This window comes from Agrobacterium sp. LAD9, assembly GCF_003031125.1.
GTDB lineage: Bacteria > Pseudomonadota > Alphaproteobacteria > Rhizobiales > Rhizobiaceae > Agrobacterium > Agrobacterium radiobacter.
The window spans coordinates 55,962-99,026 of sequence record NZ_PHGS01000022.1 but is presented as its reverse complement, the minus strand read 5'-3'; the positions used below and the strand labels follow the sequence as shown (position 1 = coordinate 99,026).

Sequence of the window (43,065 nt, the reverse complement as noted above, 5' to 3'; positions counted from 1 at the left end):
CGAGACCAACACCGCCCGAGCCGCCCACATTGGCCCCGACATTGGCATTGATGCCGTTCGAGCCGCCAACGGAGGCGTTCACGCCCGCATTGACGCCACTGGAACCGCCGACGGATGCATTAACATCCGCATTGACCCCATTGGTACCGCCGACTGAAGCGTTGACATCCGCGCCCAGTCCGCCGCCGCTTCTACCGCCGACATCCGCACTGGCGTTGACACCACCGCCGCCGCCAACGGAGGCATCGACCCCGAGCCCGCCGCTGCCATTGCCGCCAACACTGGCATTGACCCCATTCTCACCACCGACGCCGATATCCAGCGCATGGGCATGGACCGGCAGGATCAGGCAGGCGGACAGTAATAAATTGCGAGAAAAAGCCCTCATAATTTCCTCCCTATGAGTTTGGCCATTCCCGCCCCGCGTGGAAACTCCACCGTGACATCATAATTCAATTAGTAATTGCGCATATTCTAATTTATTAGAGGTGCCTAATATTAACCTAATGCTGCAACTGCAGGTGTCGCGATCCGGCACAGCCATCGGCCGCAACATTTTGATCGGCGGCCTCGGCAAAGACGGAAAACCGCCCGCGCAAACACGCGCAATTCAAAAGGATAAGTCAGCTTTGGGGTTGCACGCATGGCCCTCACCATGATAGACGCCGTGGCATTACCACCGTTGCCCCAATGGCGGAATTGGTAGACGCGCCGCACTCAAAATGCGGTTCCGAAAGGAGTGCTGGTTCGATCCCGGCTTGGGGTACCATTACCTAAAAATCGCATTGATTTGTTTAGGTTTTTTGGCGCTAAATGTCCAAGTGGTTTGCATTACCTAGAAAAGTTGGACACTTTTGTTCTGCTTTTGGTCAATCGTCGCTGTCGTCAACAGCCTGATCCATCAGCTTGACGGCACTCTTTCCGAGCACCTTTTGGCGAGCCGCCTTGGTGTAGCGGATTACCTCTTTTGATGTTGTATGGCCTGTGATTGCCATAATCTGATGCTCGGTCGCGCCGCGATCTGCCAGCCGTGCAGCGGCGGCTTTTCTCAGCCCGTGGGCGCTGCAATGCGTAAGTTCGGCTTCATCGCACCGTTTCCGAAACCAGTTGCCAAAGCAGTTTGACGTGAAGGGCTTGTTGAATTCGGTGACGAGCAAGGTCAGATCGCCGCATGGCGCAGCCTCGATAGCCCTCACAAGATTTGGATGCAGCGGCATTTCCAATCTGCGGGGCTTCCTCTTCTTGTCTTTCTCCTGAACAAACCGAAGCCAACCTTTTGTCATGTGTTGCTTTCCGAACAGCACGATATCGCTCCGGCACTGGCTTGTATAAAGCATCAACATCAAGGCCAGATATCGCTTGCATCGGAAATGGGAACGCAGCCTGTAGTCTCTATTCCGAGCCAAAAACGGAACATAGTCGCAAGCCGGAGTGGTTCGCTGCGCAGATCGAGCGGCAATGGCCGTCTCTCCGCAAAATCGAGCTTTCCAGCGCCGCGACAGTCTGGCTAAGGGCGACATTCGCCTAAACGCCATGTGGGATTTTTGGGGTAATCAGGCAGGCTTGCCAGAAGGCGGTCTCGTATAACTTTACTCGGCTTTCTTGTTAATGATTTCCACAAAATTTGGCGGGTCGACGTTCTCCGCTCCTTGACCGGGGAGCGGCCGAAAGAGCGCGCTGAGCATCAGACCGCGTTCCTCAATCGTGGCTTTGTTTTTCTCAACCAAGTGAGCGTAGGTGTCCATGGTTGTATGCCGCTGCCTCGCGTCATCCATGAGCATCATCGATCGCGTGTTGAATCGTACAAGCAGTTTTATCGCCCAAAAATAGAGCGCCAGTGGCGCGGACACGATAACGAGGCGACTAATTGCATTTGCGGTCACCTGTGCCGCCGATCCATCGCTTGGAGTTCCGTGCGTTGCGGCAATGCTAATTCTCTCAAGCAGATTGACAACATCCTCGACATGAGTAAGCGCATAATAAGGTGGCAGCGTTATCACCGCTGCTATCACGCCAGCGGATACCCAAAAAGACGCCGCGCTCCAGTAGCTGCGATACTTCCAAAGCTTCTTGGTCGCATCAGTACCGAATTCCAGGCGAACTGCGTCGGCAAAAGCTTTTACGTTCGCTTTGCTTGCGTCGACCTCCCGAAGAAGAGCTTCAAGTTCCTGTCTGGACGCCTCCAAGGTCTGGTTCATTCCGGACACCTTCGCGCGCGTCGTTTCGCTTTCCACTCCAAGGCGTTGGATTGTTTCATCAAGCTCGCTCTTGGTTTCGTTGACGATAGCGCCCAGCGTACCGATGCTCTGCCTCTGTCCATCAAGAAGAGCGTCAACCTCGTTTTTAAGAAACTCAATTCGTCGTTGTTCGAGGGCGTTCAATCCAAAAACATCGTTCTCGCCGCTTCTGGAGGATTGTCCGATCTTCCAAGCCGAATAGTTATTGAATTCCGCCAGAACGTTCGGCGGAATGTCCCGTCGCTGTGGAACAGGGCCTACGACCCAGATTTCACGTACCTCATACAGAAACGCAGCAAAAGCTTGGGCGCCGATAGCGAACTGACTGAACGGAGTCAGAGGATCACGAAGTGCGTCGATGCGCTTCATATATTCCTCAACACTTTGTTCGACCAAAAGGGGGACAACCGGCCGCTGAGTCTCACCGGGCAACAGGCAGCTGTCCAAATGCTGTTTCACGCACTCCAACATCTCATGCGCCGATTGGTGGAGAAGTTGGCCCGTTTGTCCCACAGACAAGTAACGCGACAATCTAGTGATGAGCGTATCATAAGCCCGGCGCGTCTCCCCGATTGCGGACGCGGTTGGCGACGAGTCGCTCCGGTTCAGTGTGTAGATGTACTGAAGTGCACCAAAAGTCTGATAGTCCATCGCCCCCTCGCTCGCACCATTAAATCAGATCAGTCTTGCCATAGCAGAAATTTCAAATCGCTTAATGGCGCACAACTTTGGGTGGTCACATGATGGGCCAATCGAAGCAATCTCGTGTGCGCGAAAGGGGTCGGCTGGCTCGTATTTCCAAAAGCGCATTGATTTCTCTAGGCTTTGTCCCGAACGTGCCAGTGAATTCTCTAATGGCCCCACGCCGGCCGGCAAGCTCACGAAACTTTGCTTGCGCACCCCCCGAATATTGCCAGGCTTTCATTTGCCAGATGCGGCGGACTGGATTAGACGAATCCCGTTACACCCCGTGAGGACCGGCGACTTAATTTCGCCATCACGCCCGCCTTTTTGAAAGCCCGTCCGGGATATCTGCTTCTTCGCGAAGTTTGAGGAAAACAACATGGCCAATGCGACCACCGCCGACAATAGCCGCACGCTCGCCGCTCTCGGCGTCACGGCGGGAATGATCTTCACCGTCGGCTCCGCCCTCGGTTTCCAGCATATTGGCGGTTATACGCCCTGCGCGCTGTGCCTGCTGCAGCGCGATCCCTATTATTACGCCATTCCGCTGGGCATATTGGCCGTTGCGACCAGCGTCTTCAAATTGCCGGTTCAGATCACCCGGGTGCTTCTTGCCCTTATCGGCGTGGCGATGCTGATCGGCGCCGGGCTCGGCGTTTATCACGCCGGCGTGGAATGGGGTTTCTGGGCAGGGCCGATTACCTGCGCCACCGGGGCGCCTTCCATCACGACGAATGCCGGCGATCTCCTGGGTAATCTGAACGCCATCAAGGCGCCCTCCTGCAACGACGCGGCCTTGCGGGTGCTCGGCCTTTCCTTCGCGGGCTGGAATGTCATCGCAAGCGTTGCACTTGCGGCAGTCGCCTTTTTTGGCGCGAGCCGTAAAAGCCGGTAAGCGGAAAAGCCGCATTGCAGTTCTGAAAAGATCAGGGCTGCAGTTCGGTATCCCAGTAAAGATAGTCCATCCAGCTTTCGTGCAGATAATTGGGCGGGAACAGCCGCCCGTTATTGTGCAAATCCTGAACCGTGGGCTGGAAGGGCCTCTGCGCCGGGAACATGCCCGCCTGCTTGGGAAGCTTGCTGCCTTTTTTAAGGTTGCACGGAGAGCACGCCGCAACGACATTGTGCCAGGTGGTTTCACCGCCATGCGCGCGGGGAATCACATGGTCGAAGGTCAATTCGTCCCGCGTGCCGCAATACTGGCATTCGAACTTGTCCCGAAGGAAAACGTTGAAGCGTGTGAAGGCGGGGTTGCGGGTGGGCTGCACGTAAGTCTTGAGGCTGACGACGCTCGGCAGCCGCATGGAAAAGCTGGGGGATGACACCGCGTGATCATATTCTGCAATGATGTTCACACGGTCTAGAAAGACAGCCTTGATCGCGTCCTGCCAGGACCATAACGACAAGGGATAATAACTCAGTGGCCTGTAGTCTGCGTTCAGAACGAGCGCCGGCAGGGCCTGTGGTGAAACTGCAATCGTCAAGGGCTTCTCCTGAGCGATTCGGCATCTGCACTTGTATATTAGGTCCGTTGTTACAGGATTGTGAAGCCTATAAATGCAGCGGCAAAGAGCTTAATTTTTGAGCCTCAGAATGGCGTTTTTCGCATTCCTGACGATCGAGCGGCACGGTGACGCCTCCTGGCGACGTGGCACCGCTGGCTGATGCGGCAGGGAGGCGATTCGGCCTTTGCCAGACACAAATCCTTCTCACACCGGATGCAATATCGGTGATATGATTACCCCCGACGGACGCTGAAAAAGCAATGCACGCCGGGCATGGCAAATGTGCGGCGGCGTCATCCATTATTTCGTCCATGGAGGAACGGCCATGACGGTGGGCAGGCAGCAAGCAGCAGCATTGCGCAGGAGGCTTGCGGCCGGTGTTCTGGCCGCCACGATCGGCTTCTCCGCTGGTGCCCATGCGCAGCAATATCAGAATTTCGAAGTGACGCCGGATGGCCGCGGCGGGGCGCAGGGAACGATCGGCGGACGCAATTTCGAAGTTTACCGGAACTACGACCGGCCGCCGGCAAGCAGAGCCTCACCCGATACACAGCGAGAACTCCGACGAGCCGTCCCGCAACAGACCTGTATTGTCGATACGGAAGGTCGAACCCGCTGCAAGTGAGCGCGAACCCAATTTTCAACGCGCTGTAACAAAATTAGATTTCATTAAAATGCAATCTATCGACTTAAACGGCCCGCAAGAATGGGTCGCTATGGTGCCAGCACAAGAGAAGGCAACTGTGCAGAGGCAAGGACATGGCGAAGAGAACAATCCGTCTGGCAACGTTTTTTGCCGTCGCTGCCGGCATGGCGGCGAGCATTGCGACAACGGCATCGGCCGTGCAGCTTGGTGGCCTTGCCCAAAAGCCTGGCGCATCGCGGCCCGGCCTCTTCATGACCACGAGCCGTCCGACCATCGCGCCCATTGCCTTTGCGAAATTCTGTGAAAGCGCCGCCGACCAGTGCATCCGGACTGGTGACCGCGATACGGTGGAACTGAACAAACAGAAGCGTGTGGAACTCCAGCGCATCAACGCCGAGATCAACACCTCGATAATCTATGCCAGTGAAGGGGACGGCGAAGACGACTGGAAACTGAACCCGGCAAGCGGCGACTGTGACGATTATGCGGTGACCAAGCGCCAACGCCTCCTGCGCGCCGGCTGGCCTTCCGGCGCCCTGCGCATTGCCACTGCCCGCACGACGGATGGCATAGGTCACGCCGTTCTGGTCGTCAGCACCAGCCAGGGCGATCTGGTGCTGGATAACCGCACCAATGTCGTCAAGCCGTGGAAAGCGGTGGATCTGAAATGGATCAAGATCCAGTCGCACGAGGACCCGCGTGTCTGGCTGAAACTCTAGAACATGTCTTTACGCTGAAACCGCCCTTTCGGACGACAGGCCCGACCGCCGGTTTAAGGCAACGTATCTTTCGGACATCAAAGAGGGTATTCTCTCCTCGCAGGATTGACGCATCCTGCTTTATAAAAGCCGCCTTTCGCTGCTTCGTCCGGCGGGTTTTGACGGGTGACCCAGCATTGCGTCAACGCAGCTTTGGCGGGTGATGCGGCAGCCTCTTTCAACGCTCTTGACCTTGTGCAGGAGAGACAGTATCGGCAGCTATGCCCAAGGTGCTCAACTGGATTCGCGGTCGTAAACAACCAGCCTCCCGCGACGACCGGAGGCGGCGCAGAATCGACCTTGGCGACAAGCCGGCTTCCTTTCCGATCTACGCCATTGGCGACGTGCATGGCAGCCTCGACCTGCTTTTGCAGGCGGAGCGAAAAATCCTTGCCGATCTGGGGCCTGACCCCTCTCCCGCGCTGGTCGTTCTCCTCGGCGACTATGTCGATCGAGGGCGCGATTCCCGTGGCGTTCTTGAACATTTGCTGAAGCCACCGCCGACGCCGCTGCGCCGTATTGCACTTTGCGGCAACCATGAGCAGCTCTTCCATGATTTTCTCGAAAATCCGCAGGAGAACATGCACTGGCTGGACTTTGGCGGCCGCCAGACGCTCCTGTCCTACGGGGTCGACATAGACTATTTCCTGCAAAAGGGGCGCTTGAGACTGCAGCCGTTCAGGGATGCCCTGCTTGGCGCAATTCCGCAGCCCCACCGCCAGCTTTTATCCAGCCTGCCGATCTATGCCCGGATAGGGTCTTATATTTTCGTGCATGCCGGCTTGAGACCGGGATTGCCGCTGGAGGCGCAGACCGATGAGGACATGCTCTGGATCAGGGAGCCGTTCCTTTCACAAGGGGCCGGGCTGGACCTCGTCGTCATCCACGGCCATACACCGGTAACCGAGCCGGAAACCGGCCCGCAGCGGATCGGCATCGACACGGGTGCATTCACCACGGGCAGGCTTACCGTTCTCAGAATTTCGGATGCGGGCTTACACCTGATTGGTTAAGCGCGTTGCCGCGACCTCAAGACTAGCGGTTTCAACCAATTCGCCTGCCGTTCAGAATATTATCAAGGGTCGTCATTTGCTGGCGATTCCATTCAATGGCGTCCTCAAATGCCTTGCTTCCCAGTTCCTGTCGCTGATCGTGGCTCGAGGCGAGCTGCAGGATTGCGTCGGCGAAACCCCTGTGGTCATTATCATCCACAATGACCACGCCGCGCCGGTATCGGTCCGAAAGCCCCCTTGCGCCCGTGCGGGTGCTGATTGTGGGAACACCGGCAGCCAGGGCATCGAGCAATTTTATATTGATGCCTGTTCCAAGCGTGATGGGATTGATGGAAAGCGGCGCGCGCGTGAAGGCGTCCTTCACATCATCCACGCGGCCGAGCTTGAGAATGCCCTCTTCATCTTCAATCTTGCCACATATACCGCCCGCCAGCACCAGACGTATATCCGGCCGGGCAGCCCTTACCAGCGGCATGATGTTCCGGAGAAACCCCTTCAGGGAAATGATGTTGGCGTCATTAGCGGAACCGAGAAACAAGAAGTCGCTCGGCGTAAAGTCTTCCACTTTTCCATTGAGATCGAGAATATGGCTGACGGTTGCGAGAGCCGGCGGCTCTTCCCCCAGCCGCTGCCGGAACGCGTGCTCCTCTTCCTCCTGAATGGCGACAACCACATCCGCACGGCGCAATGCCCGGCATTCCACCGCCGGCGGCACCGAGAACCAGTATCCATATTTGTTGGCGGTATTGATGAAGGCTTTGTGCCGGTCGGCGAAGGAATCATGGGTATCGAGAATACGCAGCACGCCCTTCGGTAAGCCCAGAAACGCCCTCGAATGAAACGCATATTCCACAATGACGGCATCGATCCCCAGCCGGCGTTGAATATCGCGAAGCTGCCGACCCATTTCCGGATAATAGAATTCATCCAGCTGGTTATAAAAACCACGCTCGCGACCAAGCATCCGATGGAGCTTGCGAAGGGCCCGAAACGACGTCAAGCCAACCTCGAAACCAAAATCGCCGGGAAGCCGGTTCCTAAGGCTACCCCCCTGCTGGGAAACAAGGTGCAGGTGATCCGGTCCGAATTCAGCCTCATGCCCCGCCAGATCGAAATCGGTGGCAATCGTGCCATCCACATGGATGAAATGCACCTCGTGCCCTAGGCCGCGCACGGCGCGCGTCAGCTGCAGAATCCTGCTTCGCGCGCCTTCATTGGCGGGAACGACCGGAAATGCCGAGACGAAAGCGACTTTCATGAAAGGACGGAGGCACGCGCCGGGAAAGTCTCGAACAACTGAAAATTCCTCTTGGACATCGCCAGAATTTCCGGCAGCCTTTTCCCGACGTTTTCACGGATCTCGTCAGATTGGTCGATAAATTCGATCAGTGCGCTTTTGATTCCATCCTGCGTAAGGAAGGAAGACGGAGAAAGCAGATCGGCAGCGGACAGACCAAAATGCTGATAGAGCCCTTCGAACTTCCCCTGATAGGCGATGCATATCGCTGGAACGCCTTTGCCGAGCGCGGCAATGGCGAGATGCATGCGTCCGCTGACGAGGCCGTCAAGCTGGCCGGCGACGCCTTTCAAGACGGGCGCTGACCATTTTCCGTCGAGATAACGGACCCTGTCGGTTCTGGACGCAGGCACACGCTCGGCGATAGCCTTGAGATAGGCCTGATCGCCCACATTGTCGCGATAGTCATGCGGGATGAGCAGCCAGCACACCGGCCTGGCATCGACGGCAAATTGCAACGCTTCCGCCGCATGCCTGATGACCGCCTCGGTCTGCGCGTGGTCGGCGTTTTTGAACAGCATGGGATGCAGGTTGAAACCCATGACCCGGTATCCCTCGGCCCGCTTTCGCGCGATCCATGAACGCGTGCCCTCGTCAGGCTCAGAAGGAACGAGACTGAACGCGGAATCGGAAACGAGCGCCGCATTTGTCTTCGCAAAGGTCTGTAGGCGCTCAAGCGAGATAACGTCGCGCACCTTGAGCGCGCATTCCGGATGAAGGGAACGATAGAACATTGCCAAGGGGGCATGCGGCGTTTCATTGAAGCTGAAGCCGAGGATGACGTTCTTTATTCCGGCAGCGGCGGCGAGATCCGCACTCGCAAGAAGTTTTGCGCTGACCAGGGGATGGTAATATCCATCCATGACATCGGCGCCGACAACGACGACACTATCGTATTGTCTTGTCGCAAACTGCTGCGCCAGGGCTTTTATGAAATCGGGCTTGCCAAAGATATCGACGGGAACAAAGCCCCTCTGGTAAGCGGAATCGGCGTAATCCATCCCATCGACAAGGATGTCTATCTCGACATCGGGATTACTCGCACGCGCGTGTTGCAGCGTCGCGGTGATCATCGCATCATCGCCCAACGAGCCAAAAAGCGTGATGGGATCGCCGGCCACGATCAAAAGCCGGCTTAACCGGTCGCCGGCAGCGGCGGGTTTCATGCCCGCCTTCAACGCCTGCAGATCGTCAAAGAGTTGCCGAAACGCGATATCCCTTCTTCGCCGCTCGATATATTTCACCGCTCTCTGGCGCAGCGGTGCTGGCAGTATTTTTTTTATCAGCTTGCGCATTTGCTTTCCTTTCGGGAAATGATTTTGCCCATGACGAGCGCGATGGCGGACCGGGCCTCGTTTCGCGCAGTCAGCACCAGAAGCAGAAGATAGGCCACGCCGAAAATGGAGCCGAGCAGGATGCCGGATATGAAATCGCCGGCGCCCAGCAGCTTGACCTCGGGACGCATCCATTGAACGAGCAGGAAGCAGAAACCGCTGGAGGCGAAGCTCGGCAGAAGCAGGAGGAATATTCGCCACAGCCCGATGCCAAGCTCGCGGGCGATGAAGAAAAATGTGAAGGGCGTGGAGGTCAGCTGCCCGACGGCATAAACAATGACGATCTCCCTGATGCTATCAGTTGGAACCAGCAGGATCAGCAGGATCGTCGAAACCGCCTTGATGCTTCCGGCAATCAGCACCTTGTTCGGTTTGCCGCGCGCGGAAAGGAAAGGCGCGTTTTGAAACTGAACACATTGCAGCGCGCCAAGCAGAAGCAGCGGTTGCGCCACCCCGTCGGCACCCTGCCATCGCACACCAAATAGCACGTTGCAGATTTCCGGAGCCAATGCCGCGGCGAGCACGAAGACCGGTGTCGAGAAGATCGCCGACATGGTGATCGACTGCTTGTAGAGCGCCGCCATTCGTTCCCGCTCGTGCGATATGCGCGAAAGCACCGTCAGTGAAACGTCATAAAGCGCCGCCTGAAGCAATTGCATCAGAAGTTGATAGAGCCTGCTGCCGACGGTGTAGAGGCCGAAGAGCGCGACCCCGTAATGTCCGAGAATCATGAAATCGATCAGGCGCGTGGCCGCGAAATCGACAATACGAAGGCCGAGCGCCGACGAACCGAAGCGAAGCAGTTCAACGAAAGTGCCGGGGTTGAGGGTGGCGCCCGGCAGCCAGTGCGGCTTTCTCCAGAGCCAGATCAGCGTGACGATGGTGGCGACATAGGTCTGAACGACGAGGCTCCAGACACCGAGGCCGATGATTGCGAAAACAATCGCCACGCCGCCACCGATGATGTTCGATATGAAGGTTCTGATCGCCAGCGGCTTGAAAGCCAGCGCGCGGCGATAATTCACCTCCTGAAACATCGATGCCGTGTTCAGCGGCAGCAATATGCAGATCGCCACGATGACCGGCGCCAGCCCTTCGACCTCAAACCAGCGCTCCAGTTCCGGAGAGAACACGCAGACGGCAATGGCCAGCAATGTCGCCACCGCAACCGAGGCATAAAACGGCAGATTGACGTCGCTGGGCTCCAGATTGCGTTTCTGCACGATCGCATCCGCGAATCCGAATTCCGACAGCATCTGGATCAGCATCAGCACCAGCCCGGCGGTGGCGACCATGCCGTAATCGGTAGGGCTGAGGAAACGGGCGAGGACAATGAAGAGAATGGAGGTAAAAAGCTTGCCGCCCCAGTTCTGGACGATGGACCAGAACACGCCTTTCAGGGCCGCATTGCCTATTGACGTTGCCTCGGACATCAATCCACCACCTGCAAAACCGGCCGCATCAACGCACCGGGCGCAGCGACCGCAAAACAGTCGACGCCCATGCCAGGAAGGCGGAGGCTGCCGTTATTGCTTCCCACCATATGCTCTCTCCTTCGAAGAAAACCGCGGCAACGGACGGGGTCCGTTGCCGGTCTAAGATGCACGCAGGGTTCGGCTTTGCCGGTGGCTCGTCAGGACGTCCTCATAAAGTTTCACATAGTTTTCGCCGACCCGGCGCGAGGTGGACTCCTCGACGATGTTTCCGAAATCGGCCTCCGTCGGCAATTCTTCGCGCGAAAGCGTCAGCACGCGGCGAATACGGGCAGCGAGATCCTTGGCGTTGCCCGGTTCGAACAGCCAGTCGTGGTTGGTCTCGCCAATCAGCTCCGGAATTCCACCGGAGGCTGCGCCGATGACAGGCACACCCATGGCATAAGCCTCGTAGATCGTGCGCGGTGAAGGCTCGGCCCAGAAGGAGGGAACGATGAGCACATCGATCTCTTCGAAAAACTCCTTCGGCCTTGCCCAGCCGACGAACTCGATCGGCAGATCACCGGCCTGGGCCGTGAAACGCTCGATGGAATCATCCATCGCATGACCGGCGACCAGACAGCGCCAGTTGCCGTGACCGATTTCCTTGAAGGCATCGACCATGTTGCCGACGCCTTTTTCCGTGTTGATGCGGCCGATGTAACCGAAGGTCAGTGGCTTGCCGCTGCGGTCAATCTGCCGGCGGGCGACGGGATCGCCCTCGGGAACCGTGCAGGAATAAAAGATGACGCGGCGCAGGCTTTCCGGAATGTGGTGGAATAGCCCGTGATTGACGTGCGTCTTGAGGATTTCGGTGCCGACGCTTGCGACAGCGCCGATATAACGCTGCGTGAATTTCTTGGTGAAATTCACCACCTGACAGCCGAGATGGAGGTGCTCGCAGGGCTTGCCGCCCTTGAACATGGCGGCATTGCCGCACAGGAGATCATATTCGCAGATCGTGTGAACGATCGGAATGCCGCGCTTATGCGCCGCCCGCCACACCAGCGTCGTCACATCCAGCAGCGAATGGGTGTTGAGAACGTCAGGTTTGAAATCGTCGAGAACGGCCTCGAACTGCTTTTCGACATCGAAATTCCATTGCTGCTTGAGCTTCTGCATGCGCCGCTGCTGCGGCGAATATTGCGGCCAGTCCTCAAGCCAGAAATCGTTGTTGTGGAACATGCGGTAGACGGAGACGCCGTTGCGCATCGTTTTCGGTTCGGCCTGCCGCTCTATGCAGGCGGCGCCGACCGTATGTCCCATGGAGACGAGTTCCTCGGCGAGATGTTCGACCGAGCGTTCGCATCCACCAACGATATGCGGCGGATAAAGGCTGCTAAGATGGAGAATTCTCATGCGGATACGCTCTATTTTCCTTCATCGAAAATCTATGGCGTCCATCCCGGGCTCAGTCGTCTCCGTAAATTCCCGGAGACCAGTGAGACATCTGCAAAATACAAAGAGCCGGAGCGGAACTAATGTTTGAAAATATGAATTACGAAAATCTACTTTTCAAAAAGCACGGGAATTGGCGGCATTTCAAGTGATTTTTTTCGCGGCGCGGTAAAAGCCATGCGGTGTTGCGAAAAGAACCGCTCTCATGTTACGGTTTAGCCACTTTAAAGTGCAGGCAAGCGGGAGCAATCGGCTCCGTTGCGGCTGATGACAATACTACATTTGATAATATCTGTTTTATTTCAGAGACATGGATTTTTGAGCGACCGTAAATGCCAAAAACTTCCAGGACATTCTGATCTCGAGATGCGGACAGCCGTGATCGTCATTTAAACGGCGACATCCATGTGATGGCGCTTGCTTATACTCTCTCCGGACGTACCAGGAGGCGCAGATGAATGGAAAACAGCCGATCGCCATGGGTGGCCTGACGCGGCGCAACCTGCTTTCAGCCGCACCCCTTGCATTGGTCGCCGCCTCCGGTTTGCAGGCCATTCCCGCACGGGCGCAGCCGGCTGCTTCCGCCAATACCGAAGCCTTTCTGGACAGCATAGGGGTGTGTGGCCACTTCACCCGCACCACAGGCGTCTATCCGGAACAGTTCGACCGGATCATGCCCGAGATCGAAGCACTGGGCGTCCGGCATCTGCGTGATGACGGGCTCATCGCCGCCAGAAACAGCCCCGTCTTTCAGCGGCTGCGCCGGATCGTGGCGGCGGGCCTTCGCCTCACCATCATATGTTACGACAATCTCAACCCTTATGTCTCCACGCCGCTCGACAGGCTTGCGGATTTCTACGACTGGTCCGACGCGGGTATCGATATTTTCGAGGGCAGCAATGAACCGAACCTGACGAAGGATCCGCAAAACGCCCCGCGCATTTCGGCGGAGCATCAGGCCGCCCTGCACGCCGCCGTCCGCTCGATTCCGCGACTGAGCGCGGTGCGCGTTGCGGCGCCAAGCTATGTCCTTGAGAACAGGGCGCTGGCATTGGACCTGAAGGATGTCTGCGACTACGGCAATATCCACCCTTACGCGGGCATGGAGCACCCCGAAACGACCGGTCCGGGGGCGCTCTCAAAATCCGTTGCCGCTTCGGCGCATATAGCAGCGGGCCGGCCGGTGCTCGCCACGGAGATGGGCTACCATACCTCGCTGCAAACCGAGACCTTTCATTTCCCCGTCACCGAAGGCATCAAGGCACGCTATATGCCGCGTATGCTGCTCTGGTGCTTCATCAGCGGTATCCGCCGGTCCTATATCTATGAAATGGTTTCAAGCTTTGCTGCGGATGAGACAAACCCGGAATCCTCCTTCGGTCTCCTGCGCCATGATCTGAGCCGCACCCCCGCTTACGAGGCCGTTCGCGCCCTTCTTTCCCTCTGCAAGGCAGAACGGCAAACCGGGCAGGAGGAACGGCAGATCGATTACCTCACGGCCGATCCCCAAAGATTGTCCCTGCATCTCGCAAGGCCGGACGGTGCTTTGCTCGTGCCGGTCTGGCTTGGAATTTCCGGCTGGCAATGGCCTGCGCGGATCGAAAACCCGCCCGCCGAACGGGTTGCGACATTTTCGGTGGCCGGCCAGCACAGTCACGTTGTCGCACACCGTTTCCGCGATGACGGCTCCGTGAGCCAGCAGACAATAACGCAGGAAAGCGGGCAATACCGGCTTTCGGTCAGCGACCAGCTTACCGTTCTGGAAGTTTTCTGAGCGGTGCGGAGGAAATGCCGCATCGCAAAATTGTGTGTATCGCGTCGTGCTGTTGCATGCTAGCCTGCTTGAATAATGGACTTCTGCGCCGCAACGGCGGGCGCAATATATTACTAAATATATCTTTATTTTTATAGATTGACGATGATGAAAAATTTTAAAGAAGCGCCCGCTGCCGGGGCGCAGCGTCTCGATGTTCTTCAGGTAATGCGCGCCGTCGCGGCAACCATGATCGTTGCGTTGCACGCTGATGTGAACTGGCAATTCACGCTTTTCCCGCTGCATCTGCTGAGGTTGGGCGGCGGTGTCGACCTGTTTTTCGTCATTTCCGGCTTTGTCATTGTTTATGCGTCCCGGCCCTATTTTGCAGCGCCAGGCGGCCGTTCCGCCTTTCTGCTGCGCCGGTTCCTGCGCATCGTCCCGCTTTACTGGTTTGTGCTGACCCTGCGGCTTGCCATGGCCGCCAGCGTGACCCTTATCAGCGCCAAGGCCTTTCCGCCGTTACAGTCGATCCTCACTTCCTATCTGTTTATTCCCTATGACAGCATGGGTTACGGCGACGCCTATCCGTTTCCGCTGATCGATCTCGGCTGGACGCTGAATTACGAAATGTTCTTTTACATCGTTTTTGCGGTGTTCATCTTCCTGCCGCTGGAGCGCGCGGTATTCACGACAGCCGCCGTGCTGTTTACCGCCGTCATGGTCGGCTCCGCCTTCGATCTCGGCCTGCCGTTCAGCTTCTGGTTTCAGCCGATCATTCTCGAATTCGTCGCAGGCATGTTCATTGCGGTCCTCTTCCTGCGAGGCGTCCGCCTGCCGCCCCTGCTCGGGCTCGCAACGGCGCTGTGCGGCCTGGCGATCTGGATGCTGACCGATCTGAGCAGGATTGGGTTCCAGTGCGATCCGGGTTGTTACTCGTTTTCGCGGCTGCTCGTTTTCGGCGGTGGCGCAATTCTGCTGATGGCAGCGGCGACCCTGACCAGAAACATCTCCCTGCCCCGTTTCGCGCAGCCGCTGGCAAAACTCGGCGATTCATCCTACGCGCTTTATCTGTTGCACCCTTTTATTTTCCGGGGCTTCAAGATCGCGCTCGGCGGCGTCACTTACCCGCCGGAGTGGAGCAACGTCGTTTATCTCGTCATCGTCGTCAGCACCGTCGCCATAGCCCACGCCTTCCACGTCCTTGTCGAAACACCGGCCAATATCTGGCTGCGTGACCGGCTGATAACATCGCCACGGAAAGTCGCCGTGTCCTGAATAAACCAGAGAAGGCAAGGGCGGCGGCCGTTAACAATAGCTGAGGGTTTCCGCTGCGGGTTTATTTTAGCGCTTGATCCTTTGCTTGGGCTGTGCGATTTAAAAAGAAATTTTAGATGTTGGGTAACCATTCCCAACGTTGGATGTATTTAAAGTCGTATTTTAAAAGATTTGGAGAGTTGGATGCCCCGCATTCGTAACGGCTCGATGCTCGTTGGTGCGATGTTTGTTGCCAGCATGGGTCTCTTTTCCACTGTCGCCAACGCACAAAACGTGGATTCCGTGCCGCCGGCCGCCCCGCAGCAGACCCCTTCGGTCGAAAGCGCCGCAACGGGCGCGCCCGTCAAAGCCGCCGATGAAACCACCGCTGCATTTCTTGCCCGCGTCAACACCACCAATCCGGACACGGTTTCCATTACCGCGGCTGAACTGTTCAAGCAGTCTCCGACGCAGGGAATGATCAAGGATCTGGTCACCATTGCTTCCAGCACGGATGCGGCAACGGCCGACGTGACCGGAAAAGTGACGAGCGGCTTTCCGATCATCGCGGTTTCCACCAGCGCGGCACAGTTTTCCGAACAGCTTTCCGCCCTGATCCTGAGTGATTCCGGCCAATTGCCAACCATCGTCGCACTGGCCCAGAAGGTCGGCAACAAGGACTTTTCCGAAGTTGTCGGCGAAGGCCTGGCACTTGCCCACGCCACCGCAATGCGCAATGGCAATACGATACTTGCGGCCGCCATCCAGTTGCAGACAAAAGGCGCCAACGTGCCCGCCGATCTTCTCATTGCCTTTAGCGAGAATATCGAGGGAACGGCTGCCGGCCCGGCCGCTCCTGCGGCTGCCGCGGCGGCTGCATCGCCGATCGGCGGCGCGGGATCCTCGCCGGCCAGCGCCAACAGCATCGGCGGCTCGGGAACCGCAGGTGCCGCAGGCGGCACCGCACAGGCAGGTGGCGGGAGCCCGCCGGCTGGCCGTGGCAGATCGCTGTCAACCGGCAGCACCAGCACGCCGACGAGCACGAGCCCCGTTTAAATTTGGCTTTGTCGCCTTTCCCACCGGGAAGGCTGCCGCCAGTTCTGTGATGCAACCGTGACTTGGCGGGCCTTGCGCCTGCCGAAAAGAGCGAGGCTGACAGTTGTTGCAAAGGCACGATCCCCTGACGATGGCCGATTACGATAAAAGCGGGCTGACGGCCGAGTTTATCGACGTCGATGCCGCTCTTGCGATAATCCGCCGGCAATGGCGCATCGTCCTTGCCGCGATTGCGGTTGCCGGGGCAATCGGCCTCGCCTTTGCCGCGACGGCCGTGCCGATCTATTCGGCTACGGCGACCCTGCTGATCGACCGCAACAATAGCCAGATTGTCGAACAGCTTTCGACGATCGGCGGCGTCATAGAGGATGAGGCCTCCATTCTGAGCCAGGTCGAGGTCCTGCAATCGGAAACCATCGGGCTTGCCGTTGTCGATAGTCTCAAACTCACGGAAAATCAGGAATTCAGGGCAACGCGTGCGTCGCTTCTGAGCTCGATATTTGGCACTATCCGTTCGCTCGTCAACGTTTCGCAATGGTTCTCGCCGGCAAAAAAAGAGTCTGTTGTTGACGATGGAACCCTGAAGAGATCGCTGTCGGACCAGCTGCTTAACGGCCTCAGCGTCAAGCGCATCGGCCGAACCTACGCGCTAGAACTCACCTATAATTCGACATCGCCGGTTCTCGCCGCGCAGATCGTCAATGCCGTGGCCTCGGCCTACTTGCTGGACAAGCTGAACTCCAAATACGAGGCGACGCGGCGGGCCAGCGACTGGCTGTCCGACCGTATTGCGGAACTGCGCCAGCGCGCGCTTGATACCGATCTTGCCGTGCAGAAATTCCGGGCCGAACATAATCTGATCTCGACCGGCAATAACAGCCTGCTTTCCGATCAGCAGCTGGCCGAATCCAATAGCGCCCTTATTCTGGCGCAGTCGGAGACGGCAAAGGCGCGGGCGCGCGTGCAGCGCATCGAGCACATTCTCGCCACCGACGATGTCGACGGGGTCGTCACCGATATTCTCGACAGCTCCGTCGCAAACGATTTGCGCAAGAAATACCTTGAGTCCTCGAAGATCGAGGCGGAAATCACGAGACGCCTCGGCAGCAACCATATTCAGGCCGTGCGTCTGCGCAATGAAATGCAGGAATACCGGCGGTTAATGTTCCAGGAAATCAGCCGCATCGCGCAGAGTTACAAAAGTGATCTGGAGGTTTCGGAAGCGAAGGAAAAATCGCTTGCCGAGAGTGTCGCCAAAGCAACCGACATCAGCAACTCGGCCAGCGAAACACAGGTTCAGCTGCGCGAATTGCAGCGCGAAGCCGAAACCTACAAGAACATGTACCAGACGTTCCTGCAGCGTTATCAGGAAGCGATGCAGCAGCAGTCCTTCCCCGTGACGGAAGCGCGCGTGATTTCCAAGGCGATGCCGCCCAGGATTCCGAGCAAACCGAACAAGCCCATCATCCTGGCGCTGTTCATGATCATGGGTGCGGCAGCCGGCGGCGGCATTGCCATGTTCCGCGAATTCCGCGATCGGTTTTTCCGTACCGGCGAACAGGTTCGCGATGTTCTCGGGCTGGAATTCCTCGGCAATACCCCGCTGATCCCGAACAAGCCGGTGACAGAGGCTCCGGAAAGCGGCCATCCCGGGCTGACGCTTCCCACCAGCGTTGCGCGTTACGCAGTTGACCACCCGCTCTCCTCCTTCGCCGAAACCCTGCGCAGCACCAGACTTGCCATCGATCTCGGCATTTCCGCCAAAAGCGGGGCGCGGATTGTCGGTGTTGTCTCGGCCTTGCCGAGCGAAGGCAAATCCACGATCTCCATCAATCTGGCGCAGCTGCTCGCCGGGCAGGGCGCTCGGGTCCTGCTGCTGGATGCCGATATCCGCAATCCCGGCGCCACGCGCGCCATGGCGCGTCACGCCAGCGAGGGTCTGCTCGAAGTATTGCTGGAAGGCCGCAGCGTGCAGGATGTGCTGCTTCGTGACGAAAAGACGAGGCTCGCTTTCCTGCCCACAGTGGTCAAGCAGCGTGTCCCTCATTCCTCCGAATTGCTGACCTCGGCGCAAATGCACAAGCTGCTGGCTGAAGCGAGCAACGCTTTCGACTACATCATCGTCGACCTGCCGCCGCTCGGGCCGGTGGTCGATGCGCGCGCCATGGCGGGACGGATCGATGGTTTCATCTTCGTCACGGAATGGGGCAAGACCGCTCGCAGGGCGGTGCGGAACACGGTGGAAAATGAGGTCCATATCCGCAAGAAGTGCCTCGGCGTCATCCTCAACAAGGTGGACACCGAAAAGCTGAAGCTTTATCGCGCCTATGGTTCAAGCGAATATTATCATTCACGCTATACGCGATATTACCATGACTAGGCGTGGCGGCGTGATGCGCCTGCGGAAAATCCTCGCGGTCGTACCGGTCCTGGTCATTTCCGTCTTTGTCCTGTCCGTCGCGGCGCAGGCATTTTCCCAAAGCCGGCGTTTTTCCGATATCGTCGCATTGGCGAGAATCGCCGATGAAAATAACGGTCTTGCACCTGAACTGCTTGCAAAAACCGTCGCTGAACTTCACCCCGTCATCACCGAAAAAATCTGCCGTTCGGATATCGTCAAAGCCGGGCTAAGGCTCGTTCTGGCCGATCTCGATGCAAATGGCGCCGATCCGGCATCCGATTCCGGCGCGGCGCGCCTCGGTTTTGCCGAGACCTTTATTCGCCATTCGCTCTCCTGTTTTCCCGCAAATGGCGATGTCTGGCTGCGTCTTGCCATGGTTCGTTCGCTGCGCAACGCCTCGCCCATGGAAGTCGCCGTGCTGATGAATTTCTCCCAGCTCTACGGGCCCGCCGATGCCAATCTGATCCGTGGGCGTTTCGTGATGTGGCAACAATTTCCGAAAAACACCTTGCCCGAGGCCGAAGCGGCCCGCGAGGCGGACACGGCCATCGTCTGCGGCAGGCAAGGAGAAATCCTGCGATGGACCCTGGCGGAAGTCTGCCCAAAGCCGCCATCGGAAGGCGCGACACGCCTGACGCTGCCATGATCTGAAACAGCAAGAGAACAAAACCCTGTCCGTCGTTCGGGCATAACCACCACAAACAATTCCGACAAAGCCCAAAGACATGTCGCTTACCGAAGCCCGATCAGAACCGCTCTCCTCCTCGCAGCTCCCATCAGCGGCAGTTCGGGACCGTGTCCGGCCGGTCGCAGCAGTCGCGTTCTGGGCAATCTTTCTGCTGGCGCTTCTCAATCGGGGCGCAACGGAAATCGAAAGCCGCATCGTTGTCACGGCCGCCATCTATCTCCTGCTGGTGCCATCGATCCTCCTGTTCGGACCTCCCAAGGCCGGTGCAGGCAAGGTACTTGCGGCGGCCTGCCTTTTGTTGGGAGCGCTTATCGTGCAGATGCTGCTGCAGGCATCCCCCTTGCCCGGCATCGCGCGCGCCAACCCGGCCTGGTCCACCGCTGCCATGTTCATGCAGAATGCGCCAGCCGCAACGATCTCACTGACGCCTGCGGATGACCGACTCGGCCTCATGAGCGCCGCCCTGCCTTTCGGCGTCTTCATGACCGGCCTTGTGATTTTCGATACCGACGAGCGTGCGGCCAAGACGCTGCGATGGTTTGCAATCGCCGGGGGCTGGCTCGCGCTGTTTTCGATCGTGCAATTCGTGCTTTTTCCCGAAGCTCTCGGCTTCATCCAGAAACGCTTTTATCTCGGCAGCCTCACCGGCGTCTTTGTCAACCGCAATACCGCCGCAACCTTCTTCGGTCTCATTCTTCTCACGCTCGCCGTATTATTACACAAAAGTCTCCTCGCTCCGGATTGGGCGAGAGTAAAGGCGCTCGTGGCAAACCGCCTGACCGTGCCGACTGAGCAGAAAAAGCTCATCCGCAGAGCCGCTTTTCTCGGGGTACTCTCGGGCTTTTGCTTCATCGCATTGATGCTGACGGGGTCGCGCGCCGGGATCGGATCAAGCCTCGCAGCGTTGATTTTCCTGATCCTTCTGATTGTGTTCAATTCTCCCGCCAGAACCGGCCGCAACGGGGTCTCCGGCCGGCGCAGGCAGCGTGGGACGAGACGTCGCGCCGCGCTCCTGATCGCGATCGCCATCGCCCTGTTTGCGCTTTTCGCCAACCGGGTGGCGCTTCGCATGGAAACACGGTTGGAAGACGACATGCGCTTCTGCTACATGCCGGGCATCGCCCGCGCCATCGCCGACAATTGGCCGCTGGGATCGGGTCTGGCAAGCTTTACGGAAATCTATGCGCCCTATCATGCCGCGCGATGCGGGGTGGACGCCGTCGTCACCCATGCCCACAATGTCTATGCCGAGGGGTTGCTGACACTCGGCGTGGTCTTCCCGTTTTACCTCGCTTTTTTTGTGCTCATCCAGCTGGTGATCTTTATTCGCGGGGCACGGAAACGCAGAAATTATCGTTACGCCTCTCATCTCGGCCTTGCGGCGCTGCTGCTTGTGCTGCTGCATTCGACGCTTGATTTTTCGCTGCAGATTCCCGGCTTCGCCATGGCCTATGCCGTTTTCCTCGCCCCGGTCGTCACGCTTTGCCTGAACCCGCCCGGAATGGAACGGGAAGGACGCAAAAGGCAGAGACAATCTCCGGCCGAAGCTGCAATGCCGGCACCGATCCATTCAAGCCGGACGGCACAAACTCCGCTTCGTCTGCCATGACAGGAGTTTGGCATTGGTTCGCGGATGCAACATAATTGTCGTGATCTTAACGCCATGGGCGCAGGAATTTGAGCATGCGGATATTGCAGATAACCTCGCTATTTGCTCCGGATCGGGTGGGAGGTGCGGAAATATTCGTGGAAGACCTCGCGCGTGGACTTGCGGATAAAGGACACACGGTCGCGGTGGCCGCCATCTCCCGTAAAGAGCAGGCAGCGGAACAGCGAGACGGTTTCGCCATTCACCGCCTCGGGCACACCACGCCGTTCTTTATCGGCGACTGGGGGCAACAACCGGAATGGAAGCGAAAATACTACAAGATCGCCGTGCAACTGGATCCGCGCCTCGTTCGCCGGCTTGCGCGTGTCATCGATGATTTCCGGCCGGATGTGGTCAATACCCACTCGCTCTCGGAGCTGACGCCGCTGATCTGGCCGATGATCCGCAAACGCGGCATTCCGCTCGTTCATTCGCTGCATGATTTCACAAGCATGTGCACCAACGGCTCGCTGTTTCATGACGGACATATCTGCGATGGCAGCAGCAAAAAATGCCGCGCCTTTTCTTACATCCACCGGCGTTGCCAATGCGCGGTTGATGCGGTTGCCGGCGTTGGTCACGATATCGTCGAGCGTCATGTGCGGGCCGGCTTTTTTACCCACGTGCCCGAAAACCGCCGCACGGTGATCTGGAATGCGATTTCACCACCGGCTTCGCCACAACCGCGCCTCCCCCGCGCGCCGGGAGAGCCGCTCGTCTTCGGCTATCTGGGTCGTATCGAAGCGGCAAAAGGAGCGGACCTGCTGATCGAGGCCCTGCGGCTCTTGCCTTCACAAGGCTGGCGACTGGTCATGGCGGGCCGCGCGCCTGACGGTATCGAGTTCTACCGGCAAAAGACAGCCGGCCTTCCGGTCACGTTTCCGGGTTATGTGGAGGCCGATCATTTCTTCGCCGGCATAGACTGCCTCATCGTCCCGCCTTTGTGGCCGGAGGCCTTCGGACGTACCGTCGCCGAAGCCATTCTGCGCGGCGTACCCGTCATCGGCGCAAATCTTGCGGGCGTTGCCGAACAGACCGGCGCGGACAGGCCGGAACGCCTGTTCGCGCCGGGCAATGCCGCCGAACTGGCCGCGCGCATGGCAGAGGCCATGCGCAATCCCGCCATGCTCGAGGAAACCCCTGAAACCCGGGAGCGAATTCGGCAAGGTGTCGCACCCGAAGGGGTCGTCGCAGCCTATGAAAAGCTCTATTCGGATGTGCGTAGAACCGACGACGCATGAACCGTCACTGTCGAGACAAGGCGCTTGGGCATCCCCTGGTCTCAACGCTGCGCTTGAAAAAGCTGCGCGTAGCTCTTCGCCGCTTTCTGCCACGAATATAATTTACGGTTTTCATAACCTGCCTGGCGAAGATTGTCTGCGAGTTCCGGATTCCCCAGAAGCCGCTCAAGCACGTCAACAAGACTTTGAGTGTCCGCCGGATCGAAAGTCAGGGCGCCATTGCCGGCAATCTCCGGCGTTGCGGACCGGTTGGAGCAGACGACCGGGCATCCCAGCTGCTGCGCCTCCAGCACCGGTAGGCAGAACCCTTCATAGGTAGAGGGTACACAAAGGCAGGCGGCATGCCGGTAAAGTTCGGCCAGCTGCCGATCATCTATGCCGGAAAGCCGGATCAGCCGGGTTTTCAATTCCGGATCAGCCAGCGCGCCGGCGATTTCCTCCGCCTCGTCGCGGCCGACATGCACGACACGCAGATCCGGCCATTTTTTACCGAGTATGGCAAAGGCTTTGCCAAGGAGGGAAAAATTCTTGTTGGAAGTCGCGTTTCCGACCACCAATATGTAGCGCCCGGCAACAGGCGGTACCAAACCAAGAGTCTCGGGATCGACATTCAGCGTACTGTCGGAATGAATGGTAAGGCTCTTATTGGCAGCGGCAGGATAAAAACGCGCCAGATCCTTCCGCGTCGCGTCGGATACGCAGATAACCTGATCCGAGCCGGCCATCATCAGCTTGAAGATGAAATCGGTCGTCAGGGTCGCCCGCCAGCCGATCTGTTCGGGAATGGTTTTGAAATAAAGATCGTGAACAAGGGTGAGACGCCGTTTGCCGCCGAGGGGACTTCCGAAAGGATCGGCGTTAAACAGCACATCAATGCCATGCCGGCGGCAAAGCGCGGGCAGCATGGCGGCCTGACGCACCACGTCAAAAACCATGATGCGCGGCCGCGGAGTCTCGATAAGCTGCAATCGGCTGTCGCGCAGGCTTTCTGGCAGTTGCGCCCGCGTCCACGGAGAGCGCAGAATATAATCGTCGGCCGTCTGCTCCAGCAGCCGCTCCAGCAGGCTGAAGGTTACGCGGGCGACACCGGAGGCCTTGCCGCCATATTGGCTCGGCATGTTTACGAGAATGCGCATCCTGGCCCTTCTGCCTACCGGCATTGCCTGTCCTCATCGATCGCCGCGCGAAACCTCACGCCGCCTCCGCCAGCAGCGCGGAAACGGACCGGCAGGTTTCCTCCAGCGAGAAACGCTGGCTCACATCCTCCCGCCCCTTTTGCGCCAGCCTTTCCGCCAGAGCCGGATCGGACAGAACGCGGCCGAGCGCTGCGGCCAGCGCAGATGGCTCTCCCGGCGGCACGAGAAGGCCCGTTTCGCCGTCACGGATGATTTCGGTAACCCCGCCGCCGCGCGTGGCGACAACCGGACGCCCGCACATCATGGCCTCGACAACCACCCGGCCGAAGGGCTCGGCAACAATTGAGGTGTGAGCAACCGCATCCATCGCCGCCATCAGTTCCGGCACATCCGAGCGGAAACCGAGGAAGCGGACACGGCCGTCGAGATCTAGACTGGACGCCTGTTCGCGGATGCGCGCCTCATAGGCCTCCTGCCCGAAAAGCGCTCCCCCGACGATCACCGCCTGCACTCCCTCCATCGCCGCAATCGCCTCCAGAAATACATGCTGTCCCTTCCATTCGCTCAGCCGGCCAAAAAGGCCGACAAGCGGTTGCGGACCGAGGCCCAGTTCCGCTCGCAGCCGCGCGGCCTTGCCCGGCTCGTAGACCTTTGCCCTGGCGGGATCGAAGCCGTTGTAAACGATGCGAACCTTATTCGCCTCACCGCCGGCCTCGATGAAAGCCCGGCCCGTTTCTTCGGAATTGACAGCCACCAGCTTGGCGAAAAGGCGCGCAAATGCCAGCGAAGCCCGACGGTTGGTGGCGCTGAAAGCGGGATCGGTGACGATATCGTGCAAAATCCAGACGAGCGGGCGACGGCTGAGCTTCGCGGCCAGCGCGCAGACAAAAAGCGCCTTTTGCGAGTTGGCGCAGATCACATCATAATGCCGCGCCTCCCGGCTCAATTGCCAGGCGACCGCCATCACATCAGCCGCTCCGCGTAACAGGGCGCCGAACGACGCATTGCGGCGGATTGACAGCATTTTTTCTCCGGCGGACAACATGACCGGAGGCCGCCCGGCGTCAGCCAGATCATCTGCGGCCGCACCACCACTGAGAAAACAAGCGCGCCAGGAATGCGGTCCACCCTTGACGAGATCAGCCAGAAAAAGTTCGGCGCCGCCCTTCTCTCCGGTATGGCTGACAAAAAGAGCGGATGTCATGGCATCTCCCCTGCCGTAGGAGAGAACCCACGATGCGTCTGGTTTTGATTGCGGGCATGAACAGCACACCTGCGAAAAGAACCATCCTGCGCGATAGCGACAGGGATATCTTCGTCGGAGATTACAGAGAAATGCACGTTGCCAGATAAAAATACCAGCATCATAACCTTTATTAGTAATAAAATTTAAAAATAGCAAAAGTAAAATACAAATATTCTATTTTTATACTTCAGACGAAATGCAAGAAAAATTCATGACGTTTGTTTTTATGCGCTGATCGCCATTCCGCTCCCGGCATTTTTTCCCCGTGCCTCATGGCGGAATTATCCTGAGGCCAGACCAGGAGAACGAACGATGGCAGCGCTCGGATACAACATATGCATATATATGGCACGAACGGAAGAGGTGGCGGCATGATCGGCGTAACGCTCGGCAGCCGCCCCCGGACCATGGGCGCCATCGGTCTTTCCTTGACGGCATTCTCTGTCCTGCGCGCCCGGCTGACAGCGGGTCAGAATGCCACGCTGTTCGTGAACGGCGACAGCACCGCCCATGCCGAAGCCGGACCATTTCATCAATTTGCGATGATGCTCGGCGAACTGCACGATACGACGGTGGTGTTACATCGCTGGGCGGAATGGGAAACGAATGCCGCCACCGGGCCAAAAGCCTATGCGGAACCGGTCACGCTGCGCGCCGGTAAGGGGGCGACGCTGGCGGTCTATCTCGCAACGCTACCCGGCGGCATGGCGGGTTACATGTTCGCGGAACAGCGTGCAGCGGCGCTGAATGTCCCCCGTCCGGATCTTTGCATCCTGCATCAGGGCCATAATATGCAAACCTTCGAGGTGCCTGGCGGCATTTTGAGCTCCGGGCGATCCACCCTGCTCGGCCCGCTCGGCATGACCGAATGGCAATGGCCGGGCACGCCACAGCTCATCACCACGCAGAACCCGTGGCGTGATGGGACGGGTTACGACAAGGTCTATCAGGCAATCCTCGATTTGGCCCGAGCACATCCGAACCTTACGCTGGTGGATACGCATGCGGCATTTCTGGCGAAGGCCAAGGACGCCGCCCTTTATCGGGACAATATCCACCCGAACGATGCTGGATCGCGGCTCATTGCCCGAACCCTGTTCGATTCCTACCTCACTTCGGCATCCGACAGCCGTTTTCAGACACCTTGCTGGCCGAAGCTGCCTGCCGCCAATCTCATAGGGAATGGTGACTTTACCGACTGGTCGGGCTCCGCTCCCACAGGCTGGGGGCTGACTTCGCCAGGCTCGGCCACCAAAACCACCGAAATCATCTTCTCCCCGTCCTTCGCAAGCAGCCTCGCGCTCTATGCGAATGGCAGTCAGACCGCCGGGCTCACGCGTTACTTCCGCAATGCGGAGGCCGCAGCGATGATCGGCAGGACGATTTCATTAGCCGTGCTTTACAAAAACAACGAGAAGCAACGTCTCCCCTACATCATGCTGGTTGCTAAAAGCGGCGGCGCAGTCAGGACGATCATTTGCTCCGCCCTGCAATTTGGAGGCGCCAACATCTCCGGTAACAGCGGCTGGATGTGGGCAATCGCCAACGGGATCGCCATAGATCCAGACATGAGCCCGACCGGGTATAATTTTTATCTGCGCATCCTTCCCGCATTCGGCACCAGCGCGCCCACCTCAAATGAGCCAGTTCACATTCAGCGCATCATCGCGGTCGAAGGGGATTTGCCGAAAGGCAATCTTGTCTAATGGAGAAACGGATAAAATTATCTTGCGTGGCGACGTCATCGAGCCCACTAATGGTCGCCATATTATATTTATTGCCGCGCGGTAACGCCCCTCTCTAAGGGACCGTCGAAATCCGCCTACAAAAGATAAAGGCCGCGAATGAAAAAACGAAAAAATCATGCGGCATCGCGCCTGCCCGCCCTACCGGGTTTCGTTTTGGCAATGCCGCTTTATCCCTCAAAAACAATAAATATTCCCGGCATCTTTCTCGCGATATTCGTTTTTTCCATCGGTTTCTTCATTCAGTGCAACGTGGTGACCAGCAATATCGGCCTGCGTTTCCTCAACATTACCGAGATGCTGGTGCTGATGACGCTGCCCGTCATTGCGCTGCTTTACATTCGCTGCCTGACACCGTCGATCGTCCTGTTTTACCTCCTGCCGCTGACGGTCCTGTTTGCACTCACGGCGCTGTTTGCCGACGCGCGTGGCGATGGCGAATTTTATACGACGGCGATGACCTATTTTTATGCGGTCTATTTTCTCTTCTTTGCCTACATGCTGTTCAAGGAGAACCTTCTCGAGCTGTTCTGCTGGGGCATGTTCGCGGGCTTCATAGCCGTGACGATCCTGCTTTTCCTTGACATCGTCATTCATGACCAGCTTGCCTCCATCGGATTGTCCTTCATGTTCGATGAAGCGGGCGTCCTGGAACTCGCGGCAAAAGGTGAAATAACGCCGCTGCTTTTGCGCGTCGAAAAGGCAGGCGGCATCTGGCCTGTGGGAAACACCGCTGGACCAGCCTTCGCACTGGCCGGAGCAGCCGCTGCCTATCTCGCCGAACGCCAAAGACGGCCCGCGCTGTTTGCGGTGTTTCTGCTCATATACCTGGCAAGCTTTACGCTCACGCTCAACCGCTCGGGTGTGTTTGCCGTGCTCGCCATCGGACTTTATTTTTACGTCCGGAATTTTTCGGTCAAAATGCTGCTCAGCACGTATTTCGGCTTTGCTTTATGCGCCCTTGTCATCGCCGCCGTTCTGCCGCTCGGCGCTTTCGACTTCGCGGGGGAGGTATTTTCGAAACGTTTTCTCGAGGACAGCAATAGCAGCAACAACTTGCATGAGCGGTGGGAGACGATCACCGGCGGTTTTCAGGTCATGTTCCTGCATCCGTTGGGCATCGGATTTACCGCTCGATATGAAGAGCTTGCGCGTATCGCAAAGATCGGTACGCCCCATAACGGCTTTATGGCCACCGCCTACGCTTCCGGCCTGGGATTTTGCATGATGAGCGCCTTTGCGCTGTTTTATGCAATTTTCCGAAAACGCAAGATCGGCTTTTTCGTCTATTCGGCGATCGGGATCATTATCGGCTATCAGTTCGAAGAGCTGAATTTCAATCCCGTCTTCATGGCCCATGTGGGGCTTGCCCTCGCCTACGCCGCCATAGATCTGGACTTCAGGCTCTTCCTGAAGACCACAGTGATGCGGATGCTGGGAACAGCAGATGACGCTCGCCACCGAGAAGAAGGAATCGTTATCGGTAATCCGGGCCTCAGCCCCTTATTGTCTGACGGCAGATAGCAACAAGAAGGCCCTTATTTTTGAGGGCCCATTTTACCCAGTCCGGCCCGGGTGTCAGGCAACTTCGATGATTTCGATCTCCCTGCCGCCCAAGTTTACCAGATCACCAGCCATTTTTCCCGTCAGCACCCTTGCAACCGGGGAGACATAGGACATCGTTCCGGCAGCCGGGTCGGCCTCATCTTCGCCGACGATTCGAAACCGTTGCGTTCGTCCGTCATCGCGGCTGAAGGTCACCAGACTGCCGAAGGCGACGACGCCGTCCGCTGGCGGATCAGGCATCAGTTGCGCGGTGCGAACCCGCTCGGAGAAATATCGCAGATCCCGTAGCGGGTTGGCGGAAATGCGCCGTCTTTCATTGATGTCTTCAATGGCATTGGCCGCCTCACAGGCGTCGCGCGCCAGCCGCAACTGCTCTTCCAGCGCCTTCAGCCCGGACTGCGTTACCAGATTGGGATGAGGCGAGATTATCCGATCCGGCAGAACGGTTTCGGCTGCGGTTTCCGCGCTGTCTTCCTTGGTAAAGGCTACGCTCAATCCTGATACTCCATTCCTCAGATGCCGCGCGGACATCTGCAATCCGCCCCGATCTTGCCATCACCCGCAGGGGTACAGCAAGAGCGCGCCGATGGTTCAAAACCCGACATATAACAGGCGGAACCGGCCGATGACAACGCGCCCGCTCAACAGCTGAATGCAACCGCAGGGGAACATACCCCTTATATTTCGGCCTAACAGGAGGCTTTTTGCCCTGTTAGGGTGTGCAGCAGGAGGAGTGAGGACACCAACGCTAACGGACAGGAGACGGTTCATGGCCCGGACAGTAGTGAATGCGCTTGGAGACACACTCTATTACAGCGGCAGTTCCACCGGATTTTTCTCCGCCACGGGCTCCGGCCCGCGGCTCGCCGGCACCGCCGGCAATGATTCCATGTGGGGTGACAGCTCCGTCAACGTGACGATGGCGGGCGGCACCGGCGACGATATCTATTATCTCTATTCCGGTATCAATCGTGCCGTCGAAAATGCCGGGGAGGGCATCGACACCATCGATACCTGGATGAGCTACACCCTGCCCGACAATTTCGAGAATCTCAGGGTAACGGGTGACGGTCGTTATGCCTTCGGCAATTCACTCGACAATATCATCACCGGCGGATCGGGCAGCCAGACGATCGATGGCGGGGCCGGCAACGACGTACTGATCGGTGGCGGCGGGGCCGACACTTTCGTTTTTACGAGCGGCAACGGTACAGATCTCATCATGGATTTCAGCGCCAATGACACGATCCGGCTGAATGGTTACGGTATCACATCCTTCGATCAGCTGGCCGGCAACGCCACGCAGCAGGGCAGTGACCTATGGCTCAATTTTTCAAATGGCGAGGCTATCGTTCTTGCAGGAAAAACCATAGACGATCTTCAGGCCGACCAGTTCGAGCTCAGCCTCGATCGATCCTCTCTCACCCAGACCTTTGCCGATGAATTCGACACGCTGTCCCTGCACAGCGGCAATCAGGGCACCTGGGACGCCAAATATTGGTGGGCACCCGAAAAGGGGAGCTCGCTGACGACGAATGGCGAGGCGCAATGGTACATCAACCCCTCTTATGCCGGCACGTCGGAGGTCAATCCGTTCAGCGTTGCAAACGGCGTCCTGACGATAACCGCCGAGAAAACCGCGCAATCGATTGCCGATGAAGTCGAGGGTTACGATTATACCTCCGGCATGCTGAACACCTATTCCTCCTTCAGCCAGACCTATGGATATTTCGAAATTCGCGCCGATATGCCGACCGACCGGGGCGCCTGGCCTGCCTTCTGGCTCCTGCCCGAAGACGGCTCCTGGCCGCCGGAACTCGATGTCATCGAAATGCGCGGCCAGAATCCCAATACGCTCATCATGTCCGCCCATTCCAACGCCACCGGTGAACAGACATCGGTCATCAACAATGTCAGCGTGCCCAGCACCGAAGGGTTTCACACTTACGGCGTGTTGTGGGATGCCGAACACATAACCTGGTATTTCGACGATGTCGCCGTGGCGCAGACGGAGACGCCTGACGATATGCATGACCCGATGTATATGGTCGTCAACCTTGCCGTCGGCGGAACCGCGGGAACACCATCGGATGCTGATTTCAGCGACGGCTCGCAGATGATGATCGATTATATCAGGGCCTATTCGCTCTCCGACTGGGCAGCGTAAACCAAAAACACCGGCAGTCGCATCGGGACTGCCGGTGTTTCAAACATCAGCCTGTCGAATTACACCTTGTTCAGGCCATCACTCGGCTGCGAGTTGGGTGCGGGCGGCATTAAGCGACATCAGATGCCGCGCCGTTTCGAGGCTTGCCGGCTGCTCGGCGCGGTAACGGCGGCCGATTTCCATCATCAGCACGGTATCGGGCAGGAACGAAAGTTCGGAGAAGATGCCCTGCCAGTCGATATCGCCCCAGCCGAGCGGCATGTGCAGATCGCCGATGCCAAGCGCCGTGTTTTCCTGGGCAAAATAAGGCTGATAAAAGCCCTGCGGGCGGCCGAAGGAATCGTGCACATGCAGATGGCCGGCAACCGGCGCCATCGCGCGAAGCTCATCGCGGAAATCGAGGCCACGATAGGTGGATTCGAGATAGGCATGGCTGAAGTCGATCAGCGCCACGACATTGTCGTGACCGACAGCCTTCACGGTCGCAGCCACTTCGGCCGGCGTCTGGCGGTATTGGCCGGGCTCGGTGGAGAAGATATTCTCAAGGGCGATGCGCACACCATAGGGCCTGCAGAACTCCGCCAGTTCGAAAAGAGCTTCCCGCTCGCGGCTGTCGGCATCGGCCCGTTCGGCGATCTGGTCGGCACGCAGGGCGCCGCTGTGCTGGACGAGGATGCCTGCGCCGATACGGTCACAGAGAACGGCAAGCGCCTTGGCCGCATCGATCTGGTAAAGGCATGTCACCGGGTCCATGAAATTCGAAGAGACGAGACCGTGCACGGTGTAGCGGAAGTCGAACTGCTTTGCGAGCGACACGAAACGGTCGGCGCGCTCCTCGATGATCCGGCCGCCAGCGATCATATCGAGGCTTGTTGCGGCGATTTCCACGGTGTCGCAGCCAATTTCGGCAAGCGCGCGAAGATCGCTTTCAAGGGTGGCCAGTTCGCCATCGTCCGAGCCGGCGTTGAAGCCGGTACCTATAAGATTGCTCATGTCATGATCTCCAAGGGGAAGGAAGGTTATGCGAATTCAGGGAGCCGCGCGGTACGGCGCACCGTATCGAACAGGTCCGGGCGGTCGATGTTGACGTAGTCTACCCCGGCCAATGCGATCTCTTTATGAAGGTCGATGTCATCACCGCCGTAATAGACCATGATTTCGAGACCGGCCTTGCGGCATGCCGCGACAAGACCGGGCCGCCGCATCTGTGCCGGCGTGATCTCTATGATCGAGGCATGGTGCACGGCCGTCGCCAGCGAAGGCGACTTCGCAATGTCGAGCGTCATCATCTTGCGGAATTCGGGTGCGATGGCCTGCAGACCGCGGCGCATTTCCTCGGAAAAGGAGAAAAAGAAAGTATCGCGCAACATGCCGAGATCGCGCACCAGGGCGGCGACCTTGACGGGATCGCAATATTTCAGCTCGACATAAACGCCGCAGCGGCCGCGCAAATGGCGAAGATAGGCATCAAGACGCGGCACCACAGCGCCCTTGAAGTTTTCCCCGAACCAGCTGCCCGCATCCAGCGCATCGATCTCGCTCGACAGGGCATGGCCGATAGGCCCGGTACCGTCGGTCGTGCGGTCAAGCGTTTCGTCGTGAAAGACATACAGTATGCCATCCGCACTCTCGCGCACATCAAGCTCGATATAATCCGCACCCTGCTCTAGAGCGAGATCGGCAGCGGCAAAGGTGTTTTCGGGCGCGAAACGGTTGGCGCCGCGATGGGAGACAATTTTGGGCATGGAATGTCCTGTCAGTTTACGGGTTCCGGCTGACGCGCCGGCGTGGTCGAATTGTGGGAAAGATCGGCGTGCAGTCCGGCAATGCGGTTGCCGGCTGCGTCAAAAACAAGGGTCAGACCGGATTTGCAGCTGATGCCAACCCGCTCGCCGGGCGCATGCCTTATCGTCTCGCCATATTCCAGCGCATGGATGGTGCCTGCGGGTGTGTCGATGCTGTAGAAAACCTCGCGCCCCATCGGCTCGACGGTGGCGACCGCCCCTTCAAGCCACGCTTCGGCTGGCTTGGTAAGGGTGATATCCTCGGGGCGCAGCCCGAAGGTGATCTCGCCGTCGCAACGGGCATTGATGTCGAGCCGGGCATCGCCGATCCGCAGCTGCTCGCCCTGCGCCTGCCCCGTTAAGAGGTTCATCGGCGGCGTGCCGATGAACCCGGCGACGAACAGGTTGTTGGGCCGGCGATAAAGGTCGTCAGGCGTACCAATCTGGGCAATCGTGCCATTGTTCATGCAGATGATCCTGTCTGCCATGGTGATCGCCTCGATCTGGTCATGGGTGACGATCAGGGTGGTGATCTTCAGCCGCTTCTGCAGGTTTTTCAGCTCGGCTCGCATGGTGATGCGCAGGGTCGCATCGAGATTGGAGAGCGGCTCGTCCAGAAGCAGGATATTCGGCTCCTTGACCAACGCTCTAGCCAGCGCCACACGCTGCTGCTGACCGCCGGAAAGCTGCGAGGGCCGCCGGTCGAGCAACGCGCTGATCTGCACGAGGCTTGCCGCCTCCTCCACCCGCCGCGCCGCCTCCTCGCGCGGCACATCCTTGAAACGCAGCGGAAAGGCGATGTTCTGCCGCACCGTCAGATTGGGATAAAGCGCATAGGACTGGAAGACGATGCCGACATTGCGGTCGCGCGCATCGATGCGGTTGACGTTGTGGCCGTCGAAGGCGATCTCTCCGCCGGTCGGCGCGTAAAGCCCGGCGAGCAGGAAAAGCGTGGTCGATTTTCCGCATCCCGACGGGCCGAGAACGGCGACGAATTCGCCGTCTTCGATCGTCAGTGTCATGGGTTGCAGAACCCGGGTGTCACCCCAGCTTTTGGTGACTTTGTCGAGGGTGATCCTGGCCATGGCGATTATCCTTTGATCCCGCCGAAACTCATCTGGGTGATGTATTTCTGGGTGAAGATGTAAATGATCAGCACAGGCAGCAGATAGATGATGCCGACAGCGGCGATCATGCCGTAATTCACGCCCACGCTGTCCTGTGCCACGAAGAAGAGGTAGAGGCTCATCGTCATCTGGCTTTTTTCGATGAGCAGGGTCTGGACGAAGACATATTCTTCCCAGCCACGCAGAAAGGTGAAGGTGGCGACAGCTATCAACCCGCTTCTGACCTGCGGCAGAACCACCATGCGGAAGGCCTGGAAACGGGTCGCGCCATCGGTGACGGCACTCATCTCGATGTCCCAGGGGACATTGTCGAAGAAGCCCTTGAGAACGAAGATCGCAAAGGGCAATTCCAGCGCGCTCATGACCAGCACGACACCGAAGAGATTGTTGAGCAGCCCCATGTAGTGCAGCTGCACGAAGATCGCGACAGTCAGCGCCAGTGCGGGAAATGCATGCAGCAGCAAAAGTCCGCGCAGGATGTTTTCACGTCCGGCAAAGGCAAAGCGCGACAGTGCATAGGCAGCCGGCGTGGCGACCAGCGCAACGATCAGGGTCTGGGAAGCGGCAAACAGCAGCGAGCTTCGCATGGCTGTCCAGACGGACGGCATCAGCGCAATGCGGGTATTGCCGGTTTTCTCGATGTCACGGCTCCACAGAAAGCTGTAATTCTCGATGGTCAGATGCGGCAGCACAAGCACGAAGACCAGCGCCGCCACCACGACGCCGAGCGCGAGCCAGAGCAGTGCGGGGTTGCGCAGGCGTGCTGAAAACAGCGCGATCGCAATCGCCCCGAAATAGGCCAGCGCGGCAATCGCGCCGCTGCGCCACAGCACCAGCCGGCTGAGATTGTCGTCGGAACTGGTCAGCGATTTCACCAGCAGCCAGAGATAGGGCAGGAGAACCGGGACGGAAACGACCGTGAGAAACACGAGGATGACGGGAAGGAAGCCGGCACGATGGGCGCGGCTGCGTCTTTCAAGATGCGCCCAGTCCGGTTTCAGATCGGAGGCGCGCCGGGCGTGGCTTTGAACGAGCGTCATCACAGCACCTCGATTTTGGCGGGGGCAAAAGTCGCGCGCATGTTGCTGACGCGCCATTGAACGAGGGTCACGGCGACGCCGATGGCCATCAGGCCGAGCGCGAGCGCCGCGCCATAGGCGTAAGCACCGTTTTCGAAGGCGCGCCGGTAGATATAAAGCGCATAGGTGGTGCTGTCGTAGACAGGGCCGCCGCCGGTGATAAGCAGGATATATTCATAGGTCGTCATCAGCGACAGCGCCTGATAGAGCGTGATGAAACGGATCGGAGCCGAAAGCGCCGGTGCGATAACGTGGCGGAGCACGCCCCATTCGCTGGCGCCATCGACGCGCGCCGCATTGGCGAGATGCGAGGGTATCGAGCGGATCGATGATGTCAGGATGACCATGGCGAAGGATGCGCCGACGACGCCGTTCGCCACCACCACCAGAAACAGCGGAAAGTCGTTGCGCAGGTTGAGCGTCGGTGCGCCGAGCATACCGAGGAACTGGTTGAGCAGGCCGGAGGAGGTCGGATCGGCAATCCATATCCAGAGCACGCCGTAAAGCACGGCCGGGCTCATGCGCGGCAGCAGCCACAGGCCGCGGAAGAAATTGCCCAGCCTGTCGGGTATCGCCGTCGTCGTGACCGCCAGAAGTGCACCGAGGCCGATATTGAAGAAAAACAGCGTTGCGCCGACATAGATGAATGTCGTCAAAAGCACGACCGGCAAGCGTACATCACGCTGCACCATGCGCTGGAAATTCTCGACCGTGAATTTGCCGACCTTCAGATTCGCGCCCATATCGGTAAAGGCGATCACCAGATTGACGACGATCGGCGCCAGGAAAAAGACGCCGAGCAGGGCAAGAGCCGGCGCCAGATAAAAAATCGGCCGGGCCGGACGACGCGCCCTGAGCTGGAACTGAGACATTGGGATATACCGGTGGGAACACGGGAAAGCCGCCCGGCGTAACCGGGCGGCGTGGTGTCGGACAAAACTCAGTTGCTTGCGGCTTCGCGGATTTCGATATCCGCGCCGAATTGCAGTTCGAGTTCGTCGGCGATGAAATCGACTGCCTGTTCGGCCGTCATCTTGCCGGTCTCGACCGCCTGCAGGCCGCTGAACAGCACCTTGTTGTAGCTGCCGAACTTGGTGTGGTTAGGCACGAACTGTGCGTCCTTCATCATCGGCGAAGCGGCGGAAAGAACCCAGTTGTCCCGGTATTTCGGCATGGCCGTCTGCGCGTTGCTGATGGCCGTGTGATAGGAAGTGACGGCGTGCTCGTTGTTGAAATAGGGCAAGGTCGCCAGCGCCACGAGATCGGCGGCAATATCGGCATTGGCGCTCTTCGGGTTGACGGTATAGAGCAACGGATGCGACAGGTTGGCCGGTTTGCCGCCCTTTTCGGCTGCCGGTGCGGAAATCCAGCCGATCTTGTTGAAATAGCCTTCGCGATCGGTCGGCCAGGTTGCGCCGTTCTTGTCGCCCACCTGCCAGGCAACCGCCCACACGCCCTGATGGAAGATGAAGGCCTTTTCCTGTTTGAAGGCGGTCTGGATGGCTTCCCAGCTCATGGCGGTATTGTCGACCGGCGTGACGCCCTGCTTGGCGTTGCGCTCATACCAGCCGAGCGCCTTCACCATTTCCGCCTTGGGGAAGACAAGCTTGCCGGTCTTTTCGTCCATGAACTTCACGCCATAGGACTGAAACACCATCAGATAGTCGATACCGACATTCGGGCGATGCAGCATGCCATATTGAGCGGCCTTGCCGTCGACCACTTCCTTCGACAGCGCGGTCAGATCATCGAGCGTGAATTCACCGGCATCGACCTTGGCCGGCAGGCTTTCGATAAAGGCCTCGTCCTTGCCGATCTTGCGCAGCATGTCCTTATTGTAGAAGAACATGCGGATTTCCGCGTCCTGTGGAATACCGTAAATCTTGCCGTCGGCGCCCTTGGCCGAATTCCAGAGGACCGGAAGAATATCGCCATAGACCCACGGGGCGGCGGCGATCCTGTCTTCCATCGGCATGGCATAACCGTCCTGCGCGAACTGGCCAATCCATTCATGCGGCAGAATGTAGATATCCGGGCCCTGCCCCACCGAAAATGCCTTCAGCGTATCGAGAGCGAAACCGTCCCAGCCCTGCACGCTGCTATTGTTCGTGTCGATGACGATGCGCTTGTCGACGCCGGCGGCCTTGAACTGCGCGTTCATGATGCCGGCCGCCGCTTCAATGTTGGTGACGCGGGCGGGCGCATTCTTGTCGGCGAGCGTCCAGAGTTTGACGTTGATGTCTTCGGCAAAGGCAATGGCCGGCAAAAGTGCGCCGAGGGCGACCGTGGCCGCCAGGGAAAGAGATTTAAACATGAGGTGCATTCCCGTTGAAACTGATTATTTAATTAAGTTGCTTAATTTACAGCTTTATGACATTTCCGGCGCTAAAGCTGGGAGAGCAGAACTTTGGCTGAGAAACGAAACGGCGGATTTGCGGGTATCGGCGCGACACAGGGCGCACTTCTGGGTTACATCAGGCGCAAGGGTTCGGCATCGCGGGTCGAACTTGCGGAATATTGCAACGTCACACCGGCTGCCGTGAGCATGATGACTCGCAACCTGCTGGAACGCGGCATTATCGAGGAAGGCGCGCGCCGGCAGGAAGGTCGCGGCGCTCCCCATATCGACCTCATGCTCAAGAAAACCGTCGGTTATGCCCTCGGCGCCCATGCCAATCGTTATTCGGTGATGCTGACGCTGCTGAATTTCGGCGGGGAGATCGTTGGCGAATTGCAGATGCGCGGTTCCTATGACGCGTTTTCCGATGTCCAGCGGGCACTTGAGGAAGGATCCGAAGAGCTGCTTTCAAAAAACGCGATTAGCCGCAACGCCCTGATCGGTGCGGCGATTGCCATGCCGACCCGCTTTCGCAACGAGGCGATGTCGCTCGATCTTGCTGACGAGGTCATTTCCTGGGCGGGTTCCGACCTTTCCGCCATGCTGCGCGAGGCGCTGCGCTGCCCGGTGATTATCGAAAACGACGCCAATGCGGCGGCCATGGGCGAACTCACGCTCGGCAATACGGCGGGGCACGAAAATTTCGCCTATCTCTACCTATCCGAAGGTATCGGCGGCGGCATCATCATCAGGAACGAACTCTATCGCGGTTTTCTCGGCAATGCCGGCGAGATCGGCGCCCTGCGTGGTCGCGGAAACTCACGGCCCTCTTTCGAAGATTTGGCGGCCTGGTGCCTTGAGCATGTCGGCGAAAAACCCTCCGGACGGGCTCCTGACATCTGGACAGACTACCTGTCCCGCAACGCCGCCGTGCTTGACGCGTGGCTGGACCGAGCCGGGCCACAGGTTGCCCGCCTTGGCTTTGCCGTCAGCGCCGTATTGGCGCCCGACGCCATCTATGTCGGCGGCACGTTGCCGAGGATGGTGCGCGAAAAACTGGCGACGTGGCTGGATTATGAGGTTTCGGACCCGTTCAGCGGCGCTAAGGTCATCCAGCCACAAATCCTGCTGCCCGGGGTCGTCGCAACGGACCCCGTGGCCTTCGGCGCGGCGGCAATGATCCTGCACAGTATTGGCGAAACGGACTGAGGGCGTGCAAAGGGTGGCGACGGATGTTTCACCCCCCGAGATTGTGCACCATGAAATAAATCAGCCAGCAATGCGCGATCGCCAATATCGCCCAGGCCCATTTTGCCGCCCTGATATCGGAATCGACGACCCTGTTGCGAATCTCGGTCCTGGCCGGCGTCTCCTTCCGCGCTTGATCATCTCCGAGGGCGGGTGAGGGCAATGTCCGGGAAATCGGTTCGCTGACAACATAAAGCCTGTCATTGCGCAGAGGCAGGCACGACTCGTCATCAACGCTCTCCGCATCGGAAAGCGTATCGTCGCTGGAAGCGCAATTCACCGCCGCAAGTTGCGGTGACATCCCCCTGTTACGCACTTTACCTCTATTGAGCATCATAATTTTCCACACAATAAAAATAAAAATATTCCCTGACGACCTCCGATAAAGCCGCGCTTTGCCGGGCATGCCGCAATCCGTGCAGTCCACGCCTTCACGCCCCAAAGACGTCCCCGCGATCAGGGCACCAGGGCTCCCGGCAGACCACGCCCGCCCGCATAGGGCTTTGTCTCCCGCTGGATCAGGAAGACGGATTTTTCCACCGGCAGCGGCTCGATCGTCCGATAACGCTGAAACCGCTTTGAGTATTCGAACCGGATGAACCTGTCGTCGAACTTCCCCGCCAGAACGCGATAGCCGTTGACGAATTCATTCAGGATTTCCAGCTCTTCTCCCCACACCCAGCCGCCGTAGGACGTTCCTTCATTCGACCGCAGCACGATCTCGAAAAAATGCCCGCCCGCCACCAACGGCATACGAAAGAGGATATCGAGATTATCCTCGTCTTCCTCATCGCCTTTCTTCGCCGACAGCCTGGCATGCGCGACCTTCGCATGGACCAGCGCCGAGACCGGATAGAACGGACGGCCCTTGAACCACATGAATTCACTGACCGCATATCCGACATCGTCGGCACGCTGATAAGGTTCGATGCGCGGCTCGAAGGCCATGTAGCTTCCGTTAAACGCTATCACTTTCGAAAAATCCCGATGCCTGCCTGCCGCATGTCCGCTGTTTTCCACCCGTCATTCATGCTTCTGTCTGCGACAATAGGCAGGCCGCGTCACACCAGCGTCAAATGGAATGCTATGATGACTTTCAATTTCCCGGGCACGTTGTTAGATGATGATTCATGAGGGGACGAAAGTGGCTGGGAACGCTGAACTGATACCGATCCGGCTTTTTGGCACCCCGCGCTGTGATGCGGTGCGGGAGGCATTTTTTCCGTCCAAGGGCTTCGCCCTCACCGCCGCCCTCATCCTTGCGCCGAACCAGTCCCTTTCCCGCCAGCATGCCGCATCGCTGCTGTGGGAAAATGTCGAGCAGAAAAGGGCTCTCGGCAACCTGCGGCAGCTGATCCTGCGCCTGCAGAAGCTTCCCAACGAGGATGAGGCGATCCTTCTGACCGAAGGAAACGATCTTAAGGCCGGCAAGCTGGCGCAGCGAACCGACCTTGCCATCTTCCTTGCCGGCGCAAGGGCCGAAGACCCGATGCGGCGGCTCAATGCGCTGCTTGAATTCGGCGGCGAGTTGCTGGAGGGGTTGGAGGCCGGACAGGATCATCTTTATCTCTGGCTGCTTTCCGAGCGCCGTCGTCTCAGGGACCTGTTCTTTTCCAGCTACACCCAGCTTCTGGAAGAATTGACGCGTTTTGGTCGCGCCAGTTCGAACGATATCGCCAGGCTTGCCGAATGCGCCTGCAAGATCGAGCCGGAGCGCGAAGAAACCTACCGCGCCGCCATGGCGGCCTATGCGCGGATCGGAAACATCAGCGCCTGCGAGGGCATGCACCAGCTTCTGATGGAGCAGCTCCGCCAGGAGGGGCGTTCCCCGGAAGCGGAAACCGTGGCGCTGAGGCGGAGAATACAAAGTCTGACCGCCACGATAACGGTCGCCGCCGAGCCGGAAGAGGGCAACCGCCGAAAATCCCAGACTAAACCCCGCGTCGCATTCGTTCGCCCGGCAAGGGTTGACGGGCAACCGGTCTCGCCGGTCATGCAGGCCTTCGTCGAGGATGTCGCCAACAGCCTTGTCCGATACCGGACCTTCACCGTCCTTTCGCCGCACAGCACCTTTGCACTGGCGCATCAGCGGGCCGATGACAGCTACGCCATGCTGCGGGCGGATTACCGTATAATTTCGACCGTGTTCGACGAAACCCGCATGTCGGTTGCCTTGATCGAGGATGCAAGCGGTGAAATCGTCTGGTCGCTGGAGGCAGTCCTGACCGAGCGGCATATCCACGCCGCCTTCCGGCTGCTGTCCAAACAGGTGGCCGCAGCACTTGCCCGCGAAATCGAGCGACTTCAGGTGGAACCCGACCGCAACCATAGCGGCGAGGCCTATCGGCAATTGCTGGAGGGCCAGCAGCTTCTGCGCGGCAAATGCGACCTGCCGCTTCTTCGAAGAGCCCGCTCGATGTTCCGCAAGGCGGTCGATCTCGACCATAGCCTGGCGGTTGCCCGCGCCCGTGTGGCGCAGAGCCTGCAGCTGGAATGGCTGATGCTTGGCGGCAATGATCCCCATCTCCTGCATCGCGCCAAGGCGGAAGCGGATTCCTCCGTCGAGATCGACCCCGCTCTTGGTGTCGGCCACTGGATGTGCGCAGTGGTGGCGCTCTACCAGCGGGATTTCGACATCTCCGCCGAAAAATTCTTCGAGGCGGAGGCGCTGGCGCCTAACTCCGCCGACCTCCTGCTTCAGCATGCCGATGCGCTCGCCCATTTCGGAGATGCGGAAATCGCCTGGGAGAAATTTCAGCAGGCCATCGACCTCAATCCGCTTGCGCCCGACATCTACTGGTGGGCCGGCGCCAGCATCGCGTTCAAGCGCGAGGATTACGGCACGGCGGTGGAACTGTGCGGGCGGATGGAAAATGACGAGCCGGCGCTGCGCGTTCTGACCGCAAGCCACGCTTTGCATGGCGATTTGGTCGCCGCCCGCGAAACCGGCAGCAGGCTTAAGGAAAACTATCCGGGTATGACGGCGAGGGAGATCAGCAGCCTGTCTCCAGACCGGGACCCGGTAGCGAATGAAAAATTCTATCACGCACTTCGATTAGCTGGGATCAAATAGGAGATATTATGTCCTCGCATTTCTTCATTGTCGGAAAAAAGGGTTTCGGCGTTCTCTTCATTCGCACGGCGCCGCTGCGGGTTGCGTCCGTGTCGCATGAGACGATTGCCGCCTATGAAGCCAACCATCCCGGCGTGGATGGTTATGCCCGCGTGGCAGCGGCCGCAAAGTCCATGCTCGTTCGTCAGAACGGCCAGCCTGAAGCGGAACTGGACCAGGTTCAGATTCAGGGCATCGAAGCCCTCGTCGCCGGTGGCGCCGTGGTTTCCGAAGCCGATTTCGCCTTTATCGGCGAAGTGAGCGACGCCGGCTGGGATTTCAACCGCATGGTACAGGCGCCGATCGAAGCCGCCCTGAAGGCTGTCGGCCCGGCCGGCTCCGTCACCGGCGAGCTGTTCGACGCCATCCTTGCCGACGACGGCAACACGGCACCCTGATCGCGGTCGCGCAGCCTTGACCGGCGCCGATGCTCCCATGTCAGCGACCGCTGCTTCAAGGCAGGCAGACGCTTCATTCTTCGATCCCGGACTGCTTCGGCGGTTCGGGATTACCCGTGTCGGCGATGTCACCGGCCTCGACATCATCGGCATTCCCGTCTGGTTCGCGACCCGGCCCAATTCACGCGGGCTGTCGGTATCGCAGGGCAAGGGGCTTGTCGCGGAACAGGCCCGGCTATCCGCGATCATGGAGGCAATCGAAGGCGCGGTTGCCGAAGACACCCGCAAACATATCGCCATTTTCGGCTCCATTCAGGAGATGCGGGACAAAGGCGTTCCCCTGGTTCCTTTCGAAACCGTCGGCCGGGTCGATCCGGACACTCTCCATCCGCAAAAAGAACGCGCCTGGGTAAAGGGAACATCCATTCGCCACCAGCGGGAGGTTTTTGCCCCTTATGAACTCGTCGGCATGGATTTCCGCGTGGATTTCCCATGGGACCGGCAGGCCTTCCGCATGAGTTCTCAAGGGCTCGCGGCCGGATTCGACCATGACCATGCGGTTCTTCATGCCCTGCTCGAACTCATTGAAAATGACGCCTGCTTCCTCGTCGACACTTTCGAAACACGCGCCATCGCACCTCAACCGATCCTCATTCCGGCGGGCGTCGATCCTTCCCTTGACGGTCTTGTTCGACGCCTGTCGGATATCGGCCTGCCGCCGTCCTTCTTCGACATGACGAATGGGCTTGGCGTGCCGGTGGTGATGGCGAGCCTGCCCCGCTCTCTTCAGGCTAAGGACGGGCCGACCACCCGCAACGCCGCGGGCGCGGCCTGCCGGCTTGATATGCATGGCGCTGCGATTGCTGCGCTGCTGGAGGCGATCCAGTCGCGATTGACCGATATCAGCGGCGCGAGAGACGATCTTTCCCCTCTCCGCTACCAGCGGGATATGGTTGCGGCCGGGCCTTCGGCCTTCGGGGCACCGCCGGTGGAAAGGGTGCCGGTCAATCTCGATTTTGCCCATGGCGCCGCATCTTCGCCGCCATGGCGCCAGCTTGCGACGCACCTTTTCGCCGGCGGCATCGAGGATATCTATGTCTTTCCTTTGGAAACGGACGTATCCGGCCTGCATGTGGTGCGGGTTCTGGCAAGCGGCCTTGCCCCGGCCGGCGGCGGGCTCCAGCACATCTCGCAGCGAACCCTCGGTCACTTGCTGACTGTCGGAGGCCTCGGATGAAGCCGGTGGTTTTTGCAGGCCCGTCCATCCACGGCATCGCCGGCGAATATATGTCCGGCCTCGATCTTCGCGGTCCCGCGGCTTGCGGCGATATTTTCGATGCGGTCCGGCAAGGCATCGGGGCAATCGGGCTGATCGACGGGCTTTACGGCGATTGCGCCGCCGTCTGGCACAAGGAAATCCTCTATGCGCTGTCGAGCGGCGTCAGCGTTTTCGGCGCCGCCAGCATGGGTGCGCTCCGGGCGGCGGAATGCGCTTCCTTCGGCATGATCGGCATCGGTGAGATTTTCGAAGCCTATCGGGACGGGCAACGTTTTTCCGATGCCGATGTGGCAGTGAGCCATGCACCCGGCGAACTCGCCTACCGCCCGCTAACAGTCGCGCTGGTCGACGCCGAAGCGACGCTTGCGGCCTGCCACCATGCCCTCACCCCGGAGCAACATGACGCGCTCGCGCGTGCCGCCAGCAACGTGCATTTTACCCGCAGGACATGG

Annotated in this window: 37 protein-coding genes, 1 tRNA gene and 1 pseudogene (1 of these 39 cut by a window edge); 20 read left to right on the top strand and 19 right to left on the bottom strand. The window is 58.7% G+C overall.

Going from position 1 to position 43,065, the window contains the following annotated elements:
• A pseudogene (gene uppQ, locus DA915_RS21270) lies at positions 1–388 on the bottom strand (polysaccharide biosynthesis GNAT family N-acetyltransferase UppQ); the annotation flags it as partial.
• A 296-nt stretch (positions 389–684) separates the two neighbouring features.
• Here uppQ and DA915_RS21265 point away from each other — a divergent pair.
• Positions 685–769: transfer RNA gene (locus tag DA915_RS21265), tRNA-Leu, on the top strand.
• 100 nt (positions 770–869) lie between these two features.
• Here the strand turns inward: DA915_RS21265 and DA915_RS21260 are convergent.
• Both DA915_RS21260 and DA915_RS21255 read right to left on the bottom strand, forming a co-directional pair.
• On the bottom strand, positions 870–1,337 hold the full coding sequence (locus DA915_RS21260; protein ID WP_244600778.1) for a tyrosine-type recombinase/integrase: 468 nt from the start codon (positions 1,335–1,337) through the stop codon (positions 870–872).
• Positions 1,338–1,589: 252 nt separating this feature from the next.
• Positions 1,590–2,888: a hypothetical protein gene (locus DA915_RS21255; protein WP_107677233.1), complete on the bottom strand. Its 1,299-nt coding sequence runs from the start codon at positions 2,886–2,888 to the stop codon at positions 1,590–1,592.
• A 412-nt stretch (positions 2,889–3,300) separates the two neighbouring features.
• Here DA915_RS21255 and DA915_RS21250 point away from each other — a divergent pair, with 412 nt between their 5' ends.
• Positions 3,301–3,816: a disulfide bond formation protein B gene (locus DA915_RS21250; RefSeq protein WP_003507073.1), complete on the top strand. Its 516-nt coding sequence runs from the start codon at positions 3,301–3,303 to the stop codon at positions 3,814–3,816.
• Between the two features lie 31 nt (positions 3,817–3,847).
• On the opposite strand, the gene DA915_RS21245 is transcribed toward DA915_RS21250, so the two are convergent.
• Complete coding sequence (locus DA915_RS21245) at positions 3,848–4,405, bottom strand: HNH endonuclease (protein ID WP_003507075.1); 558 nt, start codon at positions 4,403–4,405, stop codon at positions 3,848–3,850.
• 346 nt (positions 4,406–4,751) lie between these two features.
• Between DA915_RS21245 and DA915_RS21240 the strand changes: the two genes are divergently transcribed.
• The 3 genes from DA915_RS21240 (at position 4,752) to DA915_RS21230 (ending at position 6,843) form a co-directional block, all read left to right on the top strand.
• The gene (locus DA915_RS21240) at positions 4,752–5,051 is read left to right on the top strand and encodes a hypothetical protein (protein ID WP_162996185.1); all 300 of its coding nucleotides are present in this window, start codon (positions 4,752–4,754) and stop codon (positions 5,049–5,051) included.
• A 134-nt stretch (positions 5,052–5,185) separates the two neighbouring features.
• On the top strand, positions 5,186–5,791 hold the full coding sequence (locus DA915_RS21235; protein WP_107677232.1) for a transglutaminase-like cysteine peptidase: 606 nt from the start codon (positions 5,186–5,188) through the stop codon (positions 5,789–5,791).
• Positions 5,792–6,051: 260 nt separating this feature from the next.
• Entirely contained in the window at positions 6,052–6,843 is a 792-nt protein-coding gene (locus DA915_RS21230; RefSeq protein WP_003507081.1) for a metallophosphoesterase family protein, read from the top strand.
• 31 nt (positions 6,844–6,874) lie between these two features.
• On the opposite strand, the gene DA915_RS21225 is transcribed toward DA915_RS21230, so the two are convergent.
• From DA915_RS21225 to DA915_RS21210, 4 genes are all read right to left on the bottom strand, one after another.
• Positions 6,875–8,101, bottom strand: a complete 1,227-nt coding sequence (locus tag DA915_RS21225) for a glycosyltransferase family 4 protein (protein WP_107677231.1) — start codon at positions 8,099–8,101, stop codon at positions 6,875–6,877.
• Positions 8,098–9,435, bottom strand: coding sequence for a polysaccharide pyruvyl transferase family protein (locus DA915_RS21220; RefSeq protein WP_060724919.1), 1,338 nt, complete (start codon positions 9,433–9,435; stop codon positions 8,098–8,100). Before DA915_RS21220 ends, DA915_RS21225 begins: the two co-directional genes overlap by 4 nt.
• Positions 9,423–10,907 carry a lipopolysaccharide biosynthesis protein gene (locus DA915_RS21215; protein WP_003507087.1) on the bottom strand — a complete coding sequence of 495 codons (1,485 nt, stop codon included), beginning with the start codon at positions 10,905–10,907 and terminating at the stop codon, positions 9,423–9,425. Before DA915_RS21215 ends, DA915_RS21220 begins: the two co-directional genes overlap by 13 nt.
• 162 nt (positions 10,908–11,069) lie before the next feature.
• Positions 11,070–12,305, bottom strand: coding sequence for a glycosyltransferase family 4 protein (locus DA915_RS21210; protein WP_107677230.1), 1,236 nt, complete (start codon positions 12,303–12,305; stop codon positions 11,070–11,072).
• Positions 12,306–12,798: 493 nt separating this feature from the next.
• Between DA915_RS21210 and DA915_RS21205 the strand changes: the two genes are divergently transcribed.
• The 7 genes from DA915_RS21205 (at position 12,799) to DA915_RS21175 (ending at position 22,388) form a co-directional block, all read left to right on the top strand.
• Positions 12,799–14,118, top strand: a complete 1,320-nt coding sequence (locus tag DA915_RS21205; protein WP_107677229.1) for a hypothetical protein — start codon at positions 12,799–12,801, stop codon at positions 14,116–14,118.
• 144 nt (positions 14,119–14,262) lie between these two features.
• Positions 14,263–15,375: an acyltransferase gene (locus tag DA915_RS21200; protein ID WP_087746217.1), complete on the top strand. Its 1,113-nt coding sequence runs from the start codon at positions 14,263–14,265 to the stop codon at positions 15,373–15,375.
• Positions 15,376–15,558: 183 nt separating this feature from the next.
• Positions 15,559–16,410 (top strand): hypothetical protein, encoded by an 852-nt coding sequence (locus DA915_RS21195; RefSeq protein ID WP_107677228.1) that lies wholly within the window; start codon positions 15,559–15,561, stop codon positions 16,408–16,410.
• A gap of 130 nt (positions 16,411–16,540) precedes the next feature.
• Positions 16,541–18,790, top strand: coding sequence for a polysaccharide biosynthesis tyrosine autokinase (locus DA915_RS21190; protein ID WP_107677227.1), 2,250 nt, complete (start codon positions 16,541–16,543; stop codon positions 18,788–18,790).
• A gap of 13 nt (positions 18,791–18,803) precedes the next feature.
• Positions 18,804–19,457, top strand: coding sequence for a hypothetical protein (locus tag DA915_RS21185; protein WP_020811394.1), 654 nt, complete (start codon positions 18,804–18,806; stop codon positions 19,455–19,457).
• Positions 19,458–19,536: 79 nt separating this feature from the next.
• Positions 19,537–21,108: an O-antigen ligase gene (locus DA915_RS21180; RefSeq protein ID WP_107677226.1), complete on the top strand. Its 1,572-nt coding sequence runs from the start codon at positions 19,537–19,539 to the stop codon at positions 21,106–21,108.
• 74 nt (positions 21,109–21,182) lie between these two features.
• Positions 21,183–22,388: a glycosyltransferase family 4 protein gene (locus tag DA915_RS21175; RefSeq protein WP_107677225.1), complete on the top strand. Its 1,206-nt coding sequence runs from the start codon at positions 21,183–21,185 to the stop codon at positions 22,386–22,388.
• A gap of 41 nt (positions 22,389–22,429) precedes the next feature.
• Here the strand turns inward: DA915_RS21175 and DA915_RS21170 are convergent, their stop codons facing one another.
• Positions 22,430–23,524, bottom strand: a complete 1,095-nt coding sequence (locus tag DA915_RS21170; RefSeq protein WP_107677224.1) for a glycosyltransferase family 1 protein — start codon at positions 23,522–23,524, stop codon at positions 22,430–22,432.
• Between the two features lie 55 nt (positions 23,525–23,579).
• Complete coding sequence (locus tag DA915_RS21165; RefSeq protein WP_107677223.1) at positions 23,580–24,728, bottom strand: glycosyltransferase family 4 protein; 1,149 nt, start codon at positions 24,726–24,728, stop codon at positions 23,580–23,582.
• A gap of 413 nt (positions 24,729–25,141) precedes the next feature.
• On the opposite strand from DA915_RS21165, the gene DA915_RS21160 reads away from it, so the two are divergent.
• Together DA915_RS21160 and DA915_RS29000 are read left to right on the top strand one after the other, a co-directional pair.
• Entirely contained in the window at positions 25,142–26,476 is a 1,335-nt protein-coding gene (locus tag DA915_RS21160) for a hypothetical protein (RefSeq protein WP_107677239.1), read from the top strand.
• A gap of 138 nt (positions 26,477–26,614) precedes the next feature.
• Entirely contained in the window at positions 26,615–28,039 is a 1,425-nt protein-coding gene (locus tag DA915_RS29000; protein WP_192886627.1) for an O-antigen ligase domain-containing protein, read from the top strand.
• A 54-nt stretch (positions 28,040–28,093) separates the two neighbouring features.
• On the opposite strand, the gene greA is transcribed toward DA915_RS29000, so the two are convergent.
• A complete protein-coding gene (gene greA / locus DA915_RS21150; protein ID WP_107677222.1) occupies positions 28,094–28,576 on the bottom strand; it encodes a transcription elongation factor GreA in 483 nt (160 codons plus the stop codon).
• 274 nt (positions 28,577–28,850) lie between these two features.
• On the opposite strand from greA, the gene DA915_RS21145 reads away from it, so the two are divergent.
• Positions 28,851–30,248: a family 16 glycosylhydrolase gene (locus DA915_RS21145; protein ID WP_107677221.1), complete on the top strand. Its 1,398-nt coding sequence runs from the start codon at positions 28,851–28,853 to the stop codon at positions 30,246–30,248.
• Positions 30,249–30,326: 78 nt separating this feature from the next.
• Here DA915_RS21145 and DA915_RS21140 read toward each other — a convergent pair whose 3' ends face one another.
• The 6 genes from DA915_RS21140 to DA915_RS21115 form a co-directional block, all read right to left on the bottom strand.
• Positions 30,327–31,241, bottom strand: coding sequence for a TIM barrel protein (locus DA915_RS21140; protein WP_192886626.1), 915 nt, complete (start codon positions 31,239–31,241; stop codon positions 30,327–30,329).
• 26 nt (positions 31,242–31,267) lie between these two features.
• The gene (ugpQ, locus tag DA915_RS21135; protein WP_107677219.1) at positions 31,268–31,993 is read right to left on the bottom strand and encodes a glycerophosphodiester phosphodiesterase; all 726 of its coding nucleotides are present in this window, start codon (positions 31,991–31,993) and stop codon (positions 31,268–31,270) included.
• Positions 31,994–32,004: 11 nt separating this feature from the next.
• On the bottom strand, positions 32,005–33,117 hold the full coding sequence (locus DA915_RS21130) for an ABC transporter ATP-binding protein (protein WP_107677218.1): 1,113 nt from the start codon (positions 33,115–33,117) through the stop codon (positions 32,005–32,007).
• Between the two features lie 5 nt (positions 33,118–33,122).
• Positions 33,123–34,199 (bottom strand): carbohydrate ABC transporter permease, encoded by a 1,077-nt coding sequence (locus tag DA915_RS21125; protein ID WP_020012120.1) that lies wholly within the window; start codon positions 34,197–34,199, stop codon positions 33,123–33,125.
• On the bottom strand, positions 34,199–35,110 hold the full coding sequence (locus DA915_RS21120; protein WP_107677217.1) for a carbohydrate ABC transporter permease: 912 nt from the start codon (positions 35,108–35,110) through the stop codon (positions 34,199–34,201). Before DA915_RS21120 ends, DA915_RS21125 begins: the two co-directional genes overlap by 1 nt.
• A 68-nt stretch (positions 35,111–35,178) precedes the next feature.
• Complete coding sequence (locus DA915_RS21115) at positions 35,179–36,552, bottom strand: ABC transporter substrate-binding protein (RefSeq protein WP_107677216.1); 1,374 nt, start codon at positions 36,550–36,552, stop codon at positions 35,179–35,181.
• Between the two features lie 93 nt (positions 36,553–36,645).
• Between DA915_RS21115 and DA915_RS21110 the strand changes: the two genes are divergently transcribed.
• Positions 36,646–37,785: an ROK family transcriptional regulator gene (locus tag DA915_RS21110; protein ID WP_107677215.1), complete on the top strand. Its 1,140-nt coding sequence runs from the start codon at positions 36,646–36,648 to the stop codon at positions 37,783–37,785.
• 28 nt (positions 37,786–37,813) lie between these two features.
• Here the strand turns inward: DA915_RS21110 and DA915_RS21105 are convergent, their stop codons facing one another.
• Positions 37,814–38,230: a hypothetical protein gene (locus DA915_RS21105; protein ID WP_244600777.1), complete on the bottom strand. Its 417-nt coding sequence runs from the start codon at positions 38,228–38,230 to the stop codon at positions 37,814–37,816.
• Between the two features lie 50 nt (positions 38,231–38,280).
• On the bottom strand, positions 38,281–38,772 hold the full coding sequence (locus DA915_RS21100; protein ID WP_003509559.1) for a hypothetical protein: 492 nt from the start codon (positions 38,770–38,772) through the stop codon (positions 38,281–38,283).
• A 172-nt stretch (positions 38,773–38,944) separates the two neighbouring features.
• Here DA915_RS21100 and DA915_RS21095 point away from each other — a divergent pair, with 172 nt between their 5' ends.
• The 4 genes in view from DA915_RS21095 to DA915_RS21080 are tightly spaced (at most 37 nt apart) and all read left to right on the top strand, a layout consistent with a single transcriptional unit that may run on beyond the window.
• Positions 38,945–40,897: a BTAD domain-containing putative transcriptional regulator gene (locus DA915_RS21095; RefSeq protein WP_065695112.1), complete on the top strand. Its 1,953-nt coding sequence runs from the start codon at positions 38,945–38,947 to the stop codon at positions 40,895–40,897.
• Between the two features lie 8 nt (positions 40,898–40,905).
• On the top strand, positions 40,906–41,334 hold the full coding sequence (locus tag DA915_RS21090; RefSeq protein ID WP_003509564.1) for a hypothetical protein: 429 nt from the start codon (positions 40,906–40,908) through the stop codon (positions 41,332–41,334).
• A gap of 37 nt (positions 41,335–41,371) precedes the next feature.
• Positions 41,372–42,571 carry a YcaO-like family protein gene (locus DA915_RS21085; RefSeq protein WP_107677238.1) on the top strand — a complete coding sequence of 400 codons (1,200 nt, stop codon included), beginning with the start codon at positions 41,372–41,374 and terminating at the stop codon, positions 42,569–42,571.
• Positions 42,568–43,065 carry the 5' portion of a TfuA-like protein gene (locus DA915_RS21080; RefSeq protein WP_107677213.1) on the top strand. 213 nt of this gene lie beyond the right edge of the window, so only the first 498 of its 711 coding nucleotides appear in the window; the start codon lies at positions 42,568–42,570; its stop codon lies beyond the right edge, outside the window. The genes DA915_RS21085 and DA915_RS21080 overlap by 4 nt, the downstream gene beginning before the upstream one ends.

Bases quoted from the DNA above. Each gene is read 5' to 3' on its own strand.
- ugpQ (WP_107677219.1), bottom strand. From the start codon at position 31,993: ATGCCCAAAATTGTCTCCCATCGCGGCGCCAACCGTTTCGCGCCCGAA.
- DA915_RS21195 (WP_107677228.1), top strand. From the start codon at position 15,559: ATGCCCCGCATTCGTAACGGCTCGATGCTCGTTGGTGCGATGTTTGTT.
- DA915_RS29000 (WP_192886627.1), top strand. From the start codon at position 26,615: ATGAAAAAACGAAAAAATCATGCGGCATCGCGCCTGCCCGCCCTACCG.
- DA915_RS21095 (WP_065695112.1), top strand. From the start codon at position 38,945: ATGATGATTCATGAGGGGACGAAAGTGGCTGGGAACGCTGAACTGATA.
- DA915_RS21250 (WP_003507073.1), top strand. From the start codon at position 3,301: ATGGCCAATGCGACCACCGCCGACAATAGCCGCACGCTCGCCGCTCTC.
- DA915_RS21175 (WP_107677225.1), top strand. From the start codon at position 21,183: ATGCGGATATTGCAGATAACCTCGCTATTTGCTCCGGATCGGGTGGGA.
- DA915_RS21210 (WP_107677230.1), bottom strand. From the start codon at position 12,305: ATGAGAATTCTCCATCTTAGCAGCCTTTATCCGCCGCATATCGTTGGT.
- DA915_RS21130 (WP_107677218.1), bottom strand. From the start codon at position 33,117: ATGGCCAGGATCACCCTCGACAAAGTCACCAAAAGCTGGGGTGACACC.
- DA915_RS21230 (WP_003507081.1), top strand. From the start codon at position 6,052: ATGCCCAAGGTGCTCAACTGGATTCGCGGTCGTAAACAACCAGCCTCC.
- DA915_RS21205 (WP_107677229.1), top strand. From the start codon at position 12,799: ATGAATGGAAAACAGCCGATCGCCATGGGTGGCCTGACGCGGCGCAAC.
- DA915_RS21125 (WP_020012120.1), bottom strand. From the start codon at position 34,199: ATGACGCTCGTTCAAAGCCACGCCCGGCGCGCCTCCGATCTGAAACCG.
- DA915_RS21225 (WP_107677231.1), bottom strand. From the start codon at position 8,101: ATGAAAGTCGCTTTCGTCTCGGCATTTCCGGTCGTTCCCGCCAATGAA.
- DA915_RS21235 (WP_107677232.1), top strand. From the start codon at position 5,186: ATGGCGAAGAGAACAATCCGTCTGGCAACGTTTTTTGCCGTCGCTGCC.
- DA915_RS21260 (WP_244600778.1), bottom strand. From the start codon at position 1,337: ATGCTTTATACAAGCCAGTGCCGGAGCGATATCGTGCTGTTCGGAAAG.
- DA915_RS21115 (WP_107677216.1), bottom strand. From the start codon at position 36,552: ATGTTTAAATCTCTTTCCCTGGCGGCCACGGTCGCCCTCGGCGCACTT.
- DA915_RS21220 (WP_060724919.1), bottom strand. From the start codon at position 9,435: ATGCGCAAGCTGATAAAAAAAATACTGCCAGCACCGCTGCGCCAGAGA.
- DA915_RS21140 (WP_192886626.1), bottom strand. From the start codon at position 31,241: ATGAGCAATCTTATAGGTACCGGCTTCAACGCCGGCTCGGACGATGGC.
- DA915_RS21185 (WP_020811394.1), top strand. From the start codon at position 18,804: ATGCGCCTGCGGAAAATCCTCGCGGTCGTACCGGTCCTGGTCATTTCC.
- DA915_RS21105 (WP_244600777.1), bottom strand. From the start codon at position 38,230: ATGCCCGGCAAAGCGCGGCTTTATCGGAGGTCGTCAGGGAATATTTTT.
- DA915_RS21165 (WP_107677223.1), bottom strand. From the start codon at position 24,728: ATGACATCCGCTCTTTTTGTCAGCCATACCGGAGAGAAGGGCGGCGCC.
- DA915_RS21255 (WP_107677233.1), bottom strand. From the start codon at position 2,888: ATGGACTATCAGACTTTTGGTGCACTTCAGTACATCTACACACTGAAC.
- DA915_RS21120 (WP_107677217.1), bottom strand. From the start codon at position 35,110: ATGTCTCAGTTCCAGCTCAGGGCGCGTCGTCCGGCCCGGCCGATTTTT.
- DA915_RS21160 (WP_107677239.1), top strand. From the start codon at position 25,142: ATGATCGGCGTAACGCTCGGCAGCCGCCCCCGGACCATGGGCGCCATC.
- DA915_RS21200 (WP_087746217.1), top strand. From the start codon at position 14,263: ATGATGAAAAATTTTAAAGAAGCGCCCGCTGCCGGGGCGCAGCGTCTC.
- DA915_RS21190 (WP_107677227.1), top strand. From the start codon at position 16,541: ATGGCCGATTACGATAAAAGCGGGCTGACGGCCGAGTTTATCGACGTC.
- DA915_RS21215 (WP_003507087.1), bottom strand. From the start codon at position 10,907: ATGTCCGAGGCAACGTCAATAGGCAATGCGGCCCTGAAAGGCGTGTTC.
- DA915_RS21085 (WP_107677238.1), top strand. From the start codon at position 41,372: ATGTCAGCGACCGCTGCTTCAAGGCAGGCAGACGCTTCATTCTTCGAT.
- DA915_RS21170 (WP_107677224.1), bottom strand. From the start codon at position 23,524: ATGCGCATTCTCGTAAACATGCCGAGCCAATATGGCGGCAAGGCCTCC.
- DA915_RS21145 (WP_107677221.1), top strand. From the start codon at position 28,851: ATGGCCCGGACAGTAGTGAATGCGCTTGGAGACACACTCTATTACAGC.
- DA915_RS21100 (WP_003509559.1), bottom strand. From the start codon at position 38,772: ATGGCCTTCGAGCCGCGCATCGAACCTTATCAGCGTGCCGACGATGTC.
- DA915_RS21180 (WP_107677226.1), top strand. From the start codon at position 19,537: ATGTCGCTTACCGAAGCCCGATCAGAACCGCTCTCCTCCTCGCAGCTC.
- DA915_RS21090 (WP_003509564.1), top strand. From the start codon at position 40,906: ATGTCCTCGCATTTCTTCATTGTCGGAAAAAAGGGTTTCGGCGTTCTC.
- DA915_RS21240 (WP_162996185.1), top strand. From the start codon at position 4,752: ATGACGGTGGGCAGGCAGCAAGCAGCAGCATTGCGCAGGAGGCTTGCG.